The organism is Candidatus Alcyoniella australis (genome assembly GCA_030765605.1).
Classification (GTDB): Bacteria; Lernaellota; Lernaellaia; order JAVCCG01; family Alcyoniellaceae; genus Alcyoniella; species Alcyoniella australis.
This window is the reverse complement of the sequence record JAVCCG010000101.1, coordinates 1-47311: the sequence shown is the minus strand read 5'-3', so window position 1 is coordinate 47311 and position 47311 is coordinate 1. Positions and strand designations below refer to the sequence as shown.

Annotated in this window: 41 protein-coding genes and 2 rRNA genes; 32 read left to right on the top strand and 11 right to left on the bottom strand. The window is 62.7% G+C overall.

The genetic code is table 11. The features are described from left to right. A 23S ribosomal RNA gene (locus P9M14_11910) occupies positions 1 to 443 on the top strand; the annotation flags it as partial. A gap of 90 nt (positions 444 to 533) precedes the next feature. Further along, a 5S ribosomal RNA gene (gene rrf, locus P9M14_11905) occupies positions 534 to 650 on the top strand. Positions 651 to 806: 156 nt separating this feature from the next. On the opposite strand, the gene P9M14_11900 is transcribed toward rrf, so the two are convergent. Together P9M14_11900 and P9M14_11895 are read right to left on the bottom strand one after the other, a co-directional pair. Continuing rightward, positions 807 to 1730: a hypothetical protein gene (locus P9M14_11900; GenBank protein ID MDP8256444.1), complete on the bottom strand. Its 924-nt coding sequence runs from the start codon at positions 1728 to 1730 to the stop codon at positions 807 to 809. Positions 1731 to 2215: 485 nt separating this feature from the next. Then, entirely contained in the window at positions 2216 to 3214 is a 999-nt protein-coding gene (locus tag P9M14_11895; GenBank protein MDP8256443.1) for an NAD-dependent epimerase/dehydratase family protein, read from the bottom strand. 154 nt (positions 3215 to 3368) lie between these two features. Between P9M14_11895 and P9M14_11890 the strand changes: the two genes are divergently transcribed. From P9M14_11890 to P9M14_11870, 5 genes are read left to right on the top strand one after another with little or no spacing between them, the layout of a single operon-like run. Continuing rightward, the gene (locus tag P9M14_11890) at positions 3369 to 3776 is read left to right on the top strand and encodes a hypothetical protein (protein ID MDP8256442.1); all 408 of its coding nucleotides are present in this window, start codon (positions 3369 to 3371) and stop codon (positions 3774 to 3776) included. Between the two features lie 33 nt (positions 3777 to 3809). Next, positions 3810 to 6356 carry a TIGR03960 family B12-binding radical SAM protein gene (locus P9M14_11885; GenBank protein MDP8256441.1) on the top strand — a complete coding sequence of 849 codons (2547 nt, stop codon included), beginning with the start codon at positions 3810 to 3812 and terminating at the stop codon, positions 6354 to 6356. Next, positions 6353 to 7411, top strand: coding sequence for an alpha/beta hydrolase (locus P9M14_11880; GenBank protein MDP8256440.1), 1059 nt, complete (start codon positions 6353 to 6355; stop codon positions 7409 to 7411). The genes P9M14_11885 and P9M14_11880 overlap by 4 nt, the downstream gene beginning before the upstream one ends. 3 nt (positions 7412 to 7414) lie before the next feature. Further along, entirely contained in the window at positions 7415 to 8923 is a 1509-nt protein-coding gene (locus P9M14_11875) for an Rne/Rng family ribonuclease (GenBank protein ID MDP8256439.1), read from the top strand. 2 nt (positions 8924 to 8925) lie between these two features. Next, positions 8926 to 10590, top strand: coding sequence for a glycosyltransferase family 39 protein (locus P9M14_11870; protein MDP8256438.1), 1665 nt, complete (start codon positions 8926 to 8928; stop codon positions 10588 to 10590). Here P9M14_11870 and P9M14_11865 read toward each other — a convergent pair. After that, on the bottom strand, positions 10542 to 12407 hold the full coding sequence (locus P9M14_11865) for a hypothetical protein (GenBank protein MDP8256437.1): 1866 nt from the start codon (positions 12405 to 12407) through the stop codon (positions 10542 to 10544). The two genes, P9M14_11870 and P9M14_11865, sit on opposite strands and share 49 nt — an antisense overlap. Positions 12408 to 12563: 156 nt before the next feature. Between P9M14_11865 and P9M14_11860 the strand changes: the two genes are divergently transcribed. After that, the gene (locus P9M14_11860; GenBank protein ID MDP8256436.1) at positions 12564 to 13142 is read left to right on the top strand and encodes a zinc ribbon domain-containing protein; all 579 of its coding nucleotides are present in this window, start codon (positions 12564 to 12566) and stop codon (positions 13140 to 13142) included. Positions 13143 to 13278: 136 nt separating this feature from the next. Then, a complete protein-coding gene (locus P9M14_11855; GenBank protein MDP8256435.1) occupies positions 13279 to 13980 on the top strand; it encodes a Crp/Fnr family transcriptional regulator in 702 nt (233 codons plus the stop codon). Between the two features lie 46 nt (positions 13981 to 14026). Here the strand turns inward: P9M14_11855 and P9M14_11850 are convergent, their stop codons facing one another. The 8 genes from P9M14_11850 to P9M14_11815 form a co-directional block, all read right to left on the bottom strand. After that, positions 14027 to 14503 carry a hypothetical protein gene (locus P9M14_11850; protein MDP8256434.1) on the bottom strand — a complete coding sequence of 159 codons (477 nt, stop codon included), beginning with the start codon at positions 14501 to 14503 and terminating at the stop codon, positions 14027 to 14029. A 165-nt stretch (positions 14504 to 14668) separates the two neighbouring features. Beyond that, a complete protein-coding gene (locus P9M14_11845; protein MDP8256433.1) occupies positions 14669 to 15643 on the bottom strand; it encodes an SGNH/GDSL hydrolase family protein in 975 nt (324 codons plus the stop codon). A gap of 8 nt (positions 15644 to 15651) precedes the next feature. After that, positions 15652 to 16110, bottom strand: a complete 459-nt coding sequence (locus P9M14_11840; GenBank protein MDP8256432.1) for a hypothetical protein — start codon at positions 16108 to 16110, stop codon at positions 15652 to 15654. A 7-nt stretch (positions 16111 to 16117) separates the two neighbouring features. Continuing rightward, positions 16118 to 17227 (bottom strand): 2Fe-2S iron-sulfur cluster binding domain-containing protein, encoded by a 1110-nt coding sequence (locus P9M14_11835; GenBank protein MDP8256431.1) that lies wholly within the window; start codon positions 17225 to 17227, stop codon positions 16118 to 16120. After that, complete coding sequence (locus P9M14_11830; protein MDP8256430.1) at positions 17224 to 17811, bottom strand: Rnf-Nqr domain containing protein; 588 nt, start codon at positions 17809 to 17811, stop codon at positions 17224 to 17226. Before P9M14_11830 ends, P9M14_11835 begins: the two co-directional genes overlap by 4 nt. A gap of 1 nt (position 17812) precedes the next feature. After that, positions 17813 to 18430 (bottom strand): electron transport complex subunit RsxE, encoded by a 618-nt coding sequence (gene rsxE, locus P9M14_11825; GenBank protein ID MDP8256429.1) that lies wholly within the window; start codon positions 18428 to 18430, stop codon positions 17813 to 17815. A gap of 3 nt (positions 18431 to 18433) precedes the next feature. After that, entirely contained in the window at positions 18434 to 19093 is a 660-nt protein-coding gene (locus P9M14_11820) for an FMN-binding protein (GenBank protein ID MDP8256428.1), read from the bottom strand. Beyond that, the gene (locus P9M14_11815; protein ID MDP8256427.1) at positions 19094 to 20113 is read right to left on the bottom strand and encodes an RnfABCDGE type electron transport complex subunit D; all 1020 of its coding nucleotides are present in this window, start codon (positions 20111 to 20113) and stop codon (positions 19094 to 19096) included. 316 nt (positions 20114 to 20429) lie between these two features. Between P9M14_11815 and P9M14_11810 the strand changes: the two genes are divergently transcribed. The 23 genes from P9M14_11810 to hisG all read left to right on the top strand — a co-directional run bounded on the left by P9M14_11810 (position 20430) and on the right by hisG (position 47233). After that, complete coding sequence (locus P9M14_11810) at positions 20430 to 20927, top strand: ferritin family protein (protein ID MDP8256426.1); 498 nt, start codon at positions 20430 to 20432, stop codon at positions 20925 to 20927. 14 nt (positions 20928 to 20941) lie between these two features. Next, complete coding sequence (locus P9M14_11805) at positions 20942 to 21448, top strand: ferritin family protein (protein ID MDP8256425.1); 507 nt, start codon at positions 20942 to 20944, stop codon at positions 21446 to 21448. A gap of 17 nt (positions 21449 to 21465) precedes the next feature. Continuing rightward, positions 21466 to 21942, top strand: coding sequence for a ferritin family protein (locus P9M14_11800; GenBank protein ID MDP8256424.1), 477 nt, complete (start codon positions 21466 to 21468; stop codon positions 21940 to 21942). A gap of 20 nt (positions 21943 to 21962) precedes the next feature. After that, complete coding sequence (locus tag P9M14_11795; GenBank protein ID MDP8256423.1) at positions 21963 to 22388, top strand: flavodoxin domain-containing protein; 426 nt, start codon at positions 21963 to 21965, stop codon at positions 22386 to 22388. Between the two features lie 12 nt (positions 22389 to 22400). Further along, on the top strand, positions 22401 to 22871 hold the full coding sequence (locus tag P9M14_11790) for a ferritin family protein (protein MDP8256422.1): 471 nt from the start codon (positions 22401 to 22403) through the stop codon (positions 22869 to 22871). Between the two features lie 42 nt (positions 22872 to 22913). Then, positions 22914 to 24251, top strand: a complete 1338-nt coding sequence (locus tag P9M14_11785) for a multiheme c-type cytochrome (GenBank protein MDP8256421.1) — start codon at positions 22914 to 22916, stop codon at positions 24249 to 24251. A gap of 81 nt (positions 24252 to 24332) precedes the next feature. Continuing rightward, complete coding sequence (locus tag P9M14_11780) at positions 24333 to 25034, top strand: Crp/Fnr family transcriptional regulator (GenBank protein ID MDP8256420.1); 702 nt, start codon at positions 24333 to 24335, stop codon at positions 25032 to 25034. Then, complete coding sequence (locus P9M14_11775) at positions 25031 to 25483, top strand: ferritin family protein (GenBank protein ID MDP8256419.1); 453 nt, start codon at positions 25031 to 25033, stop codon at positions 25481 to 25483. Before P9M14_11780 ends, P9M14_11775 begins: the two co-directional genes overlap by 4 nt. A gap of 25 nt (positions 25484 to 25508) precedes the next feature. After that, on the top strand, positions 25509 to 26708 hold the full coding sequence (locus tag P9M14_11770; protein ID MDP8256418.1) for a VWA domain-containing protein: 1200 nt from the start codon (positions 25509 to 25511) through the stop codon (positions 26706 to 26708). Continuing rightward, the gene (locus tag P9M14_11765) at positions 26705 to 28348 is read left to right on the top strand and encodes a tetratricopeptide repeat protein (protein ID MDP8256417.1); all 1644 of its coding nucleotides are present in this window, start codon (positions 26705 to 26707) and stop codon (positions 28346 to 28348) included. Before P9M14_11770 ends, P9M14_11765 begins: the two co-directional genes overlap by 4 nt. Positions 28349 to 28531: 183 nt before the next feature. Beyond that, positions 28532 to 29425 carry a glycine--tRNA ligase subunit alpha gene (glyQ, locus tag P9M14_11760; GenBank protein ID MDP8256416.1) on the top strand — a complete coding sequence of 298 codons (894 nt, stop codon included), beginning with the start codon at positions 28532 to 28534 and terminating at the stop codon, positions 29423 to 29425. Then, positions 29422 to 31485 (top strand): glycine--tRNA ligase subunit beta, encoded by a 2064-nt coding sequence (gene glyS / locus P9M14_11755; GenBank protein MDP8256415.1) that lies wholly within the window; start codon positions 29422 to 29424, stop codon positions 31483 to 31485. Before glyQ ends, glyS begins: the two co-directional genes overlap by 4 nt. A gap of 18 nt (positions 31486 to 31503) precedes the next feature. After that, on the top strand, positions 31504 to 34224 hold the full coding sequence (gene ppdK, locus P9M14_11750) for a pyruvate, phosphate dikinase (protein MDP8256414.1): 2721 nt from the start codon (positions 31504 to 31506) through the stop codon (positions 34222 to 34224). 28 nt (positions 34225 to 34252) lie between these two features. Further along, on the top strand, positions 34253 to 35539 hold the full coding sequence (gene eno / locus P9M14_11745; protein MDP8256413.1) for a phosphopyruvate hydratase: 1287 nt from the start codon (positions 34253 to 34255) through the stop codon (positions 35537 to 35539). A 145-nt stretch (positions 35540 to 35684) separates the two neighbouring features. After that, on the top strand, positions 35685 to 36329 hold the full coding sequence (locus tag P9M14_11740; protein MDP8256412.1) for a hypothetical protein: 645 nt from the start codon (positions 35685 to 35687) through the stop codon (positions 36327 to 36329). After that, complete coding sequence (locus tag P9M14_11735) at positions 36316 to 36849, top strand: hypothetical protein (GenBank protein MDP8256411.1); 534 nt, start codon at positions 36316 to 36318, stop codon at positions 36847 to 36849. The genes P9M14_11740 and P9M14_11735 overlap by 14 nt, the downstream gene beginning before the upstream one ends. 86 nt (positions 36850 to 36935) lie before the next feature. Continuing rightward, positions 36936 to 38729, top strand: a complete 1794-nt coding sequence (aspS, locus tag P9M14_11730) for an aspartate--tRNA ligase (protein ID MDP8256410.1) — start codon at positions 36936 to 36938, stop codon at positions 38727 to 38729. 7 nt (positions 38730 to 38736) lie between these two features. After that, a complete protein-coding gene (gene asnS, locus P9M14_11725; GenBank protein ID MDP8256409.1) occupies positions 38737 to 40032 on the top strand; it encodes an asparagine--tRNA ligase in 1296 nt (431 codons plus the stop codon). A 31-nt stretch (positions 40033 to 40063) separates the two neighbouring features. Next, positions 40064 to 41410: a GDSL-type esterase/lipase family protein gene (locus P9M14_11720; protein MDP8256408.1), complete on the top strand. Its 1347-nt coding sequence runs from the start codon at positions 40064 to 40066 to the stop codon at positions 41408 to 41410. A 170-nt stretch (positions 41411 to 41580) separates the two neighbouring features. Continuing rightward, complete coding sequence (gene hisS / locus P9M14_11715; protein ID MDP8256407.1) at positions 41581 to 42969, top strand: histidine--tRNA ligase; 1389 nt, start codon at positions 41581 to 41583, stop codon at positions 42967 to 42969. A gap of 36 nt (positions 42970 to 43005) precedes the next feature. Then, entirely contained in the window at positions 43006 to 45159 is a 2154-nt protein-coding gene (locus tag P9M14_11710) for an aromatic amino acid lyase (protein ID MDP8256406.1), read from the top strand. Beyond that, positions 45156 to 46316, top strand: coding sequence for an ATP phosphoribosyltransferase regulatory subunit (locus tag P9M14_11705; GenBank protein ID MDP8256405.1), 1161 nt, complete (start codon positions 45156 to 45158; stop codon positions 46314 to 46316). Before P9M14_11710 ends, P9M14_11705 begins: the two co-directional genes overlap by 4 nt. After that, the gene (hisG, locus tag P9M14_11700) at positions 46313 to 47233 is read left to right on the top strand and encodes an ATP phosphoribosyltransferase (protein MDP8256404.1); all 921 of its coding nucleotides are present in this window, start codon (positions 46313 to 46315) and stop codon (positions 47231 to 47233) included. The genes P9M14_11705 and hisG overlap by 4 nt, the downstream gene beginning before the upstream one ends. Positions 47234 to 47311: the final 78 nt, after the last annotated feature.

The following is a 47311-nucleotide window of genomic DNA, read 5'->3' as shown; positions in this document are numbered from 1 at the left end:
TTATCTCCCCCAAGAGTTCACATCGACGGGGAGGTTTGGCACCTCGATGTCGGCTCATCGCATCCTGGGGCTGAATAGGGTCCCAAGGGTTTGGCTGTTCGCCAATTAAAGCGGTACGTGAGCTGGGTTTAGAACGTCGTGAGACAGTTCGGTCCCTATCCTATGTGGGCGCAGGATATTTGAGAGGAGCTGCCTTCAGTACGAGAGGACCAGGGTGGACAGACCTCTAGTGTGCCAGTTGTCCCGCCAGGGGCATCGCTGGGTAGCCACGTCTGGAAAGGATAACCGCTGAAAGCATCTAAGCGGGAAGCCTCCCTCAAGATTAGATATCCCTCCCTTCGGGGAATAAGACCCCTCGTAGACTACGAGGTTGATAGGTCGGGTGTGGAAGCGCAGTAATGCGTGCAGCTAACCGATACTAATAGGTCGAAAGGCTTGACCCCCAGATTTTTGTCCAAGCCTGGGGGGCGAATCGTAAAGCTATTGATAAGACGATTGCTATAGGAAATCTTAAGTTGGATCGAATGCAAATTTCCGGTGATAATGGCGGAGGGGCCACACCCGTTCCCATCCCGAACACGGAAGTTAAGCCCTCCAGCGCCGATGGTACTGCCAGGGAAGCCAGGTGGGAGAGTAGGTCGTTGCCGGAGAACTAATAAAAGGCCGCCCAATAGGGCGGCCTTTTCGTTTTATGCTGCCTTGATCATGCTTCCCACCAGACACCGTCCTGCTGAACATCTTTTAAATGTGCGAAAAATATTTTACGTTATCGATGTATGCAGACCTTCAAACGTCTTCCTGACCGTTCAAATACGCTTGGGATATTTTTTCATGAAATCCGCCAGTGAGAATATACCCTCAAGGTAGAGCCCATAGCCCATGAAATTGGCGGTAGCAAAGGTGACCTCAACTTTTTGGCGGCCGATCATCTTCTGCTTTCCAATGATTTGAGAGAGGATTTTACTCTCGGGGTCGTGATTCGCCAAAATGAACATCAGCTCGACCTGGGATAGGTCAAAGGATTCAATGTCCTTCTGATTGTCTATCAGGCCCAGACGTCGTTTTTGGTTGAAGACGGTTTTCATCTCGTCGGCGAGTCCGGTCAGGTTGCTTTGGATACAAGAGAATTTTTTTATATCTGCCAAATGGGCAACTATTCCGGCTTTTCCTTTCAGTGCACTATCAGCATACTTCACCTCGACAAACGAGAGCGTCAAACCACGGTTCCGCTTCCTGATGCTTCCCTTGGACGGCCAGCGAACACCAACCAGATCAAAACGCCCCTCTTTACTTTGGTATTCAAAGTCACAGATGAAATAGTCCGTTCCTTTGGCAACTTTTCCAATGTTGTTGATCCGGGCGATCCTCTGCTGAATCTCCTTTTCATCGCGCGGGTGCTTGGCGAACCACAGGTCCATGCCCTGTTTCAACATTGGTAGCGCATCAAGCCATTCAGCGACATGCTGCGGTGACGTCAATGCCTTAGGAAGGTTCGGTTTTATGGCAGCAATGCCTTTGAAATAGTTAGAGTCAAACGCTACGGAGAATTCGCCTTGCGGGTTGCGCGAAATCCTTGAAAGGTTTCCGCCCCGGTAATAGAGGTTTATATAATCGTCCCGTATTTGAAAATTAAGTGTGGTGTCGTTACGCACCCGTTCCAGAACAGGGTGCATCAGACCGGATTCTAGTTGCTGAAGAAATTTCTCGGACAGACCTCGGCTACCGTTCATTTTTTTCTCCATTTCCCAGGTTGTATGGTGCATTCTCAGCCCTTCTCGAAAATCAACAGGAGCATCCCGGATTTCTTGTGCAATGAATCCGTGTCGGTTGAGATTCAGGCGACCGTTGAAAACTTTTCGAAATAGTCCATTTCAACCATCCCCTGTCTACCAGAACGCCTAGCCGAAGGCCACCATTTTGAGTAGTGCATTGCCGTATTCGATCTGCAACCAATCGCCGTCTACGAATTCCATTCAGGTTTCTCCTTTTAACTATCTACACGATCTTGTTACGGTGCTTGCTGATACCTTTGCTTCCCGGACGTCCATAGCCACTTTGCCAAGGCACGTTTCGTACACCGGGGACAAACCTAGCATCCACGCGCGACAGGGTTATGTCGTCTTTTCCTAAAAAGTGCGATCTCGTTAATAGAGAGTTTATAGCAAGATAGGAAGGATTTTTGGTGAAAGAAAGGGTAGCTCAGGGTCGGTGACCGTCAGATCAGATCAAGCCCCTGCATCCAGTGGATAGTGGTCTCCAGCGCCTGGTCGAACGGCGTGATCGTGTACCCCAGCTCGTCGATCGCCTTTTGCGAGCTGTAGGCCCAGGCGTGCTCGGCCACGCCCACGGTGCCGGGAACCAGTGGCGGGGTGAAGCGCAGGGTGTTGCCCAGTCCGGCCAGCATTGCGGCCGAGCCCTTGAGCAGCCACAGCGGCAGATGCAGGCGCGGCGGTTTGCGGCCGCTAAGCTGCGCGGCCTTGGCAAACAGTTGATCCATGGTTTTGTTCTCGCCGCCCAGGATGTAGCGCTCGCCGAGCTTGCCGCGTTCCATGGCAAACATGTGTCCGTTTACCACGTCGCCAACATAGGCGTAGCTCCAGGGTTTGTCGCAGGGGCCCGGCAGCGCGGGCAGCCGTCCCGCGGCCCAGTCGCTGAGCATGTTGACGATCAAGTTGCCCTGGGTCAGCTCGCCGGGACCGAAGACGATGCCGGGCAGCACCATCACGATCGGCGCGCCCTGCGCAGCCAACTCCTCGCTGATGCGCATCGCCTGATACTTGGTGCGTTCGTACGGGTTGTGAAAATGCCCCGGCTCGTGCTGCGCGGTTTCGTCGGCCACGCCCGGCCCGTCGCTGTGTCCCAGGGCGATGAACGAGCTGGTATGCACGATGCGCTTCACGCCGGCATCAAGCGCGGCATCGAGCAGCCGTCGGTGCGCCTTGACGTTGACGCGGTCGAACACGGACCAATCTCGCACCCATTCCTTGACCACTGCGGCGCTGTGATACAGGCGGTCGATCCCCTGCAACGCGGCGGGCAGTCGGTCGAACTGCTCCAAGTCGGCCTGAAAAATTTCGAGAGCAGGGTGGTCAACCAGGTTGCCCAGCTTGGAGGGGTCGCGCACCAGGGCGCGCACCTGTTGTCCCTCGAGCAGCAGCCGCTTGAGCAGCAACTTGCCCACGAACCCTGTGGAGCCGGTGATCAAGGTGGTCATCACATCCCCCGCAATGCGCTGTGAATGTCGAATTTGGCTGCACAACCTGCGGCGAGTATAACAAGATTCAGCATCAGGTTGGACGAGATTGACTTGGCGCGCCGCTCATGTTTAACTTTGCCGCAAGCGTTACGTACCAAATTGGAGGACGGCCTTGAGGCGTTTTATCGTTCTGATACTGTTGATTTGTGCTGTTAATCTGTTCGTCCTCGATCTGCCTGCTCAGGCTGGCGGCACTCGTGAAATCGCCATCGGCACATTCCTGGGAATGGGAATGGGCGTGACCTTGGGTGGAGCGGTTCTGCTGTTCTCGCCCAACAACGAGACGAGCGACGAAAACCTGGATACGTTTCTTTGGTCGGGAGTGGCCATCGGCGGGGCCGGTGGATTCGTGCTTGGATCGTTCGTGCCCGAAGGAGCTGGCTTCACGCCCGGCGTCGATATGTCGCGCTATTTGGAAGGCTCGATCCTGCTCTGGCCCGCGCCCTTTGTTGCCCAGTACAATTACGACGGCGAGCAGCAGACGGTCCTGGGCGCCAACCTGATCCATCTCGTTTTCTAGCCATCAAGCCCCTGGCAAAGGGGCGCGTTGAACGTGTTGTTTAAAGCCGATGTAATCAAGCCAGGCCGCTATATCGGCGGCGAGGTCGGCCAAGTGGTCAAGCCCGCGGTCGGCCTGCGCGCCCGAATGGTATTGGCGTTCCCCGATGTGTACGAGGTGGCGGCGAGCCACCTTGGCTATCAACTGCTGTATCGCATTGTCAACGCCGAGCCCGACCTGGCAGCGGAGCGGGTCTGCGCGGTGTGGAGCGATGCCGAAGAGTTGCTGCGCAAGCGGGGCTTGGCGCTGACCACGCTGGAGAGCGGCGCTGAGCTGAGCGGCTTTGACGTGATCGGCTTCAGCGTGCCCTACGAGCTGCTGGCCACCGGCGTGCTGCAGATTCTCGACCTGGCCCGCATCGCCTTGCGCGCGGATCAGCGCGGCGAGTCCGACCCGATCGTGATCGGCGGCGGCCCGGCGTTGATCAATCCCGAACCGTTCGCACTGTTCTTCGACGCTGTGGCCATCGGCGATGGCGAGCGGTTGCTGCCCCAAATGCTGCGGCTGGTGGGCGAGCGTCGTGCGGCCGGAGATTCCCGCCGCGCGATTCTGGAACAGCTATCGCAGATCGAAGGGCTGTACGTTCCCGCGCTGTACCACGCGCCAGAGGACCGGGCGCTGCCGCTAACGCCGATCAGCCCGGCTCCGGAGCGCGTGCGGCGCACGGTGATCCCGGACCTGGACCAATATCCGCCGCCGGGTCGTCCGCTGGTTCCGACGATCCAGGCGATCCACGACCGGCTGAGCGTGGAGCTGTGCCGCGGCTGCACGCGCGGTTGCCGCTTCTGCCAGGCGGGTTACATCTATCGGCCGTTGCGCGAACGCAGCAGCGAGCCGCTGCTGGAGCAGATCGAGCGCGAGCTGCGGCAGAGCGGATTCGAGGAGCTGGGCCTGCTCTCGCTCTCCACCGGCGATTACTCCGACCTGGCAACCCTGTTGCCCGGCGTGCTGGGGCTGACCCGGGACGACCGCATCGGCACCAGTCTGCCCAGCCTGCGCGTGGAGAGCCTCGATGCGCGGATCGTGGAGTCGATCCGCCAGGTGCACAAGACCGGCTTCACGATTGCAGTGGAAGCTGGCGGCGGAGGGCTGCGCCGCGCGATCAACAAGCCGATCAGCGACGAGCAGGTGTTGGAAACGGTCCGGCGGGTTTTCGAGGCAGGTTGGAAACACATCAAACTTTATTTCATGGTCGGGCTTCCCGGCGAAACACAGGACGACTTGCGACAGATCGTCGAGCTGGCCCGCAACGTGATGCGCAATGTGCGTTCGATTTCGCGCCGCGGCGGAGTCAATCTGCATTTGGCGACCTTCGTGCCCAAGCCGTTCACCCCGTTTCAGTGGGAGCCGATGATCAGCCTGGAACAGGCCCGGCAACGGATCGACCTGATCCATAACGCGCTGCGTCGCAGCGGGATCAAGCTGCGCTGGCAGGATCCGCGAACCAGCCGACTGGAGTCGGCGTTCGCCCGCGGCGGTCGCGAGGTAGGCGAGGCGATACTCGAAGCCTATACGGCGGGAGCGCGATTCGACGCCTGGACCGAACACTTCGATAACCAGCGCTGGATCGAAGCCTTTGCCAGCATGGGCCTCGATCTGGAGCACTGCGCGCAAAACGGATTCGAGCTCGACGCGCTGCTGCCGTGGGACCACATCGACTGCCGCATTGACAAACGCTTCCTGCTCGAGGAACTGCGGCGTTCGCAGGTCGGCGAGCTGACCGCCGACTGTCGCACGGGCCAGTGCTCGTCCTGCGGAGCGTGCGACGATCAGCTCGAGAACCGGCTGGCGCGTGCGCCAAAGCAGGGCGCGGCGCAGTCTGCGCCAATCCACGTTGCTGCTGTGCGGCCCGCTTCCGACGTGCCGCTGGCGCGGGTCCGTATCCGCTTCGAGAAGCTCGGGGACGCCCGGCTGCTGAGCCATTTGGAGCTGGCGTCGGCTGTGGAGCGTTCGCTACGCAGGGCCCGCGCGCCGATGGCTTACAGCCAGGGGCATCATCCCAAGCCGCGGCTGAGCTTCGGCCCGCCGCTGCCCGTGGGAGCCCAGGGCCGCGAGGAGTACTTCGAGGCGTTGCTTGTCAAACAGCCGGATTTGTACCAGCTGGGTAAGGAGCTGAGCGAGCAGCTGCCGCAGGGGATCGTGTTGCGCGAGGCGCGGCTGATCGCGCGTCGGGATCGCAGCCTGTTCGAGTCGATCAGCGGCTTTTCCTATAGTTTTATCCTGCCCGCCGACTTGGCGCTCGACGAGTCCGAGCGTGCGTTGGCGCTGGAGCGCATTGCGCAATTTTCGAGCGGCGAAAGCTGGATAGTTGTGGAGGTTCGTGATAAGGCTACACGAGAAATCGAAATAAAGCCGCTGGTTATACGTATCGAGCTGCAGGGCGCGGACAGGTTGTTAATCGACTTGGCGCACCGGCCGGGCAAGCGCGGAGCAAAACCGCTGAGCATCATTCGATCGATCTTTCAGTGGTCCGATGAGCGCATGGCCGGGGGACGTATGACCAGGGAGCGGACCTTTTTTACGGACGAGGATCGAGCATGAGGCGCACGGTGCTGCTGCTGCTGATCGCAATGCTGCTGCTGGGCTGCGCTCGGCACGAGTTCAGTCCCACGCCGTTTCATCAAAGCCTTAGCGCGACGACCGAAGACGGCGTGAAGATCGCGTTGCATCATTACCGGGCAGCGGATTACGTTGCCGACGACAGGCGTCCGGTGGTTCTCTGCCCGGGGATTTGCAGCAACCGTTACTCGTTTATCTGCGACCCGCAGAACAACATTGTCGGCGCCCTCACCGACGATGGTCGCGACGTCTATCTGGTGGAGCTGCGCGGCCACGGAATGTCCGACAAGCTGCGCAGCCAGGATGCGGACGGCGATGGCTGGGACATGGACGACTATGCCCTGCGCGACCTGGACGCGGCCATTAACGAGGTGCTGGAGCGCACCGGCGCGGACGGGGTGGACTACGTCGGCCACTCGATGGGCGGGATGGTCGCCTACATCGCTTTGGCCCACGGCAAGTTCGAACAGGTCCGCGCGCTGGTGATCGTGGCCAGCCCGGCCTATTTCCAGCACAGCTCGCGCTGGATCGAAATGATGCTCAGCTCGGGCTGGCTGCTGAACCACCTTAATAAGCTGCCGGCCAACATCGGGGCCGAGGTCGGCGCGCTGTTGCCGGAAAGCGCTGATTTCGTCACCACCACGCTGTACAACCCGCACAACGTCACGCGCGAAGTGCGCCAGACCATGATGCGCAGGGCGGTCAACGACCTGAGCGCGGGCGAGGCTCGACAGTGGGTGGCGACCTACAATTTTTGCGGGCTGACCGACGCGCAATCGCAGCAGGACTATCTGGCGATGCTCGCGCAGGCCGACGTGCCGACCCTGGTGCTCGCCGGATCGATGGACGAGACCGCGTCTCCGCATCAGGTCCGGCGTGGCTACGACGCGCTGGGCGCTGCGGATAAGACCTACTTTATGATCGGCCGGGCCAACGGCGCCTCGGCCGACTACGGCCACATGGACTTGGTGCACGGCCAGGCCGCGACGCACGACGTGTTCCCGATCATCATTCAGTGGCTCGACCGGCACAGGTGATCGATGGAAGCTGAGCTGCTGATCAACGTAACCAGCGACGAGAGCAGGGTGGCGCTGCTCGAGTCGGGAGTGGTCACCGAGTTTTTTGTCGAGCGACGCAGTCGGCGCTCGTTGGTCGGCAACATCTACAAGGGACGCGTGGTGCGCGTGCTGCCCGGGATGCAGGCGGCGTTCGTCGATATCGGTCTGGACCGCGCGGCCTTCCTCTACGTGGCGGACGTGATCGAGGATCTGGAGAGCCACTTCAACGCCCACGGAGAGCAGTGGATCAACGGCATCGAGGAGCAGCGCAGCCTACGCTCGGAAGGGACCGTGCCGATCCAAAAGCTGCTGCAGGAGGGGCAGGAGATCCTAGTGCAGGTGGCCAAGGAGCCGCTGGGCACCAAAGGCGCGCGGGTCAGCTCGCACGTTTCGTTGCCCGGACAGACCCTGGTGCTGCTGCCGACCATGGACCACGTGGGGGTCAGCCGCCGCATCGAGTCCGAACAGGAGCGCGATCGGTTGCGCAAGGTGCTTGAGAGCATCAGGCAGCCGACAATGGGCGCGATCGTGCGCACAGCGGCCGAGGGGCAGGACGAGAGCGTGCTGCGCAACGACATACAGATGCTGCTCAACCTCTGGAACTCGATCCGCGAGCGTAACCGTGTGGCCGGCGCGCCGAGCCTACTGCACTCGGAGCTTTCACTGGGCCTACGCGCGGTGCGCGATCTATGCTCGTTGGGACTCAAGCGCGTGATGGTCGACGACGAGGAGGAGCAGAAGCGGATCCACGATGTGCTCGAGCCGATGATGGCGCTGAACCTACCGCCGATCGAGTACTACGATGCACCTGAGCCGCTGTTCGACGTCCATGGCCTGGAGGTCGAACTCAGCCGGGCGTTGCAACGCAAGGTCTGGCTGCGCTCGGGCGGTTTCATCGTGATCGAACAGACCGAGGCGCTGGCCGTGGTCGACGTCAATACCGGCCGCTTTGTGGGCAAGCACAACCTCGAGGACACGATTCTCAAGACCAACCTCGAGGCCGTGCGCGAGATCTGCTACCAACTGCGGCTGCGCAACATCGGCGGGATCATCATTATCGACTTCATCGACATGGAGCGCCAGGTCGACCGTCAGCGCGTGCTTTCGGCGATCGAGGACGGCCTGCGCACGGACCGCTCGCGCACCTCGGTGCACCACATCTCCGAGTTGGGGCTGGTCGAGATGACGCGCAAGCGCACGCGCGAGAGCCTGTTGCACGTGCTCAGCGAGCCCTGCCCATACTGCGAGGGCAAGGGCCAGATCCGCAGCGCGGTGAGCATCGCCTCCGAGGTAATGCGCCGACTGCGGGCCGAGGCCGCGTCGGGCCGCAGCAGCAAGCTGGTGGCCAAAGTTCATCCGCAGATCGCCTCGTTGCTGATGGACGAGGAACACGGATTTCTCGAGCAGATCGAGGTCATGCACGGCACACAGATCCAGGTGCGCAGCCATCCTGAATACCACGTCGAGCAGTACAACATCGTCAACTTGTAGCAATGAGAATTTTTGCCAGAGCGCGAGACGTCGTCGGCCGACCGCTGACGATCATCGCCGCACTGCTGCTGTTCCAACTGCTGGTCGGCCTGACCTGGGTCTTGATCGCCGATTGCCCGCTGGGCGTGTTCGACCTGGAGCGCGGCGACGAATACGCCACCGCGCTGAAGATGCTGCTCAACGGCGATGGCGCGGACAAGCTGATCGGCGCGTTAGGGCAGAACGACTACTTCCCGCCGCTGTACGAGATCGGCCTGGGGCTGGTGATGGCGGTCGCGGGGTTCGGTCCGGCGAGCGCGCTGTGGCTCAACCTGCTGCTGCTGGGCATCGGCTGCTGGGGGATGTACGACCTGGGACGTCGCATCGGCGGCCGACTCGAGGGTCTGCTGGCGGCCTCGCTGCTGGGGATGATCCCCTCGCTGGCCATGGGCCTGCGCGTGGCCTCCAAGGAAATGGCCCTGGCGTTGTGGACCCCGGCCTTCCTGGCCTGGGTCGCGCGCAGCGATGGCCTGTCGCGTCGCAGGGAGACGCTGATCGCCGCGCTGCTGTTCAGCGCAGGAATGCTGATCAAGTGGAACTTCCTGATCGTCGCGCTGCCCGCGGCCGCGGCCTGGGCGGTATTCGATTGGCAACGGGATGCCCGGCGGTCCGAGGCTGCCCGGATCGGGCCGCGCCTGATCAACCTAGCCCTGGGATCGGCACTGGGGCTGGCGCTGCTCGCGCCGTGGTATTTCGGCGTGATGGACTGGCATGCGATCCGCGTGCACTCGACCATCGACCCGACCTACCTGGACTCGGGCTCGCACTGGACCTACTACCTGGAAAACTTATTAACTCACCACTTACTGCTGCCCGGCGCGCTGATCGTGCTCGCGGGCGGCGTCGCGTCGCTTTGCAGACGTCGGCTGGAGCTGCTGCCCGCGGTGGTCTGGATCGTCGTGGGCTACCTGGTGCTAAGTGCGCTGCCGCACAAGGAGAGCCGCTACATTCTGCCGCTGCTGCCGGCCCTGGCGCTGGTCGTGGCCCACGGCGCCTGCGCCATGCCCTGGCGTCCGTTGCGCTGGTTGCTGGCCGGGCTGCTGATTATCGGCGGTGGATGGCAGGTGCTGCAGCTGAGCTTCGTGCGACCGATGCTGGTCACCGAGTCCGCGGGCCTGGTGCCGGTGGCCGACCTGAGCTGCCTGGGCACGGCCAAACGCGCGGCTGATTGGATCGAGAGCAGCGTGCCTTTGGGCCAACGCGGCGCGTTGGTTGTGATGCACCCGCTGAGCCGCGACGACGTGTTTCTCGGCCAACACGCGCTGAGCTACTGGTTGCGCCGCGGCGTCGAGCAGCGCGATTGGGTTTTGGCGCCCTGGGACAGCAACCGCTATCCGGACTTGGTTTGCGGAATAGGGGAGATCGAACTGCTGCTGGTCCCGCTGCATCTGCGCGGTCTGCAGCAGTGGGAGCGCGAGTCGCTGGCGCGCGATCTGCGCATCGCCTTTCCCGACTTTACGGCCATTGACGAGTCCGACCCGGCGCTGATCAAGATCATCGAACAGCAGTTCAGGCCGCTGGCGCGGCTGGAGGTCCCATGCGGAGTGGATCAGGACGAGCGGCGTGCCGGATTCGTGCTCTACGGACGGTCGTCCCCGCCTTCGTCCTCGCCCGAAGGCTGTCCCTGATTCTGATCGTCTTCTGACTCGGAAATTTCGGGCTCAAAGTATTCGGGCGAGAGCAGTCTGGTCAGCGCGCCCATCAGCGCGGGCTCGATCTCGCGGCTGACCGAATTGCTCTCCTCGTAGTGCGGATTGTTGTCCGAGTCAAAACAGATCCACCACCAGGCCAGCGGCGGGATTTTAAGATCGTGAGGCGGTTTGAAATCGACACGCGGGATCACGTATCCCAGGTTGTCGTTGGCCAGGCAGAACACCATCTTGTACTTGGCGTCCATCTGCTGTTTAAGCGCCGGATAGCTCAGCACCAGCTTCTCGCCGCTGGCGTGCTTATCCGCATCGTGGGGATAGTAGCGCTCCTGGTTTTCGATGAAATCATCGGGCAGACCCAGCGAGAGTTCGGGCAGCAGCTCGGCCGGTACCGCTGCGATCTGCGCCGGTCCGATGCGCAGGGTTGCAACCTCGGTGCGCAGGTTCTTGCCGTGATGCACGTCCACGCCGGGCAGGAACATCCCGCTAAGCCAGGGGGCGCTGCTGTTGTCGATCTGCCAATCGTCGTCGTAGAAACTGCCGGGCTTGTAGCCCAGAATTCCCAAAGATCCGGCCAGGCGCATCACCGGGTTTTGCATCGGCACCAGCACGTAGGCGCGCTTGTACTCCACGGAGGCCTCGTTGGCGATCTCACCGTTGCGCAGCAGGGCCATTAGTGCGGCCTTGGCCAGCTCGCGCCCCTGGACCGCGGCAAAGCGGAAGTCGTTGGGGATCCGCAGCTCCTCGGGCACTGATGCGGGGTCGACGTCGGCCGGGTACTCGGGGTGCAGCTCCGGGTCCCAGACGTAGGTCCACAGGTTGGTGATCAACCCGCCCAGCGGTCCGTTGGCATAGAGCGTGACTCCGCCGCGACGCTCGCTGACGTAGCGGCAGGCGTAGCCGGGGAATCCTGCGCTGAAGACCTTGCCCCAGGCCGCGATTTGTTGCTCGTCAAGCTGGGTCAGGTCGACGTTGGTGCGTTTGCCCGCGTAGGTCAGCACTGCCTCGGGGTGGCAGGCCCAGGAGAGCAAGGTGGCGATCGGTCGGCGATCGAGGCTGTCCACGGCCATTACGCTCAGCGTGTCGTCGATGATCAGCGGCTCGCGTAGGTCGGACAGGCCGAAGTTGAATTTCGTCTGAGCGAAGGTCAGGCGCGCGGGAACCAGATTGCGCGTCGCGTCCTCGATCGTCCGGGCCGAGATGTTGATAAAACTCTCGAAGTAGTCGGGGTTGATCCCGCTGGTCGCCTCGGCGTCGGTGTAGGCGATCTTGAGCACTTCGCCCGGCGTGACGTTGTTCAGGCCCGAGAGGCCCAAGGTGTCGGGGCCCATGTGGTTGTGCGTGGCCGTGACCAAGATGTAGTCGATGCCCAGCTCGGGGTCGACGCGGTCGCGGATTTCCTGCACGTCGGCGTTGGTCAGCAGGTAGAGATCCGAGGTCAGGATTGCCACGGTGGTGCCTTTGTCGACGTCGCGCAGCACCAGCGCGTGGGCCCACAGCCGGTCGTAGATGTACAGCGCCGCGCCGTTGCCGTTGCCCACGTTGATCTGGTCGTTGTCGTAGGCGAACGACTTCACCCGATCGCCCAGGCCGAAGGGCAGGCTGGGGTCGCCCATGCTGAACTCGCCGTCGCCGTTCAGATCCTCGTAGAGCGCGACCTCGGGTGTGATGTCGTACTCCGCGGCACCGGCCAGGACCGTGCCCGGAGGGTATGTCTGCTCAGCTCCGGCCGTAGCGGCAATCGCCAAAGTCAGCAGGATCGAAATTGTCAGTGCGCGTTTAAGCTGTCGGCTCATCTTCTCTCCTTAATAAGCTGCGGCCAATTATGCGCAGCCGTTGGTCCGCAGTAAAGGCGCGCTGTTACTTCGACGCAATGCGGGAGATCGAAAAAAATTGCCATTGCAACAAATCCGTTTTTATCGAGAGCATCGATTGGGGTATCTTTAAGGCCAATGGAAGACGCGCGCAAATGCCCCAAGTGCAAGCATCGCATCGCGGACGACGCGTTGCGTTGCATTTACTGCGGCGAGGCCCTGGACGAGATCACGCCCCGGCAGGACTTTGGCAAGTACGAGTGCCCCAACTGCAGCGCGCCGCTTCAGCGTCCGGCCGCGGATGGTCCGCTGCGTTGCGAGTTCTGCGCGCAACTGGTCGAGCCGATCCCGGCGACAGTGACCGCTGCGGCCGCCATCGGGTCGGCCCGGCACGTGCGGCAGGCGATCGAGGAGCTCGACGTCAAGGGGCTTAAGGGCAACCCGTTGCAGTTGATGGCCATGCTGCGCGCCAAGGGGATCGAGATCAGCGCGCCGCTCTCGGCCGGGATTGCCCAGCCGACGTTCCTGCAGCGGATGTACAAGGACAAGTCGAGCACGGCAGATAAAAAGAGCCGCTACGGATGCGTAATAGCGGCGCTGATCGGGTTTTTTCTGTTGCTGATCATGACGGTGTTGATCATGTCCTCGGGCGTGAGTAAGTCGCGTGTGCCCGAATCTGAAATAAGCAACAACACCATAGAGATAGGAGATCGCTAGCCCCCCGCTGGCCGCCCTGATTCGCCATTGTTTGCGCTGCCTGATGATTATTGTAATCCACCTGACATAGATCATATCTGTGTGCGTTGACACGCGGTTATTCTCTGAGCGTGACATACGTTTGGAGGAAATAGAGATGTCAGTTGAAAAGCAGGAAATGGAACGGATCGATATCAAAATGGTGATGGACTCCTCTGTGTTTTCCAACTTCACCGGAGACGTCAAGGAAGTGGAGCGCATTACCCATATCGGTAGCGCCAAGCGCAACCAGATGATCTACATGCCCGATGATCCGGGAACCGAGCTGTATTTTCTGAAGGCCGGCAGGGTCAAGATTTGCAAGATCACCGAGGACGGCAGAGAGATCATTCTCAACCTGGTCAAGCCTGGGGACGTTTTCGGCGAGATGGCCGTGATCAGCGAGGGCAAGCGCGAGAACTTCGCCGAGATCCAGGAGAACGTGATCTACTACTACATCAAGCGGCTGGACCTGATCGCGCTGATGAAGAGCAGGCCCGAGGTGGCGATCCGGCTGGCCAAGATGATCGGCGAACGACGGCTCGAGGCCGAGCGCAACATGGAATCGTTCCTCTACAAGGGCGTGCGCGAACGACTGGCATCGCTGTTGATCAAGCTGGCCAAGGACTACGGCATCAAGGACGCGCGCGGCAATATGCTGCGGATCAAGATCACCCACCAGGACCTGGCGAACCTGATCGGCTCGAGCCGCGAGACCGTCAGTTTGACCATGGGCGACTTCCGCAAGGAAGGGGTGATCGACATCAACGACCGCAAGATCATCATCAAGGACGAGATGGGCCTGGCGCGGATCAGTTAGTAGCCAGCATTTGTACCGAGCCGTTCTATGGGTTGAACGGCTCGGTTTAGTCTTCGGACGCGTCGGGCTGATAGAACTCTGGATGGTCCTCGGCCTTTTCGACAACGTTCTCCCAGTAGGGCACCTCGTCGTCGTAGTCGTCTTCTTCGTTTCCCTGAATCAACTGATCGGGCGCGTTGCGTCGCACTCCGGCCGCTGACGCCGGGTCGACTCCCAATGCGGCTTCGGGCGCCTCGGCGCTACGCGGCTGGCGATACGCCGGGCGATCGGCCGGATTCTGTTCACCATTGCGCTCGTGGCGCGTGCGCGGCAGATCCGGGATGATCTCCATTTCCGTGTCCGAGCCGCGCGGCGTGACTACCGACCTGGCCGGTTTGCTGCGCACCGCGTCGCGCCAGTCCGACGCGGGCTGCGACTGCTGCGCTTCGGGCCCCACGGTCTGACGGTGCGCGGAACGGAAGTAGGCGATGCCTGCGATCAAGCAGGCCACCACGATAACGGTAATCAGCAGTTCTTTTTTCATCTGACATCCAAGGGATGAAATCGAAAAATCATAGCACGGATCAGCGGCCCCGGAATAGCGGAGGGCTAGCGTTCAATCCTTATTGATCGAGCTGGCTGCTACGCGGGGTGAGACGTTGGTCGGGGATGATCGTGATGCGCGAGTATTGCACCGGCTCTAAGCCGGTCATAGCCGGTCGAAGAGCGCCTGGGCGTAGATCCGGTAACCCTCGGGGGTGGGGTGCACGCCGCCGGGATCGAACAGCTCCAGGGGCGGGCGTTGCTCGACAAGCAGCGGGCATAGATCGAGCACGTCGAAGCGTTGCTTTAGCTGCTCGGGATGCTCCACGTGCAGTCGGCACTGGCCGCTTTCGGTGATCGAGACCGCGGGCATCACCAGCAGCGAGCCGCCCCATGATTGGGCCAGCTCAGCCATTAGCGCGTGGTTGTCTAGGTAGTCTTGCGGGCTGACGCGCTTGGGCTGGTTCTCGTCGCCGAGAATCAGGCCCGGCTCCAGGCCGCGCGTTCGCCGCACCAGCTTGGCTAAAAACTGGTAGCCCACTGAGCGCTCCAGCAGCCGGTCGAGCCATACGCCGCTCGCGGCCAGTTCGCGCTGGTCCTTATCGGCCACCAGTACGGCCTGGGCCGTGTCGTGGATGCCGAAGTAGGCCACCACCAAGTCCGGCTGGTAGTCGGCCAGCCAGGTCTCCAGGGCGCGCATCCCCTGGTAGGATGAGTAGCCGGGCACACCGGCGTTGAGCACCTCGATCGACCGTTGAGGATTGCGCTGCCGCAGCAAGCGCTCGAGCAGGTAGGGGTAGGTTTGCTTCAGCGGCACGTTGCAGCCAAAGGTGCTCGAGTCGCCCAGGCACAGCACGCGGAACACGCCCGCGGGCTTGGATACGCTGGTCTCCTCGCCGCGCAATCCCTGCTCGTTAATCTTCATGCCCGCGCTGCCGTCGCAGCGGAAGCGCCAGAACAGTTGCGGGTCGCGCTGCATAGAACTGTCGTCGCGATGCGGATTGTTAAAGCGCATCCAGATCGAAAAATCTTCGGACCGATACTTGAGCAGGCGCAACGCGCTCTCGGCCAGGCCGAAAAACAGCAGCATTGCCAGCAGGGTGAAGATCAGCGGTTTAAACGACCGCTTTGATTTTGGCACCGTCCTGCTTACCTTTCGGATTGCGCCATCAGCTCGGCGATCAGCTCGGGCTCGACCCGATATTGCGAGCCGCGCCCCTGATAGAAGCCGTGGACGTGGATCATGTGAATTCCCAGGGCGCTGACCTGCATCGCGCGAGCGCTGGGCTCGTGGCGCAGACGCATCAGCACCTTGGGGAAAACGCCGTCAGCCCAGGGGCAGGGGGTGCGGCCGCGGAAGTGTTCGACCTGCACCACGAGTTGTCCCGCGTGGATCGGGTCGCCCAGGCCGTCGCGCCCGATTTCGAGCAGGTTGCTCAGAAAGTCGGCGATCTGCTCGTGGCTCAGATCCAGGGCGTTGACGCGCCCCTGGTCCGCGGTGAGGATTTCGACCAGCGGCCGTTGGTCGTGGCCGAGCATGCCGTTGATCACGATCCGGCCCGGCTGCATCTTGCGTTGGACCTCGTCCAGTTGCGGCGATTGCTTCATGATCCTCCTACGCGAACTTGTCGTAGAAGATGCGTTCTTGGGGCATGCCGTGCGTCAAGAGCACCTTGATGCAGGCGTCGATCATCCCCGGGCTGCCGCAGAGGTAGGCCTCGGCCTGGGCGAACTCGTGCTCGCCCGCGTCCAACACGTCGGTGATCAGCCCTTGCGCGCCCTCCCAGCGGTCCTCGTCGCGCGGCATGCTCAGCGCGGGCACGAACTTGAACTGCGGCAAATCGCGCTCGAACTGCGCCATCTGCTCCAGATAGCACAGGTCGTCGCTGGTCTGCGCGCCGAAATAGAACGTCGCCTTGCGGTCGATTTTTTCGTTGCGCATCTGGAACAGCATGCTGCGGATCGGCGCCAAGCCCGAGCCTCCGGCGATGAACAGGATTTCGCGCGCGGTGGGTTGCAAACAGAACTCGCCGTGCGGGCCGTTGAGCTCGACCTGGTCGCCGACTTTGAGATAGTCGAAGACCCAGGTGGTGCAGATTCCGTCGGGCACACGTCTGATCAGTAGGCTGATCGTGCTCTCGTCAGTGGGGTCGGAGCAGATCGAGTAGGCGCGGTAGATCGGCTGGTCGCTTTTGGCGTATTCCGGCGCGGTGAGCTGGACGTACTGGCCGGCCTTGAAATCGAGGGTTTCAGGCTCGGTCAACTCGATGTCGAGCTGCTTCATGTCGTGGGTTTGATCGATGATCTTGCCCGCGCGTCCAGCGTAGCGCTTGATCGCGAACAGTTCTTGCGGGATCTCGATTCGCAAATTATTGCGCACCTTGACCTGGCAGCTGAGGCGTACGTTGTTCTTGCGTTCGGTTGCGCTGAGGTAGGGCGCCTCGGTGGGCAGCAGCGGGCCGCCGCCCTCGAGCACCTTGACCTTGCACAGCCCACAGCTGCCGCGCCCGCCGCAGGCCGAGGGGATGAACAGCTTGTTTTCGGCCAGCGCGCCGAGCAGGTGACCGCCGCCCTGTACGTTCAGACTGCGCTCCTCCTCGTCGTTGATCGTGATTCGGCATTCGCCGTAGTTGGCGATGAAACGGTCGGCCAGCTCGATCAGCGCGGCGAGCAGCGCGCCGATGGCCGCCACCACGCCGACCTGAATCGCCAGGCTGGTGATCATTGGATCGGGATCATTCCGCTGAAGCCCACGAACGCCAGGGACATCAGCCCGGTGATGATCAGCGCGATGCCCGGCCCCTCGAGGGCCGCGGGGACCTTGGAGTACTTCATCCGCTGCCGGATGCCGGCCAGGGCCACGATCGCCAGCATCCAGCCCAGGCCCGAGCCCGCGCCGAATGCCAGCGACTGCCACAGGTCGTACTCGCGGATCACCAGGAACAGCAGCGAGCCCAGGATCGCGCAGTTGACCGTGATCAGCGGCAGGAAGATCCCGAGGTTGACGTAGAGCACCGGACTGATGCGTTCGATGACGATCTCGACCAACTGCACGAAGGCCGCGATCACCACGATGAACACGATGTAGCGCAGGTGCTCCATCTCCAGCGGCACCAGCACGTACTGGTTGAGCAGGTAGGCGATCAACGATGTGGTGGTCAGCACGAAGGTCACGGCCAGCCCCAGTCCCACGCTGGCCTTGAGCTCGCGGCTGATCGAGAGGAACGAGCACATCCCGAGGAAGTTGACCAGCAGGATGTTGCTGGTGAAGATCGCGGCGAAGAAGATCGCTATGGGCCCGGGTTCCATCTCAGCTCCCCGTTGCCTCGGCCTTGGACGGGAACAGGCCGCGCGCGATCCAGATAAAGATTCCGAGCATGAAAAACGCGCCGGGCGCCATCACCATCAGCGTCCAGCGGGTGAAGTCCTCGGGCATCAGCGCCACGTTCCAGATCGTGCCAAAGCCCAGCAGCTCGCGCACTACCGCCACGCAGACCAGCACCAGGCTGTAGCCCAGTCCCGAGGCCAGGCCGTCGAGCATGCTGGGCAGCACCCGGTTCGAGCCGGCGAACGCCTCGGCGCGGCCCATGATGATGCAGTTGGTGATAATCAGCCCCACGTAGGGGCCCAGCGCCTTGCTGATCTCGGGCAAATAGGCCTTGAGCACCAGGTCGACCAAAATCACGTAGGAGGCGATGATCAGCACCTGGACCATCATTCGCACCCGGCGCGGCGTGACGTTGCGCAGCAGCGAGACCGTGCCGCTGCTCAGGGCGGTCACCGCGACCATTCCCGCGCAGAGCGTAACTGTGTTGACCAGCAGGTTGGTCACGGCCAGCGCCGAGCAGATCCCGAGGATCTGGCGAAAGATCGGGTTTTCGCGCCAGAGACCGTTGAGCATGATCGTGCCGGCGCCGGGCTTGCCCATGGCTTACTCCGCGGGCAGCGCGTCAACGCCGGCGGCGAGGAACGCGGCGATGTCCGCGTTGAGCATCTGCTGCACCGCGTAACTGGTGCGGCTGGCGCCGGTGATCGCGTCGACTTGGTTGGGCAGTTTTTCAGCCGCGTTGGACACCAGCTCGATCGCCGGCCGTCCGGCGCGCGGCGCGGCCAGCTCGATGCCCACGAACTGTTGCTGGAACCAGGGCTTGACTATTTCGCCGCCCAGCCCCGGGGTCTCCTCCTGGCGGTCGAAGCTGATTCCCTTGATGCGGTTGGTGCCCGGCTCCACAGCCAGCCAGCCGTGGATCGGCCCCCAGAAGCCCATGCCCTGGATGTCGAAGATGATCGCTTCGAGCTGGCCCGAGTCGTTGCGTGCGTAGTACAACTCGAGCCCGCCGACCCGCTTGGGCCCCTGGATCAGGCGTTCGAAGCGTTGGGCGATTTGCGCCGCGGGCATCTCGCGCACCGAGGCGTAGCGCTGCGAGTCCCACAGTCCGCTGACCTTGAGGATTTCGCGTTGGGTCGCCACTTGCTCGTTGAGCTCGATACGCTGGCGGGTGGCCAGGGCCACGGCCGAGACCAGGGCGACGAACAGCGCGCTGATCAGCGCCGTGTAGAGCACGGAGAAGGCGCGCGAGCGGTTGCTCAATCAGCCCCCCCCGGTCGAGGAGCGACGGGCCTTGCGGTGCTTGATCCGTTCCTTGGCCAGGTAATCGAAGGTCGGGGCGAAGATGTTGCCCATCAGGATCGCGAACATCGTGCCCTCGGGGAAGTTGCTGAACCCGCGGAAGACCACGGCCAGCGCTCCGATCAGCAGGCCGTAGATCCACTGTCCGTCCTTGGTGCTTGCGGCGCTCACCGGATCGGTGGCCATGAAGAACGCGCCGAACAGGAACCCGCCGGTGACCAGCCAGTTCAGCGGCGTGGCCGACTGCGGCAGCAGGTCGGAGAAATAGAAGATCACGTTGCAGCCGATAAAGCCGATCAGGCAGGCGAGCACGATGCGCCAGCTGGCGCTCTTGGATACGAACAGCAGCCACAGCACCCCGAGCACCAGCAGCGGTACGCAGGTCTCGCCGATGCTGCCCGGCGTGTAGCCGATAAAGGCCTTGATCCAGTCGAAGGGCACGTTTTGCGAGATGTCGATCAAGGGCGTGGCCGTGCTCAGCGCGTCGGGCTGCAGCGGCTGCGAGATCCATTCCTGGAATCCGCCCAGCGGGCCGACGGCCGGGTCGATCCAGCGATTGGTCATGTGTTGCGGGAAGCTGACGTAGATGAACGCGCGTCCGGCCAGTGCGGGGTTGAACACGTTCATCCCGGTCCCGCCGAAGGCCATCTTGCCGATGGCAAGGCCGAAGACGATTCCCACGCCGGCGATCCACAGCGGGACTGTGGCCGGTAGGGTCAGCGTGTAGAGCATGCAGCTTACCAGGCAGGCCGTGGTGATCGGCTTGCCTTTGGGCAGGGTGAACAGCCCCTCGGTGATGATGCCGATCACGAAGACGAACGCCAACAGTGCCAGCACGCGCCAGCCGAAGAGGAACACGCCGACCAGCGCCAGCGGAGAGGTGGCGTAGACCACGTGCATTTGCGGTTTGAGGTATTTGAAGTAGCTGCGCTGCTTGCCCGCGGGTTCGGCGCCTGTAGCTTGCTTGGAGGCCGTGCTCATCTTGATCTGTCACCCGCCCGAATTGATTTTGCGCTTTACATTGATAATGCCTTTTACCCCGCGGACCACACAGCGTCAACACGCCGCGGTTACAGCGGCGATGATCGGCGGAATGCAAAAAATCGTTCGCACCGATCGCGACCTATGATTGAGGTCATACTACTTTGTCGACCGAAGAACTTAGTTATAAGAATATGATAATGGAAGTTGTGGTATTCGGAGCGTCTGTTGGATTAAGCTGGAAGACAATAACATCTATGGACAACCGACAGCGCGGCTCACTTGCGGGATCTGAATCCTGCGGCAGGGGGATGCGATGAGCAGACAGATCGCCAAGGGGCTGACCAGCCTGGAGATCCTGGGCGTTGCGGTCAAGGCTGAGCACGACGCGGCGAGGTTCTATACCAAGTTCGCCGACCGGGTGCGCAATCCGATGACCAAGAGCAAGTTTAAGACGCTGGCTTCCCAGGAGCGCGGTCACGAGAAGCTGCTGTTGCAGCAGTACCGGCGCGCCAGCGGCGAGGATCGCCCGCCGGTTCCGGACAAGTATCAACCCGAGATCGACTTCAAAGTCTTCGATGAGCTGGAAACCAAAGAGCTGCTGAAAATCGCCATCAGGATGGAGAAAGACGCCCGGCAGCTCTACTCCGAGGCGGCGGCGCGCAGCGTCGATCCCTCGGCTCGCACCATGCTCGAGTATTTGGCCGATTTCGAGCACGGGCACCAACGTCAACTCGAGTCCGAGCTGCGCTTCATCACGCGCGACCCGGACCTGTACGACAAGGAAGCGATCCTGATCCACGTCGGACCATAATAGGGGGATGATCGATGACGCCTTTTGAAATTGCGATCAATACCGAGCTCGAGGGCGAGGCGCTCTATCGGCAAGCCTTGGAAAACGCGCAGAGCAGCATGGCGCGGGAGATCTTCTCCTATCTAATCGCGGAGGAGCAGCGTCACATGGCTACCATCGAGAGCTATGTGCAGAAACTGCGCGAGCTCGGAAGCATGCCCGAGTCGCCGGCCAAGTTCGGCGACATCGATGGGCTCAAGACCGTGTTCAGCGACGCGCTCAAGCACGTCGAGCAGGCCCTGCCCGAGGACGCGGACGACATGCAGGCGATCCAGCGCGCAATGCAGTTCGAGCAGCGCGGAGAACAGTACTACCAGCGCGCCGCACAGCAGGCGCAGCACGAGAACGAGCGCGATTTCTTCGCGATCCTGGCGCGCGAGGAGCACTGGCACTACCTGGTGCTGCTCGACTCCTACGAGGCGCTCAAGGATCCGCAAGCCTGGCAGGAGGGGGCCGACAAAATCGGCCTGGACGGGGCCTGAGTTCAAAGGACGCCGTTATGGACAATCAGAACATGGGATTTAAAAGCGCGCGCGAGGTTCTGGAGTACGCGATCAAGCGCGAACAGTTTGCCCACGATTTCTACGAGCAGCACCGCGACAAGCTCGCGGACCTGGCCGCGCGCCAAATGCTGCGCGAACTTGCCCAGCAGGAGATCGAGCACAAACGGCGGCTGCAGCAGGTGCTCGACGATCGCCGCTACGCCGGCGGACTGGCCCAACGTCCTCAGCGGCAGGATCTGGGCATCGCCCGCTACCTGACCTACGACGAGCTGGCCGCGGACGCCACGACCCAGGACGTGATGATCGCGGCGATCAAGTTCGAGGAGGGCTCGGCGCGTTTTTACGACGCGCTCAAGGCAATGTTCGAGGGGCACCAGCTGGCCGAGCTGTTCGATTGGCTGGTCAACGAGGAGCAGGGGCACAAGCTTCGGCTCGAACGCCTCTACGACGAGCACATACTTACTGATAACTAGCAAAAGGGGAGATATTGCAAATGGCCAAGCTGCTGATCGTCTACCAGAGTCGCACCGGCAACACTCAACGCATCGCCGAGGTCCTGGCCGAGGCCGCAAAAGCCAAGGGAATCGAGGCGGAGGTCAAGCGCGGTCGCGATACCGAGGTTGCCGATCTCGAGGCGGCCGACGCCGTGGCCCTGGGCGGAGCCACCTACCACCACGATCTGATCCCCTCGATGAAGGAGTTCCTGTTCAAGGTCGAGGCTGCCAAGCTCGAGGGCAAGCCGGGGCTGGCCTTCGGTTCGTTCGGCTGGAGTGCCGACGCCATCGAGATTATCCAGGAGACCCTGATCTACCTGTTCAAGATGGACGTTGTCGAGCCGCTGAAGGTCAACGCCTGGAAAGAGGAAGAGGGCATGGCGCAGGTCGGTCGCGTGATCGACGCACTGGCCGCCAAGCTCTAGCGGTATTTACCGATGACTACGCAGATCGAGGCGATCGTAATCGCGCGGCAGGCCGAGGACCGCGCAGCGCACTTTTACGCAGACGCGGCCCTGGGCTGCGCTGATCCGCGGGGCAAGGACCTGTTCGAGCAGCTGGCGCGCTACGAGTCGACGCACCGCGACAAGCTCGACGAGATGATCGAGTCGCTTCAGGGCGGTAACGGCTATCCCGAATACGGCGACGAGCCGCAGCGGATCAACATCGACGAGGCCGGCGCGGATCGGGTTTCCGAGAGCGGCGATGTGCTCGATATCATCTCGCAGGCGATCCAGGCCGAGCGCAACGCGGCCCAGAGTTACCGCGAGCTGGCCGCTTCCACCGACGATCCGGCGGGCAGGCAAGTCTTCGAGCGTCTGATCCAGGAGGAGCTACTGCACGAGCGCGTGCTTAACGACCAGTTCTACGCCTTGACCAACGAGGGGTTTTGGGCCTGGGGAGAATAATTACCCGACCCCGCTCCGAATAGTTTTATCGGGGGGGATTTGATGAAACGCGTGCTGTTGATCGCTGCGTTGACGCTGCTGACGCTGGTGTCCTTCGCACCGTCGCGGGCCCAAACCCCGGCGCGGATGACGATCCTGTTCACCGGCGACTGCCGCGGTTGGATCAAGCCCTGCGGCTGCGCAGGCGGTGAGATGGCCGGCGGCCTGATGCGCCGAGCCACGTTCATCGAGCAGCAGCGCGTCCAAAATCCCCAACTGGTGGTCGTGGACCTGGGGCACAATTTCCAGGGCGGCACGCGCCAGGAGCGGATCAAGGCCCAGACCCTGCTCGAATCGCTGCGCCTCAGCGGCTATACCACCGCCACCTTCGGCGCGAACGACTTTTTATTCGGCGCGAACTTCCTGGCAAAGTACGGGCCAGCGCCCTACGTCTCGGCCAACGTCACGCTGCGCGACGCCCCGCAGGGGCTGAGCGTGCCCTACAAGCTGGTGGAGATGACGCCGCGTTCGCTGATGATAGTCGGCGTGACCGGACCCGACGTGCTGTACTCGGGCGAACAGGGCTCGCTGAGCATCTCCGATCCGCTGCAGGCCGTGCGCGAACAGCTGGCCGCGGCCGATGCGATGAGCCCGCGGCCGGTGGTGCTGGTGCTCGCCGCGGTCAAGCCCGACGACGCCAAACGCATATTTGAACTGCCCGGCGTGGACCTGCTGGTGCGCTCCTACGCCGGAGGAGCGGCCGGGGCCGACAATCCCACGTACACGGTGGTCGGCAAGCGCGCCTGGGCCGAGGCCGCGGATCAAGGCCGGCTGGTCGGCCGCTTCGAGCTCTCGCTGGCGCCGGACGGCGCGTTGGAGCAGGTGAGCGTCGATTACACGCCCCTTGGCGATAAGCTCGCCGACCATCCCGAACATAAGAAATTCTACGAAGCCTACCTGGACGAGGTTAAAAAGATCTTTATCGAGGCTGCCCAGCAGGCTCAGCTCCACGAGCAGCAAAGCCCGTTTGCCGGTTCCGAGAGCTGTATGAATTGCCACTCGGCGGACTTCGACAAGTGGACCCAGACTCAGCACGCCCTGGCGATGCAGAGCTTGGCCGAGGCGGGCCAGGATTTCGACCCCGAGTGCGTGGTCTGCCACAGCGTGGGCTACGGCACGCCCGGCGGCTTCGTCTCGATGGACTTCACTCCGGGATTGGGCAACGTGGGCTGCGAGGTCTGCCACGGCGCGCGCAAGGCGCACACGGCCGATCCGACGATCAAGGGCGTGCCCGCGGACGTCAATACCTGCCTGCGCTGTCACACCACGTTGCGCGATCCGCAGTTCGAGTTTGGCAAGCGCTGGCAGACCATCAAGCACGGTAAGGGCCAAGCCGACTGAGGCCGCGGTTCTGTTGTGCTCTGCGGTTCGATCTGACACAATCGAGCGCGCTGTGAGCCATTGCCTCCCGGGGGTTTTCGCTTGAAGTTCGATACCATCGAAGCGCTCAAAAATATCTTCATATTTTCGGGAATGTCCGCCGAACAGCTCGAGTCGATCGCGCACAGCGCCGCGTTGGATGAGTTCAAGCGCGGCGACCAGATCTACTGGGAGCAGGAGCCGCCCGAGGCGTTGCATATCCTGGTCCAGGGCAAGGTCAAGCTGGTTAAGCAGGGGCGCGAGGGCAACGAGACCATCGTGGGCATGGTGGGCCAGGGCGAGACCTTCGGCGAGCTGGCCGTGCTCGACGGCCGTCCGTACGACGCCACGGCTCTGGCGATGGAGCCCTCGACAGTGCTGCGTTTGCCGCGCGCGGAGTTCATCAGCATGCTGCGCAGTCAACCGCAGATACAAGGCGAGATCGTGCTCGAGCTGGTGCGCCGTTTGCGCTCGTGCCAGGAGATGCTGCGCAGCATTTCCAGCGAACAGGTCGAGCAGCGCATTGCCCGGCTGCTGCTCAAGCTGGCCGCGCAGCTAGGCGAGCAGCGCAGCGAACAGATCCGCATCGGGTTGCACATCACGCGCCAGGAGATCGCCAACATGGTCGGCACCACGGTCGAGACCACGATCCGGGTGCTCTCGCGCTTCACCAAGCGCGGGCTGATCGAGACCCGCAGCCGGATTATCTACATCAACGACCTTAAGCAGTTGGGCGAAATAGCGCAGCAGGAGGACGAGCTGTGAGCCCCGAGCTGCTCGATCCCAAGCAGATTATCGCCGCGGCGATCAACCGCGAACAGCTCTCGGCCCGCAACTACGAGACGATGCTCCAGATCGTGCGCAATCCCCAATCGCAGAAGATCATCAATCGACTGCGCAACGAGGAACTGCGCCACAAGCGGCTGCTGACCCAGGCCCTGAGCTCGGGCGAGCTGGAACGCATCGGCAAGCCGCAGGTCAGCGGCAAGCTTCCCAAGCCCGAGCAGCTCGGCGACGAATCGGTCGATTCGGGCTCGAGCCCGCGCGAGGTCTTGCAGTTCGCCCTGATGCACGAGCAACGCGCGGTGGAATACTACGCGCGCTACGTTGATATTTTCCAGGGAACGGCCATCGGCGAGCTGTTCGTCAGGCTCAAGCGCGAGGAGGAAGGCCACCGCGAGCAGCTTGAGTTGATGCTCAGCAAGTTGCGCTGACCGGCTTTCGTTGATCTGAGACGATATGTTCGAACGATTCTTCTACGCGTTGCGCTCCGGCGGTGTGCCGGTGACTCCCACCTCATTCGTGCGCCTGCAGCAGGCCCTGGACCTGGGACTGATCAACAGCCTCGAGGACTTCTACGTGGTGGCGCGCTCGACCATGATCAAGTCCGAGCGCTGGTTCGATACCTACGACCAGATCTTCGCCCACGTGTTCCAGGGCAAGGATTTGCCGCCCGACAAAATGGCCGAGCTGCGCAAGCAAATCGACGAGCTGATCCGCGAATGGCTCAGCGACCCGGACCTGACCCCCGAGATCGACCCCGAGACCCGTGCCGAGCTGCTCGATCTGCCGCCCGAGGAGCTCGAACGGCGCTTTTTGGAACGGCTGGCCGAGCAGACCGAGCGCCATGACGGCGGCAACCGCTGGATCGGCACCGGCGGCACCAGTCCGTTCGGCCACGGCGGCACCCATCCGGGCGGAATGCGAGTGGGTGGCGCGTCCGGCGGCAGCTCGGCGATCAAGGTCGCGGGACAGCGGCGCTGGAAGGATTATTCGGGGCAGGGCGTGCTTAGCCGCGAGACCTTTGGCCAGGCCCTGCGACGGCTCAAGCAGCAGGTGCCGGTCGGTCCGCGCGATCGGCTCGACATCGAGCAGACGATCTACCAGACGGTGCGCAACGGCGGCGAGATCGAGCTGATGTTCAGCCGCTCGTTAAAAAACCGCGTGCGCGTGTTGATCCTGCTGGACAACGGCGGATTTTCGATGGATCCCTACGTCGAGCTGTGCCGCGCGCTGTTCGCCGCGGCCCGCGACAGCTTCAAGGAAATGAAGGTCGCCTATTTCCACAACTGCGTCTACGACCTGCTCTGGTACGATCCGCGGCGCTCGGAGCGGCCGCTGAAGACCGAGGATGTTCTAACCTGGGAAAGCGACTGGCGGATATTGCTGGTCGGCGACGCCTCAATGGCCTCCTACGAGCTGACCCATGATCGCGGCTCCATCGAGTACTACGAGCCGCAGAGCGCCAGCGGGGCCATCTGGCTTAGGCGCATGGCCCAGCGCTTTCCGCACATGGCTTGGCTCAACCCCAAACCGCGGCGCAACTGGGAGCGCACCATCGGCAACCACACCATCGCGGCCATCGGGCAGATCATCCCGATGCATGAGCTGAGCTTGCAAGGGCTCGAGTCGGCGGTCGGCTCGCTAATGGCCAAATGATCGGCAGCTCGAAGCAGGGACTGGGCCGCGGGATCCTGCTGCTGGTGGCGCTGGCCGCCCTGGCCGCCAACCTAAGCGGGCTGGCCAACGGTTTTGTCTGGGACGACATCCACATGATCGTCAACAACCAGACCCTGCGCTCCTACGACGGCTTGGTCGATGCGTTCACCCAGCAGATGTATCACGGGTCGGAGCGCGCCTCGCCCAGTTTTCGGCCGTTGCACGTGGCGCCCTACGTGCTGCAGTACCAGTGGTTCAGGCTCCACGCGTTGCCGTGGCACGCGCTGAGCCTACTGCTCTACGTTGCGCTGTGCCCGTTGCTGGCCGTGCTGCTACGCCGCTCAGGCCTCAGCGCCCGGGCCGCGACCTTTGCCGCGCTACTGTTCGCGGTCCACCCGCTGCACGCCGAGGAGGTCGGGATGCTGATGGGGCAGGGCTCGCTTAGCGGCGCGATTCTCGTTGGCTGCGCCCTGCTGCTGGTGCTCGGGAACCAAAGCCTCGCGCGCGACCTGCTCGCCGCGCTGCTGTTGTTCGCCTCGCTGCTGTGTAAGCCCACGGTTTTGTTTGTGCCGATCGCGGCCGCGGCCCTGTTGCTGGTCGGCGCGCAGGGCCAGCCAAAGCGGCGCTGGCAGCGCGCGGCCCGCGTCGGCGTGTTGTTCGCCGCGACCTGCGGCGTGTACCTGCTGTTGCGCAACGCGGTTTTGGGCCAATACTCGCCGGTCGAGGGGGGCGAGACCATCAGCGGCCCGGCGCGCGGGATCGTGGCCGGTCCGCAGATCGCACTGTGGTACGCGGCCAAGCTGGCCCTGCCGCTGAACCTGTGCGTGGACTACGCGTGGAAGCCCGTTGCGAACTGGGCCTCGCCGCGCGTGATCGTGTCGATTACAGCATCGGTTGCGGCGGTCGCGGCCGCTGTCTGGGGCCTGCGGCGCGGTCGTCCCTGGGCAGCCTGGCTGGTCTGGTTCCTCGCGGCGCTAATTCCGGTCAGCCAACTGCACGAGCTGCCCGACGCGGTGACCGACCGCTACGCGTTCCTACCCTCGTTGGGCTTGGCCGCACTGGCGGGAATCGGCTTGGACCGCGTTTACCAAGGGGGCAAGGCGCGGGCGCGGCTGGTCATTGCGCTGCTGACACTGTGCTGCCTGGTGTTCGCCGGGATTTCGCTTAAGCACAACCTGGATTTCCGCGACACTCGGACCCTCTGGACTTGCGTGCGCCAGGTCAACCCGCACAGTGTGCGCGCCTTTTACAACCTCGGGATTATGCACCTGGAGAACGACGAGCTCGACCTGGCTGCGGACGAACTGCTCGCGGCGGACAAACTCGATCCGCACCAGCCGCTGATTTTGGTCGCCCTGGGCGACGCGTACTTTCGTCAGGGCGAGCTGGAGCAAGCTATTGCACCCCTGAGCGCGGCAGTGCAGATCGATCCGCGCGCGCCCGGGGCACTGCGCAACCTGGCGATCGTCGAGCTCTACCTGGGCCGTCCGGCCGATGCACTGCAACATATTGACAAGGCGCACGAATTGTTCCCCGACGATCCGCAGATCGCGGCCGATCGCGAGCAGATGCGTCTGCATCTGGCGAACCAGCTTAAATACCCAGCAAACACCAAAAAAATCAATGAGATATGTCGTTAAAGCTAATGTAGAAAAGTAGGTAATATGTATTTAAGGCTTGAAAAATAGCATTATCTTTAATCGATCAAGCATTGGATTTCCCATTGGGGCAGGGCAATTGCGCACGTTTTATTGAATTCTGGACCGCACATGGCTTTTTAGCTATTCTCTGGTAGCTTTGAGACGTGCACCTGCGGGGGATCGATGAATTTCCAAGAGCTGATTCTGGCGTTACAGCATTTCTGGGCTGAGCGGGGCTGCCTGCTGGTGCAGCCCTACGACCTCGAGGTCGGGGCCGGCACGTTTAACCCATCTACGTTCCTGCGCAGCATCGGTCCCGAGCCCTGGAACGTGGCCTATGTGGAACCCAGCCGCAGGCCCACGGACGGTCGTTACGGCGAGAACCCCAACCGGTTGCAGCACTATTACCAGTTCCAGGTGATCCTCAAGCCCTCGCCGCTGGAGGTGCAGCAGATCTACCTGGACTCACTGCGCGCCCTGGGCATCGACCCGACCAAGCACGACGTGCGTTTTGTGGAGGACGACTGGGAGAGCCCGACCCTCGGGGCCTGGGGACTGGGCTGGGAGATCTGGCTCGACGGGATGGAGATCACGCAGTTCACCTATTTTCAGCAGGTCGGCGGTCTTGATTTGCGGCCGATTCCCGTGGAACTGACGTACGGACTCGAGCGTATCGCCATGTATTTGCAGGGAGTCGACAATGTCTACGACCTGACGTGGATCGATGGAGTGCGCTACGCCGACGTCTACCATCAAAATGAGGTCGAGCAGTCGAAGTACAACTTCGAACACGCTGATGTGAAAATGCTGCGCGAGCTGTTCGATATGTACGAGGCCGAATGCCGCCGGTTGGTTCAGCTCGATCTGTCGCTGCCGGCCTACGATTACACGCTCAAGTGCTCCCACGTTTTCAACCTGCTCGACGCCCGCGGCGCGATTAGCGTCACTCAGCGCACCGGGTACATCGGTCGCGTGCGCAACATGGCGCGTCACGTGGCCCGCGTTTGGCTCGCCTCGCGCGAGGCGTTGGGATTCCCGTTGCTCAAACAAGCCGCGGCCCAAGGGGGTGCGCGATGAGCGACCTGGTATTCGAGATCGGCTGCGAGGAGATCCCCGCGCGCTTCATCCCCGGCGCGTTGGACCAGATCAAGGGCGCATTTATCGAGAAGACCACCGCCGAGATGATCCAGGCGGAGCGGATCGAAGTGGTCGGCGCGCCGCGTCGGCTGACCCTGCTGGCCTGGGGAATGCCCCAGAGGCAGGCCGACCGCGAGGAGATTAAGACCGGTCCGCCAAAGCGCGCGGCGTTGGACCAAGAGGGCAACTACACCAAGGCGGCCCTGGGATTCGCCCGCGGACAGGGCGTGCCCGTGGAGGAGCTGTACTTTCAGACCACGGAAAAGGGCGAGGTCGCGGCGTTGCGCAAGTCGATTGCCGGACGTCCGACCCTCGAGGTGCTGAGCTCGATTCTGGACTCGATTATCAACGAGCTGCAGTTTCCCAAGTCCATGCGCTGGGGCGAGCTGGATCAGCGCTTTGTGCGGCCGGTGCACTGGATTTTGGCCAGCCTCCAAGGCGAGGTTGTAAAGCTTTCATTTGCCGGCATTGACTCGTCCAACCAAAGCCGCGGCCATCGCTTCGAGAGCCCGGAGCCGTTCGAGGTCGTGGGCCCCGACCAATATCTGGAACTGCTGCAACAGCGCGGCGTGATCGTCGACCCGCAACAGCGGCGCAGTCTGATCCGGGATCAGCTCGAGCGGCTGGCGCAGAGCGTCGAGGGCAAGGTTATGGACGATCCGCAGCTGCTCGATGAGGTGACGTTTATTACCGAGTCACCGCATGCGGTGCTCGGTCGCTTTGATCGCACCTATCTCGAGCTGCCTGACGAAGTGCTGATCACGCCGATGCGCCAGCACCAGAAGTATTTCTCGCTGGTCGACCAAGACGGCGGCCTGCTGCCGGCGTTTATCGCCGTGGCCAATCTGGGCAACGGCGACGAGCAGATCATCGCCCGCGGCAACGAGCGGGTGCTCAAGGCGCGGCTGGACGACGCCAAGTTCTTCTTTGAGGACGACCTGCGCATGCCGCTGGACCAACGGGTCGAGCAGCTGGGCGCGGTGGTGTTCCAGGAGAAGCTGGGCAGCTATCTGGACAAGGTCGAGCGGATCCAGGCCACTGCCGCAAAGCTGGCGCGCAAACTCGCGCCGGAAAAGGTCGAGAGCGTGCGGCGCGCGGCGTGGCTGTGCAAAGCCGATCTGGTGACCCAGATGGTCGGCGAGTTTCCCGAGCTGCAGGGCACCATGGGCACGATCTATGCCCGTAAACAGGGCGAGTCGGAAAACGTGGCGCTGGCGATTGCCGGGCACTACGTACCGCGCTCGGCTGCCCAGGAGGATTTCGATCTGCCCGACGAGGCCTATCTGGTCTCGCTGGCCGACCGCGCGGACACCATCGTCGGCTGCTTTGCCGCAGGGCTCAAACCCTCGGGCGCGGGCGATCCGTACATGCTGCGGCGTCACGCCATCGCCGTGATGGCGATCATCAGCCGCGCCGGCTACCGGCTACAGCTCGACGAGCTGCTCCAGTCGGCGCGCGTTGCTTTGGCCGACAAGGTCAAAATCGACGACGAACTGTTCGTCCAGATCGCAGAGTTCTTCCGCGACCGGCTGTACTATCAGTGGACCAACGCCGGAGGACGACCCGACGTGGCCGACGCGGTGCTCGCCGCAGGGTACAACGACGTGCTCGACGCCCGGGCGCGCTTCGACGCGCTGAGCGAGTTTGCGCAGCGTCCCGATTTCGAGCCGTTGGCCGTGGCGTTCAAGCGCGTGGTCAACATTCTCAAGCAGACCGACGAGGGTCCGGTCGACGCGGCGCTCTTCGAGTCGCAGGCCGAACACGACCTGCTCGCGGCCCTTGAGTCGCACCGCGCGGCAGTGGACGAGGATCTGCAGGCCGGACGCTATATCGCGGCGCTGACCAAACTTGTGGAGCTTAAGGGCCCCATCGATCGTTTCTTTGACGACGTGATGGTGCTTTGCGAAAATACAGACACCCGCCTTAACCGGATTCGGCTGCTCAGTGGATTGGCCGCGTTGTTTATGCGGCTGGCGGACTTCAAACGATTGTCCGTGTAGCAACTGGAGGAAAGTACAATGGCCAAGGCTGCGAAGCACGTGTACTTCTTCGGCGACGGTAATGCCGAGGGGAACACGGGAATGAAGAACCTGCTGGGGGGCAAAGGCGCCAACCTGGCCGAGATGAGCTCCCTGGGGATTCCGGTTCCAGCCAGGTTTACGATCACCACCGAGGTCTGCACTCACTTCATGCTCAACAACGGCAAGTACCCCGAGGGCCTCAGCGCTCAGGTCGACCGTCAGCTTAAGCGAGTCGAGCGCAGCATGGGCGCCCGCTTCGGCGATCCAAAGAATCCGCTGCTGGTCTCGGTGCGCTCCGGCGCGCGCAAGTCAATGCCGGGGATGATGGAGACCGTGCTCAACGTCGGGCTCAACGAGCAGACCCTCGAGGGTCTGGCCGCACACACGGGCAATCCGCGTTTCGCCTGGGATTCCTACCGACGCTTGATCCAGATGTACGCCGACGTGGTGATGGAGAAGGCCGCGGGGATCGAGCCTAAGGAGGGCCAGGGGATCCGCGCGCGGCTGGAGCGTCTGCTGCATTCGGCCAAAAAGGCCAAGGGCGTAAAGCAGGATACCGAACTGGATGTGGACGACCTGCGCAAGCTGGTCAATCGCTATAAAAATCTGATCAAGCAGGTGCTGGGCAAGCCGTTCCCGGACGACGCGCAGCAGCAGCTGTGGGGCGGAATTTTTGCGGTGTTAAAATCGTGGAACGGCAAACGCGCCAACAGCTACCGCCGGATCGAGGGCATCCCCGACCAGTGGGGCACCGCGGTCAACGTGCAGGCGATGGTCTATGGCAACATGGGCGAGAATTCGGCCACGGGCGTAGCCTTCACCCGCAACCCGGCCACGGGCGAGCGCGTATTCTACGGCGAGTGGCTGCCCAACGCCCAGGGCGAGGACGTGGTGGCCGGTATCCGCACCCCGCTGCCGATCAACGAACAGGGCAAGACCGATCACACCATACATTTGGACTCCCTGGAATTGGCGATGCCCAAGGCATATCGTCAGCTCGACGGCATTCAGAAGCGGCTGGAAAAGCACTACCGCGACATGCTCGACATCGAGTTCACGATCCAGGACGGCAAGCTGTGGATGCTCCAGGTGCGCGTGGGTAAACGCAACGGCCCTGCGGCCGTGCGCATGGCCGTCGAGATGGTGCGCGAGCGGATGATCAAACAGCCCGAGGCCGTAATGCGCGTCACGCCCGATCAGCTCGATGAGCTGCTGCACCCGATCCTCGACGCCAAGGTCGAGAGCAAGACCAAGCCGATCGCCAAGGGTCTGCCTGCGGGACCGGGCGGAGCGGCGGGGCAGGTGGTGTTCACCGCCGACGAAGCGGTGGCCTGGAACAAACTTGGCAAGCGCGTGATCCTGGTGCGCGAGGAGACCAACCCCGAGGACGTCGAGGGGATGCGCGCGGCCCAGGCCGTGCTCACGGCCCGCGGCGGAATGACCAGCCACGCGGCGCTGGTGGCCCGCGGTTGGGGCAAGTGCTGCATCGTCGGCGCCGGAGCAATCGAGGTCAATGGCAGCAAGGGGCTGTTCACGGTCAACGGCGTGACGGTTAAGCGCGGCGACCTGATCTCGCTCAACGGCACGCGCGGCCTGGTCTACCAAGGTGAGCTGCCGTTGGTTAAGGCCGCCGAAGACAATCCGTACTTCGGCGTACTGCTGGGGTTCTGCGACAAGATCCGCAGACTCAAGGTGCGTACCAATGCCGAGACCCCCGATGACGCTGCCAAGGCCGTGGCCTTCGGCGCCGAGGGCATCGGCCTGTTCCGCACCGAGCATATGTTCTACGGCAAGGGCTCGGAAAAGCCGCTGTTCGAGCTGCGCAAGATGATCGTCAGCGCCACGCTCAAGGAGCGTAATAAGGCGCTGAACCGGCTGTTCAAATACGTGAAGAAGGACATCCGCCGCACCCTGGAGGTGATGGAGGGTCGGCCGGTGACGATCCGCCTGCTCGACCCGCCGCTGCACGAGTTCGTGCCCGAGCGCGCCTCCGAGCGGCAGAGGCTGGCCAAGAGCCTGGGGATCGACGCCGCCGAGTTCGAGCGCCGCGCCGAGGAGCTGCACGAGTCCAACCCGATGATGGGACACCGTGGAGTGCGGCTGGGCGTGACCTACCCCGAGATCAGCCGGATGCAGATCAGGGCGGTCTTGGAGGCCGCGGCCGAGCTGATCGCCAAGGGCAAGAAGGTCAAACCGGAAATCATGGTTCCGGTCACCTGCCACGTCAACGAGCTGGAGCGGATGCGCAAGCTGGTGGTCGAGGTCCACGCCGAGGTGGCGGCCAAGACCGGTCTGCGGCGCATCCCCTATATGTACGGCACGATGATCGAGATCCCGCGCGCAGCGCTGACCGCCGACGAGATCGCCGAGGTGACCGAGTTCTTCAGCTTCGGCACCAACGATCTGACCCAGATGGGCTTCGGCTTCTCGCGCGACGACATCGGCGGGTTCCTACCCGAATACATCGAGCAGGAAGTGCTGGAGGCGGACCCGTTCCAGACCATCGACCAGCGCGGCATCGGCGAGCTGATCAAGATCGCCATCGAGCGCGGCCGCAAGACCCGTCCCAAGCTCAAGGTCGGCATCTGCGGCGAGCACGGCGGGGACCCGGCGTCGGTGGAGTTCTGCCACCGTGTGGGCATGGATTACGTGAGCTGCTCTCCGTTCCGCGTGCCGATCGCCAGGCTGGCCGCGGCTCAGGCGGCGCTACGCGACTAACGAAAACAAATAATATTCGGAGGCTTCAATGGCCAAGATAATCAAGAGAGTCAATGCCCGTGAGATCCTGGACAGCCGCGGCAATCCGACCCTGGAGGTCGAGCTGCTGCTGGGGCGCGCCATGGGCTGCGCAGCGGTCCCCTCGGGCGCTTCCACCGGATCGCACGAGGCGCTGGAGCTGCGCGACGGCGACAGCTCGCGCTACAACGGCAAGGGTGTGCTAAAGGCCGTGGCCAACGTCAACGGCCCAATCGCCAACGCATTGGTCGACAAAGAGTTCAAGAAACAGGACGATCTCGACGCCGCGCTGATCGATCTCGACGGCACGCCGAGTAAAACCAATCTCGGGGCCAACGCGATGCTCGGCGTGAGCATGGCCTTTGCCCGGGCGCTGGCGGGCAACAAGCCGCTGTACTACGCGTTGGGCAAGCGCCGGGCGCGTACCCTGCCGGTGCCGATGATGAACATCCTCAACGGCGGGGCGCACGCCTCGAACAGCGTGGACATCCAGGAGTTCATGATCGTGCCGCTGGGCCTGCCCAGCTATTGCGAGGCGTTGCGTTGCGGCTCGGAGGTCTTCTGGGCGTTGAAGAAGATTCTGGTCAATGCCGGTCATTCCACCGGAGTGGGTGACGAGGGCGGGTTCGCGCCGAACCTGGGCAGCAACATCGAGGCGCTGGAGCTGATCGTGCGCGCTATCGAGGCCGCCGGATATAAGCCGGGCGAGCACGTCTGGCTGGCCCTGGACGTGGCGGCTAACGAGATGCTCAATCCCGACGGCAGCTATACCTTCGAGCACGAGAGCGGCCTGACCAATGTTGATTACAAACAGGTCACCAACTTCTATACGCGGCTGATCGAGCGCTTCCCGATCGTCAGCATCGAGGACGGCCTGGCCGAGGACGACTGGGAGGGCTGGGCCTACCAGTCGCGCAAACTGCGGCGCAAGGTCCAGCTGGTGGGCGACGACCTGCTGGTGACCAATCCCGAGCGCCTGGCCCGCGGCGTCCAGGACAAGGCCTGCAACTCGATCCTGATCAAGCTCAACCAGATCGGCACGTTGACCGAGACTCGGCAGGTGATCGCCCAGGCGCGTAAGGCGCGTTGGACCCAGGTGATCAGCCATCGCTCGGGCGAGACCTGCGATTCGTTTATCGCCGATCTGGCGGTGGCCGAGAACACCGGGCAGCTCAAGACCGGCAGTCCCTGCCGTTCGGAGCGACTGGCCAAGTACAATCGGTTGCTGCGGATCGAGTCCGAGCTGGGACCGGAAGGGATTTACGCGGGCAAGTCGGCGTTCAAACAGTTGAAATAGTTGCGCATTGCCCTAAAGCGCGGGACGGGGAGCGCTCCTTGTTCCGCTTGCCTTACCGCAGTAGAAGCTTGATCAATAATGCGGGCTTGCCAAGGCCGGGGTCCGGCGGCATATTAGACGAGATTCACAAGCAGTGGAGACAATAATGGTGCGCAAGCGCTTGATGGTCGTCGCGCTGGTATTCGCGATAATTATGCCCCTGGCAGTGGGCTGTAATTGCCGCGGCAGCGCAGGAGATAAATCGTCTGGAGTCACCAGCGATTGGACCGAAGTGTCGATCCACAACCTGGGGATGAAGATCACGATTCCACCCGGATACGAGATTTGGGAGCAGCCGGACGTCAACGTGGCCCTCGATGCGGTCAACAACAAGAATCAAACCTGGATCGTTGTGCGGACCGCCGCGTGGGATAAACCGACATCCAGACCCGTGCGGGTTGATGCCGATTTAATGGAAATGGCCGACGATGGCAGCGGCGGGGCGCCGATGGAGGTCGCGAGCCTGATTGTCGAACAGCTCACAGACTACGTCAGGAAACGGCCCGAGAACATGCCCGGAGCCGATCCGCCGACCTATTGGACCACGATAGTCTGCAAAGACACGGCCCTGGCATTTAACAGCACCAGCATGGAACGCGACAAGATCTGCTACGGCAAGGAGCGCGTTACCGTGCGCAACAATCAGCTGATCGACGTGCTGTTCTGCAGCGGCGAGGGGCAGCTGAGCGACGAGCTCAAGCAGTGGGCCGACGTGGTGCTCAACTCGATTAAATGCGATGCGCCGCTTTAAGCTGCCGACCTTCGCCTGTCTGTTGGCCGCGGCAATGCTGCTCGCCGTGAGCTCAACGGCCCAGGAGCCGGTCTCCGGGTTTGAGACGTTCACCAGCGAGCAGTTCGGCATCGAGTTCACCTACCCCACGATCTGGGAGAAGATGCCCACGCTCAAAGCCGAGGATCTGTTCATCGCCCAGTCGCCGGGCAAAATGACCGGCGTATTCGTCTACGTCAACAATGACAAGCAGCATAGTGCCGAGAGTCTGGATACCTTGGCCTCGACGCTGCCGGAACAGATCACGAACCAGCCCGGGGGCAAATTGGTCGAGGCGGAACGGCCGGGGATTTGCGGCTCCAAGGCGGTCTCGATCAAGTACGAGATCGTCAACGAGGCGGGTAAGCTGCACGGCCAGGTATTGATCGTGCTCAATCGCGGGTCGCTGATCAATTTCAACTTTTTCACCAACGACCTCGTGGCGCGCTACGATAAGGCCGTGATCGCCAACGTGATCTCCACGATACACTGCAACGATTGACCCGGGCGCCGCGCCCGGCCGCCCGACGATGTAGGATCGGGAAAAACGGTCGGGATGATGGTCCCGGACGAGCTGGAGCATTCGGGATGCAATTCGACAATTTGAACGATCGGCGTCGCACGCAGATGTGCGGCGAACCGCGCAGGGCCGACGTGGGCTCGCGTGCTACGCTGTTTGGTTGGGTCCACTCGCGCCGCGATCTGGGCGGGATGGTCTTCGTCGATCTGCGCGACCGCAGCGGGATCTGTCAAGTAGTGATCGATCCCTCGCGCGACGAGCAACTCTACGAGCGCAGCCGCAGCATCAGGTCCGAATGGGTGGTCGGCGTCAGCGGCCAGATCAACGCTCGTCCCGACGATCAGCTTAATCCCGACCGTCCCACGGGCGAGGTTGAACTGCTGGTGGACGAGCTGCTGATCTTCTCGCAGGCCCAGACGCCGCCGTTCACCATCCGCGACGAGATCGACGCCAACGAGGATCTGCGATTGAAGTACCGCTACCTGGACCTGCGGCGACCCTCGCTGCAGCGCATGCTGGTACTGCGGCACGAGATCAACCGCATGACCCGCGAGTACCTGTCGGACAAGGGATTCCTCGAGTTGGAGACCCCGGTGCTGACCAAGAGTACGCCCGAGGGCGCGCGCGACTACATCGTTCCCAGCCGGGTCAACCCCGGCGACTTCTACGCGCTGCCTCAGAGCCCGCAGCTGTTCAAGCAACTGTTCATGGTCGCAGGATTCGACCGCTATTTTCAGATCGTGCGTTGCTTTCGAGACGAGGACCTGCGCGCCGATCGCCAACCCGAGTTCACCCAGATCGATGTTGAGGCCAGCTTCATCAGCCCTGACGAGCTGTTCGAAATCATCGAGGGATTGGTCGACGTGATCTGGCAAAAGGCCGTGGGCCACCAGCCGCCGCGACCCTTCCCGCGCATGCCCTTTGACGAGGCCCGGGCGCGCTTCGGCTCGGACAAACCCGATACGCGCTTTGGCATGGAGCTGTGCGAGCTGGGCGATCTGGCCCAGGGCTGCGGATTCGGCGTGTTCGAGAAGGCGGTGGAGGCCGGCGGAACCGTGGGCGCGATTGTGGCCCCGGGCTGCGCCGGCTGGTCGCGCAAGCAGACCGACGCCCTGGGCGAGTTCGTCAAGATCTACGGCGCCAAGGGGCTGGCCGTGGTCAAGAACACGGACGAAGGGCGCGGCTCGGGCGTGGGAAAGTTTCTCGAACCCAAGGCGTTGGAAAAAATGATCCAGCGTTGCGGCGCGGCCCAGGGCGACCTGCTGCTGTTCGTGGCCGACAAACGCAATGTAGTGCTCGACGCACTGGGCGCATTGCGACTCAAGCTCGGCGCCGAGCTGGAGCTGATCGACGAGAACAAGTGGAACTTCCTCTGGGTGGTCGACTTCCCGCTTTTGGAATGGAACGAACAGGAACAACGCTTTTTTTCGATGCACCATCCGTTCACCAGTCCGGCCGACGAAGACCTGGAAAAACTCGAGAGCGATCCGGGGTCGGTGCGCGCCAAGGGTTACGACTTGGTGCTCAACGGCTCGGAGATCGGCGGCGGCTCGATCCGTATTCATCGCCAGGACGTGCAGCAGCGCGTATTCCAGGCACTGGGTCTAAGCGAGGAAAAGGCGCGGCTGAAGTTCGGCTTCCTGCTCGACGCGTTGACCTACGGCGCGCCGCCCCACGGCGGAATCGCCCTGGGCATGGACCGCATCGTGATGCTGCTGGCCCGCGCCAAGGGAATACGCGACGTGATCGCCTTTCCCAAGACCCAGCGCGCGACCTGCCTGATGACCGGTTCGCCCAGCGAGGTCGACCCCGAGCAGCTCGAGGAGCTGAAAATCAGCATCGTGAAACAGGACAAAGAGTAGGGACAAGATGAGCGAAGTCACCATCGAACAGGCGGCGCAACTGATCGGCCAAAACGTCACGATCAAGGGCTGGCTGTACAACCGGCGTTCGTCCAAGAAACTGCACTTCTTACAGATCAGGGACGGCTCGGGCTACATCCAGGCGGTGATGTTCAAGCCCGAGGTGGGCGATGAGGTGTTCGAGGCCGCGGGCCGGATCCCCTTTGAGTCCAGCGTGATCCTCAGCGGCGAGGCCAAGGCCGACGAGCGCAGCCCGCTGGGGTACGAGATCGGCGTAAGCGAGCTGCGAGTCGTGAACGAGGCGCGCGATGAATACCCGATCTCCAAGAAGGAGCACGGCGTCGATTTCCTGATGGAGCACCGCCACCTGTGGCTGCGCAGCAAACGTCAGCACGCGATTCTGCGGGTTCGCGCCGAGCTGGTGGCCGCGATCCGCGACTACTTCGACTCCAACGGCTTTTTATTGGTCGACGCGCCGATCTTCACCCCCGCGGCCTGCGAGGGCACGACCACGCTGTTTCAGACCGATTACTTCGGCGACAAGGCCTATCTCACGCAGTCCGGGCAGCTGTACATGGAGGCCGCGGCCATGGCCCATGGCAAGGTCTACTGCTTCGGCCCGACCTTCCGCGCCGAGAAGAGCAAGACGCGGCGTCACCTCACCGAGTTCTGGATGGTCGAGCCCGAGGTGGCGTTCCTCGATCTCGATGGCGACATGGACTTGGCCGAGGATTTTCTTTGCTACATCGTCCAGCGCGTGGTGAGCAAACGCGAGCCCGAACTGCGCCTGCTCGAGCGCGATCTGAGCAAGCTCGAATTGGTGCGCAAGCCGTTTCCGCGCATCAGCTACGACCAGGCAGTGGCCTTGATCCGCGAGCAGGGGCTCGAGTTCGAGGATGAGGACGATTTCGGCGCGGAGCACGAGACCGCGATTTCGAAAAATTACGACCGGCCGGTGATGATTCATCGCTACCCGTCGGCGGTCAAGGCGTTCTACATGAAGCGCGACCCGCAGCGTCCCCAGCGGGCGTTATGCGTGGACGTGATCGCGCCCGAGGGCGTGGGCGAGATCATCGGCGGCGGCCAGCGCGAGGACGAGCTGGACCTGCTGCAACAACGCATCGACGAGCACGGGCTGCCGCGCGAGGCCTTCCAGTGGTACCTGGACCTGCGGCGCTACGGCGGCGTGCCCCACGCCGGATTCGGCCTGGGGGTCGAGCGCACCGTGGGCTGGCTGTGCGGCGTGCCGCACGTGCGCGAGGTGATCCCGTTCCCGCGGCTGATGACCAGAATCTACCCATAGACCAATCGTACGCTGACCCGATCGGAGAGCGATGGAACGGCGCGTTTTTTTTAAGCTATGGAAGCCGATCCGTACAATCCTTTGGGCGCTGTCGGTCGTGCTGGTTCTGTTGGTGCTGCTCGAATTCGCCGCCGTCTATCTGGAACAACAGGGATTGCTGTGGCAGGAACTCGAATCCGACAATCCAACGAGCATCTTCGAGATCAAGGGCGACACGGTTCAGGTAGTTGAACCCGAGAGTGATTTGACCGATGAGTTCACGGCGATCAAGCCCGAGGGTGAGTTCCGAATGTTCATCCTCGGCGACTCCTTTGCCCAAAGTTTTCCCTATAAAACCATGTGCCCGATGAGTCGCTGGATCGAGCGCGAATTGTTGTTGCGTTATCCGACGAGGCGCTTCCGCATCATCAATGCCGGTGCCGGCACCCCCGGATCTTCGGACGTTCTACGGATTTTTAACGAGGCGCTGGGCTATCAGCCCGACGCGATTCTGGTCTCAATGGGCAACAATGAGACGATGGCCGGGTCAACTCCAAGCCATAATTATCAAGACGATAAACTGGCGCTGGTGAGGATTTTACGCAGGGCGCTATTGGATAATGTGAACCAGGAACCGCCGGTCGATCTCAATCCCGAGCAGATGCGGGATATTTTTTGCGACAACATACGGCAAATGCAGCGTCGAGCAAGGCAGGCGAACGTTGAGCTGATTCTGGCGACGATTCCGATCAATCACAAGGATCGGGCGTGGGGCTTGATGTATCGTCGTGCGGAGAGGCTCGCTGAACTGCAAAGCAGCCGCCCGCTGGAAGATCTTGAGCTGGGCGATGAATTGGAAGGTGCGGTCCGGCTTTTTCTCCAGGGCGATTACGCGGCCGCCGAGCAGCTTGTGCGCGGAAGGATCGATCCTTATTCGCGATACCTGCGCGCGAACTGCCTGGAGCAACTGGGCATGATCGATCAAGCGCAGGGAATCTACGCCGGTCTGAACGCCAACTTATATCTGGAGCTGTTCAACCAAATCGTTCGCCAGGAGGCTCAGCGCTCCAAAACGACGTTTATCGACCTGAACGAGTTGGTGATGCAGATGTCCGTCCACGGAATCGCCGACCGCAACCTGTATTACGACACCTGCCATCTACGCTGGTACGGGTATTCGCGGCTGGGAATGCAGATCGCCGACGTGGTAGACCACAATTATCTTGAGGGCGGAACGGACGAACTTACGACCGTTGACAACGCGCAGCACCGAGCACGGCTCGCTATCTTTTCCAAAGAGCAATACATCCAAGATGCGGCGGCGTTGGGCGCAGGATATCTGCTTTTGCGTATGCAGGTGCCGCTGATCGACGTGTTCAGCTATCACATGCTGCATTGACCCGTTCGACGGCGCCAAACTTTGCCTATCAAGGCGGGGTTGAAAACGCCGCTCAGGGTCAATCCTGAGCAAGCCCCGGCTCTCGGTCCGGGGAAAGCCGAAGGATTGACCTCGCGCCGTGGGCCGGATATAACGCAGCCGTACCGATAATCCGCCCTGGGAGGTGATTTTTGGCCGATTTCGTCAGACCGCGGACCCTGCCCGGGTTCCAGGATTTCCTGCCCTCGCGGCAGATGGCGCGCCTCGAGTTAATCCAGCGCGTGCGCACGGTCTACGAGCGGCACGGGTTCTCGCCGATCGACACCCCGGCGTTGGAGTACCGCGAGGTGCTGCTGGGCCAGGGCGAGGTCGAGAAGGAGATCTACCACTTCGTGGATGACGACGACAACCAGGTCGGGCTGCGTTTCGACCTGACCGTGCCGCTGGCCAGGGTCTGCTCGGAGCACTCCAAACAGCTCGTCTGGCCGTTGCGGGTCTACCATTGCGCCAACGTCTGGCGCGCGGAGAAGCACAAGCCGGGGCGCTTTCGCGAGTTCGCCCAGTTCGACGCGGACATCGTGGGCGAGCCCGCGGTCTGGGCCGATGTCGAGATTTTAACCATGGTCCACCGCACCTTGTGCGCCATCGGCATGTCCGACTCGCTGATCAAGATCAGTCACCGCGGGATACTGCAGGCCTTGATCGCCAAGGCCGGCATCGACGAGCAGCAGAGCTTCGGTGTGCTGCGCACCCTGGATAAGCTCGACCGGCTGGGCTGGGAAAAAGTGCGGCTCCTGCTGGGCAACGCGCCGCAGCAGATGGTCGATGGGATCGACGCGCCGCCGCTGGGCTTGTCGACCGTTGCGGTCGATACGATCGAACGTTTCCTGGCGATCAGGGGCGACGCGCTTGATCAGCTTGCACAGCTGGTCGAATTCTTCCACGGCGTGGAGCGCGCCGACGAGGCGCTGTCGGATTTGCGCAACATCGTCGAGGCGCTGCCGGCCAACGACGTTCCGGCTGATGCGTTCTGCATCGACCTCTCGATCGCCCGCGGGCTGGATTACTACACCGGGATGATCTTCGAGGCGATGCTGCGTAGCGCGCCGCAGATCGGGACGGTGTTCGGCGGCGGACGCTACGACGGCCTGGTTGGACGCTTCAGCAAACGTTCGCTGCCCGCCACCGGCGCCTCGATCGGCGTGGACCGGGTGATGGCGGCCATGGAGATGCTTGGGCTGATCCAGCAGCGGCCCTCGACCGCCGAGGTGCTGATCGTGGTCTTCGATGACGCACTGCGGCCCGAGTGCTTCGGCATCGCCGCCCAGTTGCGCGGGGCGGGGATCAACACGGTACTCTATTCGGGCACGCGCAAGATAAAGCACCAGTTCAAACACGGCGACGACCTGGGCGTGCGCGTAGTCGTGCTGCTGGGCTCGGACGAGCTTAATAACGGTACAGTGCAGATCCGCTCGATGGCGGGCGAGTTCGTTGACAAGGATAATCGCAGCAAGCAGACCGAGGTGCCGCGGGAACGTTTGGTGCCCGAGGTGCTAAGCCTACTGGGACGAGGGGAATAGGATTTGGACGACGCGGCCAACGCTCGCCGGGCTGGGATGGATTTTCTGTCCGCTCCCAGGCTGTGCAAAAAAATCCGGCGGGTCACGCTCGACGGACTTTCGTTGAACGTAGAGCAGATAGTGGCCGTGGCGCGCCACCGCGCGCGAGTGCGCATCGCCCCCGAGGCACGGCGGCGGATGGACTGTTGCCGCGCGCTGGTCGACGTGCTGCTCGAACGCCAGGCCGTGGTCTACGGCCTGACCACGGGCTTCGGCCGACTGCGCGATAAAATCATCGAGCCCGAGGATGTGGGTCGGCTGCAACGCAACCTGATCCGCAGCCACGCCTGCGGCGTGGGAGAACCGCTGCCCGAGGACGTGGTGCGGGCGACGATGCTTTTGCGGGCCAACGCCCTGTGCCAAGGGCACTCGGGGATCAGAGCCGAGGTGGTCCAGCGCTTGGTCCAGATGCTCAACGACGACATCTTCCCGTTCATCCCGGCCAAGGGCTCGGTCGGGGCCTCGGGCGACCTGGCGCCGCTGTCGCACCTGGCGCTGGTATTAATGGGCGACGACCAGGGCCGCGTGATGCGTCCCCGCGACCGCGAACCCGACGGCGACCACGATCGGGGTCGGTTCTGGAGTCATTTGTGTGTCGACGATTTCGAACGACTGCCCCAATCGTCGCGTGAGTTCGAGCGGCTGGCCAAATCACGGGATTGGAAGTTTCGACCGATCGAGCTGCGCGCCAAGGAGGGCCTGGCGCTGAACAACGGCACCCAGCTGATGGCCGCCCTGGGAGTGCTCGGCCTGTACGATTCGATGCAGATGCTCAAGGCGGTCGAGATCGCTCACACCGCGAGCATCGAGGCGCAGAAGGCCGTGCCGTATGCCTATGACGAACGGTTGGCCCAAGTCCGGCCGCAGCCGTTCCAGCTCGAGGTCAGCCGGCGCATTCGCGGGTACATCGAGGGCAGCGACATCATCCGCTGGCACCTCAACTCGGCTTACGTCAATCGCGCGATCCTGCGTCTGCTCGACGCCGAAAAGGACCTGGCCGACTTGACCAAGCACAGCGGCGAGGCCGACGCCCAGGTACTGTTGCGCTGCAAATCCGATATCGATCAGATCGCCGGGCGGCTGCGCGAATTTCTCGACAGCCCGGCGCGCCGCTATCGCCAGGGCCTGCGTCTGGCACAGCAGTCGCGACAGCAGACCGTGGCCTGGGAACCGGAGATCAGAAGCCAGATCCGCGCCTTCCGACTGGCGCTGTCCGATACCGAACAGGCTCTGACCGAGGTCTACCGCACGATGCTGGCGCGGCGCTTTCCACCGGCGGACAAGGCGCGCGATCACGTGGCCGACGCCCTGCGCGATCTGGCACACTCGGTCCCCTCGGCGCCGCCGTTCCAGGACGACTACTCGTTCCGCTGCATACCGCAGGTCGTTGCCTGCGCCTACCAGGCGTGTCTGAATACTTACGAGGTGCTGCGAATCGAGATCAACTCGGCCACGGACAACCCGCTGCTGTTTCCACCCGAGCCGCCCGAGGGTTTCGGATCGATGAGCCCGGCCCAATATCGCCGTTGGCTGACCAGCGACGCGGAGCTGATCGAGCGCAGCCTGGGTTCGGTGATCGGCGGCGGCAACTTCCACGGCGAGCCGCTGGCGATCATCCTGGACTACCTGGCCATCGCGCTGAGCGAGCTGGCCAGCATCTCCGAGCGGCGGATCGCGCACCTGGTGGACGAGGACGTCTCATCGGGGCTGCCGGCGTTTCTGGTGCAGCATTCGGGGCTCAACTCTGGGTTTATGGTGCCGCAGTACACGGCCGCGGCCCTGGTCTCGGAGAACAAGGTGCTGACCCATCCGGCGTCCACCGATTCGATCCCGACCTGCGCCGGGAGCGAGGACCACGTGAGCATGGGGCCGATCTCGGCGCGCAAATGCCGCGAGGTGATCGACAACGCCGAGCAGGTGATTGCCATCGAGCTGTTGACCGCGTTCCAGGCGCTGCACTTCCGCCTGCCGTTCAAACCCGGAGCGATGACCCGCAGGCTGATGACGACGCTCAAGCGCGAAGGTGTCGAGTTCTTAGAGAACGACCGAGTGCTGTTCCCCGATATCGATCGGGTGGTGCGGCTGATCAGGAACGGAACCCTCGCCGGTTTGGCCGAGGAGATGGATAGACGGAGGTCAAGGCAAGGATGAGTCCCAACAGGTCGGTGGCGGGAATGGTGGTCAACCTACCCGAGCAGGCGCAACGCCTCAGCTCGGCCGCGGCCGAGGCCTGTGCTGTGCTGGCGCAGCGCGGATACGGCAAGATCGACGTGCCGGTGATCGAGCCGGTGGAGCCGTTTTTGCTGCGCTCGGGCGAGGTCGTGCGCCGCTCGATGTACGTGTTCGAGGACCCCGGCGGGCACGAGGTCTGCCTGCGGCCCGAGATGACGATTCCGGTGATTCGCGCATTTGCCGCGCACATGACCGACCGTCCGCGGCCGCTACGGCTGTTTTACGACGGCCCGGTATTTCGCCATCGTCCGGCAGCCGCCGGCAGGCCGCGCCAGGAACGCCAGGTTGGGGCCGAATTGATCGGGGCTGAAGACCGGCTGGCGGCCGACGCCGAGATTATCTCCACGGCAATCGCCGCGATCGACGCGATCGGTTGCAACGACGCTGTGCTGGCGCTGAGCGACTTCTCGTTGGTCGGCACGCTGATCGACGCGCTGGACCTGCCGCAGCACGCCTGTCGTCGGCTGATCAACCTGCTCAATCATCCGGCGGCGCTGCAACGCGCGATATCCGACGAGGAGCCGCAGGAGCCGGCGTTGCCCGACGCCCTGGCGCAGCTCGAGCGCGAGCAGGGAGTCCAGCTGGTATTGAAGATCATCTCAGGCATGCCGCTGCAGCAGGTGGGGCAGCGCGATCCGCGCCGGATCGCCGAGCGCTTTTGGGATACGCAGATCGTACGCAGCTCGTTTACTCTGGACAACGCCACGCGCAAGCTGCTGCGCGACGTGTCCTCGATCTGCGGATCGCCGCAGCAGGCACTCAGAAGTCTGGCGAAGATCACCGCGACTTTTGCCGATGAGATTTGCCAACCGCTGGAGCGGCTGGAACGACTGATCGAGATGATCGACAAAGCGGTCGGCAGCGGGGAGCGGCTGCTGCTCGACTTCGGCCTGAGCCGCCCCTTTGCCTACTACAGCGGGATGATCTTCGAGCTGCGGCGCGGCGAGCGAGTGATCGGCGGCGGCGGCCGCTACGATCCCCTGGTGAAAATGATCGATCCGCGGCTTGATGTCGACGCCGTGGGTTTCGCCGTCTCGCTCCAAGGCGCGCTGGCGATCGATGGGGAGGAAGGATGAGCGCCCGACGCGCGACGCTGGCTCTGCCGAGCAAGGGCAGCCTGCACCAATCGGCAATCGAGTTTCTCGGCCGTTGCGGACTCAAGGTCGCGGGCGGAGGCCGCAGCTACAGCGGCACGCTTATCGGGATCGACGGGATGGACCTGCTGTTCTGTCGTGCCGAGGAGGTCGCCCGGCGGCTGTGCGACGGCACGGCCGACGCGGGGATTACCGGCCTGGACCTGTTTCACGAGGACCAGGAGCATACGCATGGGCTGAGCTGCCTGATCCAGGAATTGGGGTTCGGCGCGGCGAGCCTGGTGACGGCGGTGCCGCAGATGTGGATCGACGTGACCCGGATCGAGGATCTGATCGAGCTCGCGCCGCAGTTCCTCGAAGCGCACGGCAGGACGTTGCGCGTGGGCACGAGCTTTCCCAACCTGACGCGGAGCTTTCTGGGCAAGCGCGGTCTAACCGCCTATGCGCTGGTGCGCGGGCAGGGGGCGATCGAGGCGATGCCCGCCTCGGGACGCGCGGACCTGGTCGTCGACCTGACTTCCAGCGGTGTAACCCTGGCCCAGAATGGGCTAAGGCGCCTGGACGACGGCGTGATCCTCGAATCGCAGGCCTGTCTGGTTGGACGGCCTCTGGATCCCGGATCCACGAGCGAGGCGGTGGCGCGGCTGTGCGGGAGGATGCTGGCCACGATCGAGGCGCGCAACTCGCTGGAGTTCAGGGCGCAGGTCGACTGCGAAATGGAGCGGCTCGTTGCCGGGCTGGACGAACTCGGCGCACGGCTGGTCAGCCAAGCGCCCTCGGACGCGGGCATGCGCGTCGAGATCGTTGCGCCTGCCAATGCCCTGGATCGGCTGGTGGCCCTGCTGCGCGATTGCGGAGCCGAACAGGTCGCGGTCCATCGTGCCGAGTATATTTTTTAGGACCGCAGCAGTTCCACGAGCTCTTGTTGACACCCCGAATCAGGTTGGGATAGCCTCCTGCGAGAGGGGGGATGGCGA

Bases quoted from the DNA above. Each gene is read 5' to 3' on its own strand.
- P9M14_11900 (MDP8256444.1), bottom strand. From the start codon at position 1,730: ATGAACGGTAGCCGAGGTCTGTCCGAGAAATTTCTTCAGCAACTAGAA.
- P9M14_11895 (MDP8256443.1), bottom strand. From the start codon at position 3,214: ATGACCACCTTGATCACCGGCTCCACAGGGTTCGTGGGCAAGTTGCTG.
- P9M14_11880 (MDP8256440.1), top strand. From the start codon at position 6,353: ATGAGGCGCACGGTGCTGCTGCTGCTGATCGCAATGCTGCTGCTGGGC.
- P9M14_11875 (MDP8256439.1), top strand. From the start codon at position 7,415: ATGGAAGCTGAGCTGCTGATCAACGTAACCAGCGACGAGAGCAGGGTG.
- P9M14_11870 (MDP8256438.1), top strand. From the start codon at position 8,926: ATGAGAATTTTTGCCAGAGCGCGAGACGTCGTCGGCCGACCGCTGACG.
- P9M14_11865 (MDP8256437.1), bottom strand. From the start codon at position 12,407: ATGAGCCGACAGCTTAAACGCGCACTGACAATTTCGATCCTGCTGACT.
- P9M14_11860 (MDP8256436.1), top strand. From the start codon at position 12,564: ATGGAAGACGCGCGCAAATGCCCCAAGTGCAAGCATCGCATCGCGGAC.
- P9M14_11855 (MDP8256435.1), top strand. From the start codon at position 13,279: ATGTCAGTTGAAAAGCAGGAAATGGAACGGATCGATATCAAAATGGTG.
- P9M14_11850 (MDP8256434.1), bottom strand. From the start codon at position 14,503: ATGAAAAAAGAACTGCTGATTACCGTTATCGTGGTGGCCTGCTTGATC.
- P9M14_11840 (MDP8256432.1), bottom strand. From the start codon at position 16,110: ATGAAGCAATCGCCGCAACTGGACGAGGTCCAACGCAAGATGCAGCCG.
- P9M14_11835 (MDP8256431.1), bottom strand. From the start codon at position 17,227: ATGATCACCAGCCTGGCGATTCAGGTCGGCGTGGTGGCGGCCATCGGC.
- P9M14_11830 (MDP8256430.1), bottom strand. From the start codon at position 17,811: ATGGAACCCGGGCCCATAGCGATCTTCTTCGCCGCGATCTTCACCAGC.
- rsxE (MDP8256429.1), bottom strand. From the start codon at position 18,430: ATGGGCAAGCCCGGCGCCGGCACGATCATGCTCAACGGTCTCTGGCGC.
- P9M14_11815 (MDP8256427.1), bottom strand. From the start codon at position 20,113: ATGAGCACGGCCTCCAAGCAAGCTACAGGCGCCGAACCCGCGGGCAAG.
- P9M14_11810 (MDP8256426.1), top strand. From the start codon at position 20,430: ATGAGCAGACAGATCGCCAAGGGGCTGACCAGCCTGGAGATCCTGGGC.
- P9M14_11805 (MDP8256425.1), top strand. From the start codon at position 20,942: ATGACGCCTTTTGAAATTGCGATCAATACCGAGCTCGAGGGCGAGGCG.
- P9M14_11800 (MDP8256424.1), top strand. From the start codon at position 21,466: ATGGACAATCAGAACATGGGATTTAAAAGCGCGCGCGAGGTTCTGGAG.
- P9M14_11795 (MDP8256423.1), top strand. From the start codon at position 21,963: ATGGCCAAGCTGCTGATCGTCTACCAGAGTCGCACCGGCAACACTCAA.
- P9M14_11790 (MDP8256422.1), top strand. From the start codon at position 22,401: ATGACTACGCAGATCGAGGCGATCGTAATCGCGCGGCAGGCCGAGGAC.
- P9M14_11785 (MDP8256421.1), top strand. From the start codon at position 22,914: ATGAAACGCGTGCTGTTGATCGCTGCGTTGACGCTGCTGACGCTGGTG.
- P9M14_11770 (MDP8256418.1), top strand. From the start codon at position 25,509: ATGTTCGAACGATTCTTCTACGCGTTGCGCTCCGGCGGTGTGCCGGTG.
- P9M14_11765 (MDP8256417.1), top strand. From the start codon at position 26,705: ATGATCGGCAGCTCGAAGCAGGGACTGGGCCGCGGGATCCTGCTGCTG.
- glyQ (MDP8256416.1), top strand. From the start codon at position 28,532: ATGAATTTCCAAGAGCTGATTCTGGCGTTACAGCATTTCTGGGCTGAG.
- glyS (MDP8256415.1), top strand. From the start codon at position 29,422: ATGAGCGACCTGGTATTCGAGATCGGCTGCGAGGAGATCCCCGCGCGC.
- ppdK (MDP8256414.1), top strand. From the start codon at position 31,504: ATGGCCAAGGCTGCGAAGCACGTGTACTTCTTCGGCGACGGTAATGCC.
- eno (MDP8256413.1), top strand. From the start codon at position 34,253: ATGGCCAAGATAATCAAGAGAGTCAATGCCCGTGAGATCCTGGACAGC.
- P9M14_11740 (MDP8256412.1), top strand. From the start codon at position 35,685: ATGGTGCGCAAGCGCTTGATGGTCGTCGCGCTGGTATTCGCGATAATT.
- P9M14_11735 (MDP8256411.1), top strand. From the start codon at position 36,316: ATGCGCCGCTTTAAGCTGCCGACCTTCGCCTGTCTGTTGGCCGCGGCA.
- aspS (MDP8256410.1), top strand. From the start codon at position 36,936: ATGCAATTCGACAATTTGAACGATCGGCGTCGCACGCAGATGTGCGGC.
- asnS (MDP8256409.1), top strand. From the start codon at position 38,737: ATGAGCGAAGTCACCATCGAACAGGCGGCGCAACTGATCGGCCAAAAC.
- P9M14_11720 (MDP8256408.1), top strand. From the start codon at position 40,064: ATGGAACGGCGCGTTTTTTTTAAGCTATGGAAGCCGATCCGTACAATC.
- P9M14_11710 (MDP8256406.1), top strand. From the start codon at position 43,006: ATGGATTTTCTGTCCGCTCCCAGGCTGTGCAAAAAAATCCGGCGGGTC.
- P9M14_11705 (MDP8256405.1), top strand. From the start codon at position 45,156: ATGAGTCCCAACAGGTCGGTGGCGGGAATGGTGGTCAACCTACCCGAG.
- hisG (MDP8256404.1), top strand. From the start codon at position 46,313: ATGAGCGCCCGACGCGCGACGCTGGCTCTGCCGAGCAAGGGCAGCCTG.